We start from the raw sequence: 57671 nt of genomic DNA on the forward strand, positions 1-57671 counted from the left end.
GCCGCTATCGCCATGCCCCCCCCGGCCAACCGCCCCCCGGGTCCCCGAGGGCCGCCACCCGCCCGCGGCGCCCCCCCCCCCGGGCCACGGTGTGGGGGGCCCCGCCAACACCCCGCCCCCCCACTCTCGTTCCTCATCAGGGAGAACACCATGTTCGAGTACGAACTCCACCGGATCGCCTCCGCCGAGCTGATCCGTCTGGCCGAGGAGAGGCGCACCGTCCGCCAGGCGGTGCTCGCCCGTCGCGCCGCCCGCCGTGCCGGACGGGACGACACCGAGGGGCAGGTGGGAGAGAACCGGAGCTGGTTCGTACGCGCCGCGTGACGATGGACGGCCCGCGTAAATCGGTGGCGGGGGTGTCGTACGCGTATGCGATGCTCAGCGGCGTGGAGACCAACACCGTCAGCCCCGTCTTCGTCGGCCGAGCCGGTGAACTCGCCGCGCTCACCGGGACGCTCGCCCGCGCCGCCGCCGGAGAGCCGCAGGCGCTGCTCGTCGGCGGTGAGGCGGGCGTCGGCAAGACCCGGCTGGTCGAGGAGTTCATCAGGGCGGCCTGCCGCCGGGACGCGGTCGTGGCCGTCGGCGGGTGCGTGGAGATCGGAGCCGACGGCCTGCCCTACGCCCCGTTCGCGACGGCGCTCCGCGCCCTGCGCCGCGCACTCCCGGAGGAACTGACGGAGGCGCTCGCCGGCCAGGAGGGCGAGCTCGCCCGCCTGCTGCCCGAACTGGGCGAGGCCGACCGGGCGCCTGACGACGAGCACGGCACCGCCCGGCTCTTCGAGCTCGCCGCCCGGCTGCTGGAGCGCGTCTCCGCCACCCGCACGGTCGTCCTCGTCCTGGAGGACCTGCACTGGGCCGACGCGTCCACGCGCCATCTGCTCGCCTACCTGTTCCGGACGCTGCGCAACGGCCGCCTCGTCGTGATCGGGACCTACCGTGCCGACGACGTCCACCGGCGTCACCCCCTGCGCCCGCTCCTCGCCGAGCTGGACCGGCTGCGCACGGTCCGCCGGGTCGAACTCGACCGCTTCAGCCGTGCCGAGGTCGGCCGGCAGCTCACCGGGATCCTCGCGATGGTCCCCGACGCCGCACTGGTCGACGAGATCTTCGAACGCTCCGACGGCAACGCCTTCTTCGTCGAGGAGCTCGCCCGCAGCGTGGAGTGCTGTGGTGACGGCTCCGGGCTCTCCGACTCCCTCCGCGACCTCCTCCTGGTCCGTGTCGAGGCGCTGCCCGACAACGCGCAGCGGATCGCCCGGATCATCGCCGAAGGCGGCTCCACGGTCGAGCATCCGCTCCTCACCGCCGTCGCCGGCCTCGCGGAGGACGACCTCGACGAAGCGCTGCGGGCCGCTGTCGGCGCCAACCTGCTGCTGCCGACCCCCGACATCGACGGATACCGCTTCCGGCACTCCCTGGTCCGCGAGGCCGTCAGCGACGACCTCCTCCCCGGCGAACGCACCCGCCTCAACCGCCGCTACGCCGAAGCGCTGGAGGCCGACCCCTCGCTCGTACGCGCTGACGAACGCGCCGCACGCCTCGCCAGCTACTGGTACGCCGCGCACGACGCGGTCAGGGCGCTGCCCGCCGTGCTCCAGGCCGCGGTGGCGGCCCGGCGCCGCTACGCGTACAGCGAGCAACTCCGCCTGCTGGAAAGGGCCATGGAGCTCTGGGACGACGTCCCCGACGCGGTACGCGCCACCCTGCGGCCCCTCGACCACGCCGAGGCGTACCCCGGCTGCGGCTGCGAGCCGGGCGACCCGTTGCGCTACCTCGACCTCATGGCCGAGGCCACGGTGGCCGCCCGTTTCGGCGGTGACCGCGAACGCGCCCTGCACATAGCGAAGAAGGCACTGCGCATCCTGGGCGGAGACAGTGACCCGCTGCGCGAGGCGTGGTTCTGGGTGCAGCGCTCCCTGCTGATGCAGAGCCTCTCCCGGGGGGACGGCCGACAGGAACTGGCCACCGCCGAGGACCTGGTGCGGGGGCTGCAGCCGTCCGCCGTGCACGCTGACGTCCTCGCCTCGGTCGCCAGTTGGGGTGCCCTGCACCGGCCCGGGCCCGAGACCCTGGTCGCGGCCGACCGGGCCGTGGAGTACGCCCGGCTCGTCGGCGCGGAGTCCATCGAACTGCACGCCAGGCTCACCCGGGGCTGGCTCACGATCGACGCGGGGGACGTCGAGGAGGGCGTCGCCGAGATGTACGCCGTCCGGGACCGGTCCGAGGAACTGCACCTGGTGGGCGTCATGAGCCGTGCCGCCGTCAACCTGCCCTCGTCACTGGAATCCTGCGGCCGCTCGCTGGAGGCGGTGGCGGCCGCCGACCACGGCATCCAGACCTGCCACAGTCACGGGGTCCCCGAGTCCGAGGCCTGGACACGGGCCAACCAGGCGCAGTCGTACTACTCGCTGGGGAACTGGAAGGAGAGCCGGGCAGCCGCGGAGGCCGCCGCCCCGCTGGCCCGGTCCCGCAAGTCGAACGCCCTGGTGGCCGCCCGCCGCACCGACCTGGCCCTGGCCACCGGCGACTTCGAGGAGGCCGAGGAGCAACTGGCGCTGAACCGCCGCCATCTCGGCCACGACCAGCAGCCTCAGCACCTGATCTGCCCGGTCCGGCACTCCATGGTCCTCGCCGCCCGGAAGGGCATGCTCCCCGAGGCGCGGGCCGCGTTCGAGGCGCAGTCCGACATCGGTCTGCCACCGGGAACCCAGCGGTACTCCCTGCCGCTGCTCCAGGCCGCCGCCGCGATAGAGGCGGACGCCCGCGGGCTGCCCGCCATGGAACCCGGACGGCCGGCGGTCCTGGAGCGGATCCGGGGCCACCTCAAGCGGCTGCCGATGCTGGTGCCCGTCTGGGCGGCGTACGGCCTGCTGATCGAGGCGGAACTGGCACGGGCGGAAGGGACGGACACCCCCGATCTCTGGTGCAGGGCCGCCACGGCCTTCGCCCCGCTCCACCGCCCCTACGAGCTGGCCCAGATCCGCCACCACTGGGCGGAGGCGATCCTCACCGAATCCGGTGACCGGACACCGGCGGGGGGACTCCTCCGGGAGGCACACGCCGTGGCGTCGAGGCTCGGCGCACGGCCACTCGTGGAAAGCATCGAGCTCCTCGCCGGCCGTGCCCGGATCGCGCTCACCGCTCCGGACGGTGCCGAGCACGAGACAGCCCATCCAGTCGATCCGGTCCCGGCGGTGGACGTGACCGAGTCGTTCGGGCTGACCTCGCGGGAACAGGAGGTGCACCGGCTGGTCGCGGCGGGCTACACCAACCGCCGCATCGCGGAGGAGCTCTACATCTCCCCGAAGACCGCCAGCGTGCACGTGTCCAACATCCTGGCCAAGCTGGGCGTCTCCAGCCGTGGAGAGGCAGCCGCACTGGCGCACCGCTTCCGGCTGTACGCGGCGGCCTGAGACGCCCCGCCTCAGGCAACCCGGGACCCGGCGGGGCGCAACCCGGGACCCGGCGGGGCCAGGAGTCTCAATCGGCTTCGGGCTCCTGTCCGGCTCTTCCCCCGCCGGTCCCGGGCCGGCCGCCGTCCGCCCGGACGGCGCCCCCTGTGCCGGACGGCGCCCCCTGTGCCGGGCGGCGCCCCCTGTGCCGGGCGGCGGAGTGTCACCTTTCCGGCGGTGAGGTCTATCGGGCCCCGCGCGGGGTCACCGACGCCCAGGTCCACCCGGCTCAGCTCCAGCCGCTTCTGCTCCTCAGCCGTGTGCCTACGGCCTGGCGCGAACAGTTCCTCGAAGAAGTTGAACACAGTTGAACACCTGCTGTGCTCCCTCCGACCTCGTGCCGCCGGACCGGCGTGAACCGGGCGGCTCCCGGCTACCGCACCTTCAGCAGCAGGATCCGGTCGTCGCCCGACTTCGGGCTGCCACGGCCGTCCGTGTTGCTCGTGACCAGCCACAGCATGTCCCCACCCGCGGCGAGCACCGTGCGCAGACGGCCGTACTTCCCTTCCAGGAACGACTGGGGGGCGGCCAGCGGTTCCCCGTCGGCCTTGCCCGACAGGGGGATGCGCCAGAGCCGCTCGCCCCCCAGCCCCGCCATCCAGACCGAACCCTCGACGTACGCGATGCCGCTCGGAGAAGCCTCGGAGGTCTTCCACTGGGCGACCGGGTCGACGAATCCGGACTCCCCCTTCTTGCCCTCGACGTCGGGCCAGCCGTAATTCCTGCCCGGCTCGATCCGATTGAGCTCGTCCCAGGTGTTCTGGCCGAATTCCGCCGCCCAGAGCTGCTTCCGGCCGTCCCAGGCCAGGCCCTGCACATTGCGGTGCCCGTACGAATAGACCAGCGAGTCGGCCTCGGGATTGCCGTGCACCGGCTCGCCGTCGGGTGTCATCCGGAGGATCTTGCCGGCGGGGGACGACCTGTCCTGGGCAAGGCCCGTGTCACCCGTCTCGCCCGTGCCCGCGTACAGCATGCGGTCGGGTCCGAACGCGATCCGCCCGCCGTTGTGGACGGAGCCCTTCGGGATGCCCCGCAGGATGGTGTCCGGGGCGCCCAGCTGCTGGCCGGCGGGCTTCTTCTCGTCGTACTGGAGGCGGACGATGCGGTTGTCCGACTCGGTGGTGAAGTACGCGTAGATCAGATGGTCCGCGCCGAAGGTCGGGGCGACGGCGAGGCCGAGCAGCCCGCCCTCACCCGCCGGGGCGACCCCCGGAACCGAGCCCAGCGGGGTCTTCCTGCCGCTCTCCCCGTCGATCCGGACGATGGTCGCCTCGTCACGTGAGGAGACCAGCAGATCGCCCCCGGGCAGAGCCGCGAGGCCCCAGGGAGACGCGAGGCCGTCCGCCAGTGTCTTCACCACCTCGACGGAGCCCTTGGCCGGCGGCAGCTCCACCGAGGGGCTCGCCGAGGCCGCGGGAGCCGATGTGGCGCCCGCGGGTGATGAGGCGCCCTCTCCTGCCGCCGGACCGTCGCCGGACGAGCAGGCGGACAACAGGAGGGAGACCGAGGCGCACAGGGCCACTACCCCTGTGCGCAGCGCGGGAGTTTGCACAGCACCGATCCTTTCGACGGTCGCACGACTACTGTTCTTACACCGCGGCTCCGTCGCGGGTTCCAGGTCTCCGCCAATTCTCCCGCCGCGCGGTCAGTCCCACGACCCGCGGGCCGGCGGCAGTCCCGCGATCTCGGCCAGGTCCCCGTCGGTGAGCACCAGGCGCGCCGCTCCGGCGTTCTCCACCGCCCACGGCTCACGCTTCGCTCCGGGCACGGGCACCACATGGCGTCCCTGTCGCAGGACCCAGGCGAGAGCCACCTGCGCCGGTGTGGCGCCGTGCCGCTCCGCGATCCGCCGGAGACCCGCCACCACAGGCTGGTTGGCCGCCATCATCTCCGCGGTGAAGCGGGGGTGTCTCGCCCGCGGATCGTCCGGCTCGAAGCCCTGGCCCGGCTTGAGCGTCCCGGTGAGATAACCGCTGCCCAGCGGCATCGCCGCCAGCACGCCCACACCCCGGGCCGCGCACCACGGCAGGAGATCCTCCAGCGCCTCGGGCGACCACACGGAGAGCTCCGCCTGGACCGCGCTGACGGGGAAGACCTGCTGTATCCGCTCCAGCTGCCCGATGGTCCCGTCGTGCATCCGTGCCCCCGGCCGGCGGCCGGCGCGCGCGCCCACCGCGCACAGCCCCAGCGACCGCACCTTGCCGGCGGTCACCAGGTCCGCCATGGCACCCCAGGTCTCCTCCACCGGAATCTCCGGATCCGCCCGGTGCAGCTGGTAGAGGTCGATCACATCGGTCTGGAGGCGTCGCAGCGAGGCGTCGCAGGCCCGGCGCACATAGCCGGGACGGCCGTTGGCCACGATGTGCTGATCGCCGACCAGCAGACCGCACTTGGTGGAGAGGAAGGCTTCCGAACGGCGCCCCTTGAGCGCCCGGCCGACGAGCAGCTCGTTGGTGAACGGCCCGTACATGTCGGCGGTGTCGAGGAGTTGGACGCCCGCGTCCAGCGCGGCGTGCACGGTCCGCACCGAGCGGTCACCGCGCTGCTGCGACGTGTTGTAGGCCCAGCTCATCGGCATACAGCCCAGCCCGACCGCGCCGACGGCCAGCGCCGCCGCACCGATAGTCCTGCGCTCCAACTCCCCGCACCCTCCCTCGGTCCCGTGATCACGGGACCACCAGCACCCCAAAGTAACCTCTGTGGTTCCGCGCCCTTCGCATAGCCTCCTGACCATGACTTCTGCATTTGCCAACGACGTATGGCTCCCGTTCGCCGCCGATGAGGTCGACGGCCTCCCCGAGGGTCTCAACTACCGTTTCTGGGACGGCGGCCGGGACTACCCGGCGGACCCCTCCGACTGCGCGTTCTACGTCGTCCCGTACATGAAGGGCCCGGAGGTCGCGGTCCGCCCGCTCGAGGGGATGCGCGCGGTCCAGGTCGTCCAGACCCTCTCCGCCGGCATCGACCACGTGGAGCCCGGACTCGGTCTGCTGCCCGCGGGGGTTCGGCTGTGCAACGCCAAGGGCGTGCACGAGGCGTCGACCGCCGAGCTCGCCCTCACCCTGGTCCTCGCATCGCTCCGGGGGTTCCCGGGCTTCGTGCACGGCCAGGACAAGGAGGAGTGGCGGTCCGGCTTCTACCCGGCGCTCGCCGACAAGTCCGTCCTCGTGGTGGGCTACGGCTCGATCGGCGCGGCCATCGAGGACCGGCTCGAACCCTTCGAGTGCGCGCGGGTGGTGCGCGTCGCGCGCTCGGCACGGGCAACCGAGCGCGGCCCCGTACACGCTATCGAGGAGCTTCCCGCCCTGCTGCCCGAGGCCGACATCGTCATCCTGTCCACTCCGCTGAACCCTTCCACACAAGGGCTGGTGGGGCCCGCCTTCCTGGCCGCCATGAGGGACGGCGCACTGCTCGTGAACGTCGCCCGGGGAGCCGTCGTCGACACCGACGCCCTGCTCCGCGAACTCGAGGCCGGGCGTCTGCGGGCCGCGCTCGACGTCACCGACCCCGAACCCCTGCCCGCAGGCCACCCGCTCTGGCATGCTCCCCACACACTGATCACCCCCCATGTGGGCGGCAGCACCTCCGCGTTCCTGCCCCGGGCCAAGCGACTGCTGGCCGCACAGCTCACCCGGTTCGCCGCGGGGGAGCCGGTCGGCAACCTCGTCCTCACGACCGGCTGACCACGCTGCGGAGCCGATCGGCCGCTCCCCGTCCTCACAACACCCCAGGTGGTCACGGAGAGTAGAGAAGCTATGTCCCTGAGTGACGGCTCTGGTGTATCGTCCACAAGAGGGCAGCGCCGTGGAAGGGACGGCGCCGGGAGTAGCGCAACGCGAGGGGGCGACGGGCGATGTTCGGCCAGTGGAGAGACGATCCGACGCGGCAGGGCGGGCAGAGGAGGCCGGCGGAGGCGCGGGCGCCGGGAGCCGTCCGCGGGGCGCACCGGTGAGCGCCCTCGGGGCCCTGCTCTCCCGGCAGCCGTCCGCCGGGCGGGCCGTCGGGCTGCGCTCCCAGCTCGTCCTCGCCGCCGTCTGCGCCGGATACGGCGTAGGGGCCGCCTGGGGCTGGGGGTCCCCCGGAGTCGCCCTCTTCATGGGTGACTTCGGTCTCAGCGTCGCCGCCCTGATCGCCGCCGTGTCGTGCTTCCTCTACGCGCGCACCGGCGGCAGCCGGCTCCGGCCCGCCTGGCTCCTCTTCTCGCTCTCCTCGGCCATGGCCGCCGGAGGCAACGCGGTCTGGGGGTGGTACGAGGTGGTGCTCGGGCGCCCGGTGCCCACCCCCTCCCTGGCGGACCTCTTCTTCCTCTGCTTCGCGCCGCCCGCCATCGTCGGGCTGCTGGTCCTCGCCAAGCGGCCCGTCACCCGCGCGGGCTGGGTCTGCCTGGTGCTGGACGCCTGGCTGATCGGCGGATCCCTGCTGACGCTCTCCTGGAGCCTCGCGCTCGCCCACACCGCCCACGTCGCGAACGCCGCGGGGGAGAGCGTGGCCAGAGCCGCCCTCTCGCTCGCCTACCCGCTGCTCGACATCGTGCTGGTCTCCATGGTCCTCGCGCTGCACTTCCGGCGGGTCAACGTGAACCGCTCCGCGGTGAACACCGCCATCGCCGGCCTCGCCCTGACCGTGGTGTGCGACGCGCTCTTCACGGCCCCGCTGCTGCGCTCGGCGTACCACTCGGGCCAACTGCTGGACGCGGGCTGGTTCGCCGGTTCCCTGATCCTCGCGTACGCCCCCTGGGGGGCCCGCCGCAGCCAGGACAACGCTGTCGAAGCCGCCGCCCCCGAGCCACGTGCCGTGAGCCGCCCCATCGCCGGGTCACTCGCGGCGCTCACGCCCTATCTCGCCGCGGCGGTCTGCACCCTCGGCATCCTGTACAACGTCGTGGAGGGCCGCAGGGTCGACCGCGTCGTGGTCCTCACCGGCTGCACGGTCGTGCTCGCCCTGGTGCTGCGCCAGGCCATCATGCTCCTCGACAACATCGCGCTCACCCAGGAACTGGCCCAGAAGGAGAACCACTTCCGCTCCCTGGTGCAGGGCTCCAGCGACGTCATCATGATCGCCGAGCCCAGCGGGGTGCTCCGCTACGTCAGCCCCGCGGCCGCCGGTGTCTACCGCCGCGACGCCGAGGGCCTCGTCGGTGCGGAGCTGTCCTCGATCATCCATCCCGACGACCTCGGGGGAGTGGTGCACGCGTTGCGGCGCTTCCTCGCCGCGTCGTCACGGGAGGAGCCCACCACCAGGATCGAGTGCCGCTTCCGGTCGGGTACCGGCGACTGGCTCCACGTCGAGTCCACGGTCAACCGCCACCAGGGCGGCCTGCTGCTCAACAGCCGCGACGTGACCGAGCGCGTCAGGCTGCAGGCGCAGCTCCAGCACAACGCCGAACACGACCCGCTGACCGATCTGCCCAACCGTGCCCTCTTCACCGCACGGGTCGGCCAGGCGCTCGGCGGCCGCCGGACCGGCGACCCGGGCACCGCCGTGCTCTTCATCGACCTCGACGGCTTCAAGGCGGTCAACGACTCCATCGGCCACCAGGCGGGCGACGAACTCCTCGTCCAGGCCGCCCGCCGCCTCCAGGAGTCCGTACGCGCCTCGGACACCGCCGCACGCCTCGGGGGTGACGAGTTCGCCGCGCTCATCGTCGGCGACGGCACCCGCGACCAGGCCGCCCGGGAGTGCCAGGTCCACGAGATCGCCGACCGGCTGCGTCTCAGGCTCTCCCAGCCGTACCGGATCGGTCCAGGCGAGGTCCGGGTGGCCGCCTCCATCGGGGTCGCCTTCGCGGAACCGTCCATCACACCCAAGGACCTCATGCGCAACGCCGACCTCGCCATGTACCGGGCGAAGGCCGGCGGCAAGGACCGGGTCGAGCTGTACGCCCCTCAGATGCAGGCCGACGTCGTGCGCCGTTCCGAGCTCACGTCACGGCTGCGCACCGCCCTGCGTGACGGCGAATTCGCCCTGCTCCACCAGCCCGTGGTCCATCTGGCCAGCGGCACCGTCGCGGCCGTCTCCGCCCAGGCCCGCTGGCGCTCCTCCCAGGGCATCCTGTTCACCCCCGCGGAATTCCTCCGGGTCCCCGAGGACAGCGACCGCGCCTCCGAGCTCGGCACCTGGCTGCTGGAGGAGGCCGTGGAGCAGGCCGCGGACCGGTTCGGGGCCGGGCATCCGGTCTCCGTCTGCGTGCGGGTGTCGGCCGCCAGGCTCCTCGACAGGGCCCTGCCCCCGGGATCCGTCGAGGCGCTCCTGACCCGGCACGGGCTGCCCTCCGGCGCGCTGCTGATCGAAGTGGCCGACAGTGATCCGCGGATCTCCTTCGACGAGCTGGAGCAGCGGCTGGTCGCACTGCGCCGACTCGGCGTCCGGATCGCGCTCGACGGTTTCGGCAGCGGGTACGCCGCGGTCAACGCCCTGCGCCGGCTCCCCATCGACGTACTGAAGCTGGACCGCTGCCTGGTGGAGGGGGTCGTCGAGTCGGCGAGACTGCACAAGATCACCAGTGGCCTGCTGCGCATCGCCGGCGATCTCGGCATGCAGTCGGTGGCCGACGGGGTGGACGTGCCCGAACAGGTGCGCGCGCTGCGCGCCATGGGGTGCACCCACGGCCAGGGGATGGCCTTCGCGGGCCCGCTGGACGAGTACAGGCTGCGGCACGCACTCATCCGCGGGAAGTATCCGGTCCCCGGCGTCGGTCCGGCCGCTCAGCCGGTGCTGGCGGGCGGTGCGATCCCGCCCCAGGGGCGCTCACATGATGAGACTCCCGTCCCACCCACTTGACACCGTATGCGTACCGGAGAGAGGGTCAATGCCATGCGCACCCGAATTCTCGTACTTGGAAAGCGCGTCGGCTGAAGCAGGGTCACTCATGGACACCCTGCAGACCGCACCGGCGCGCTCCCCTCGCTTGCCTCACGGCACGAGGGGTTTTTTGTTGCACCGGGACCTTTCAAAACCCCGTAAAAACACCGCATAAACCCTCAGCTTCGAGAAGAGAATGCCGATGACCGAGCAGGCCACCGGGGCCCAGCACCCGCAGCCGCGGGCCCGTAACGGCGGACCGTCCTCCGCCTCCGTTGAGCACCTCACGGGCGCGCAGTCCCTCATCCGTTCTCTCGAGGAAGTCGGGGCCGACACCGTATTCGGCCTCCCCGGTGGCTGCATCCTGCCGGCGTACGACCCGCTGATGGACTCCACCCGGGTCCGTCACGTCCTGGTCCGCCACGAGCAGGGGGCCGGCCACGCGGCCACCGGCTACGCGCAGGCCACCGGCAAGGTCGGGGTCTGCATCGTCACCTCGGGGCCCGGTGCGACCAACCTGGTCACCCCGATCGCCGACGCGGCCATGGACTCCGTGCCGATGGTCGCGATCACCGGTCAGGTGGCCTCGGCCGCCATCGGTACGGACGCCTTCCAGGAAGCCGACATCTGCGGCATCACCATGCCGATCACGAAGCACAACTTCCTGGTCACCCGCGCCGAGGACATCGCGCACACGGTCGCGGAGGCCTTCCACATCGCCTCCACCGGCCGCCCGGGACCGGTCCTCGTCGACATCGCCAAGGACGCGCTGCAGGCGAAGACCACCTTCAGCTGGCCGCCGGCCATGGACCTGCCCGGCTACCGCCCGGTGACCAAGCCGCACGCCAAGCAGATCCGCGAGGCCGCCAAGCTCATCACCCAGGCCAAGCGCCCGGTGCTGTACGTCGGCGGCGGTGTCATGAAGGCCGGCGCGACCGCGGAGCTGAAGGTCCTGGCAGAGCTCACCGGAGCGCCCGTCACCACCACCCTGATGGCGCTCGGCTCCTTCCCCGACAGCCACCCGCTGCACGTGGGAATGCCCGGCATGCACGGTTCGGTCACCGCCGTCACCGCGCTGCAGAAGGCCGACCTGATCGTCGCGCTCGGGGCCAGGTTCGACGACCGCGTCACCGGCAAGCTGGACAGCTTCGCCCCCTTCGCGAAGATCGTGCACGCGGACATCGACCCGGCCGAGATCGGCAAGAACCGCGCCGCCGACGTCCCGATCGTCGGTGACGCCCGCGAGGTCATCGCCGACCTCGTCCAGGCGGTTCAGGCCGAGCACACCGAGGGCCACACCGGCGACTACAGCGCCTGGTGGAAGGACCTCAACCGCTGGCGCGAGACCTACCCGGTCGGCTACGACCTGCCGGAGGACGGCAGCCTCTCGCCGCAGCAGGTCATCCAGCGCATCGGCGAACTCGCCCCCGAGGGAACGATCTTCGCGGCGGGCGTCGGCCAGCACCAGATGTGGGCCTCGCACTTCATCCAGTACGAGCAGCCCGCGACCTGGCTCAACTCCGGCGGCGCCGGGACCATGGGCTACGCCGTCCCGGCCGCGATGGGTGCCAAGGCCGGCATGCCCGACCGAACCGTCTGGGCGATCGACGGCGACGGCTGCTTCCAGATGACCAACCAGGAACTCACCACCTGCGCGCTCAACAACATCCCGATCAAGGTCGCCATCATCAACAACGGCGCCCTCGGGATGGTCCGCCAGTGGCAGACCCTGTTCTACAACCAGCGGTACTCCAACACCGTGCTGCACTCCGGCCCGGACGCCGACGGCAACGCCGCCAAGGGCACCCGCGTGCCCGACTTCGTCAAGCTGTCCGAGGCCATGGGCTGCTACGCGATCCGCTGCGAGGACCCGGCCGACCTGGACAAGGTCATCGCCGAGGCCAACGCGATCAACGACCGCCCGGTCGTCATCGACTTCATCGTCCACGAGGACGCCATGGTGTGGCCGATGGTCGCCGCCGGCACCTCCAACGACGAGGTCATGGCAGCGCGCGGCGTCCGCCCCGACTTCGGCGACAACGAAGACGACTGAGAGACAGAGAGAGACCGACTCCATGTCCAGTAAGCACACCCTCTCCGTCCTGGTCGAGAACAAGCCGGGTGTCCTCGCCCGGATCACTGCCCTGTTCTCCCGGCGCGGCTTCAACATCGACTCGCTCGCGGTCGGTACCACCGAACATCCCGACATCTCACGCATCACCATTGTCGTGAACGTCGAGGGCCTGCCCCTGGAGCAGGTGACCAAGCAGCTCAACAAGCTGGTCAACGTCCTGAAGATCGTCGAACTCGAGCCCGCCGCAGCGATCCAGCGGGAGCTCGTCCTGGTGAAGGTCCGCGCAGACAACGAGACCCGCTCCCAGATCGTCGAGATCGTCCAGCTGTTCCGCGCCAAGACCGTGGACGTCTCCCCGGAGGCCGTCACGATCGAGGCGACCGGGGGCGCCGACAAGCTGGAGGCCATGCTCAAGATGCTCGAGCAGTTCGGCATCAAGGAGCTCGTCCAGTCCGGCACCATCGCCATAGGACGCGGCGCGCGCTCGATCACCGACCGTTCCCTGCGCGCCCTCGACCGGACGGCGTAACCCTCCGGGCCCCTCGCCGCTCGTATGGCGAGACCCGGCAACGAACCCCACGCACCCCGCCGTACGGTGGGACGCAACACCTGCACACCAAGGAGAAGACCCAGTGGCCGAGCTGTTCTACGACGACGATGCCGACCTGTCCATCATCCAGGGCCGCAAGGTCGCGGTCCTCGGCTACGGCAGCCAGGGCCACGCCCACGCGCTGTCGCTGCGTGACTCGGGTGTCGACGTCCGTGTCGGTCTGCACGAGGGCTCGAAGTCCAAGGCCAAGGCCGAGGAGCAGGGCCTGCGCGTGGTGACCCCGTCCGAGGCCGCGGCCGAGGCCGACGTCATCATGATCCTCGTCCCGGACCCGATCCAGGCCCAGGTCTACGAGGAGTCCGTCAAGGACAACCTCAAGGACGGCGACGCGCTGTTCTTCGGTCACGGCCTGAACATCCGCTTCGACTTCATCAAGCCGCCGGCCAACGTCGACGTCTGCATGGTCGCCCCGAAGGGCCCGGGCCACCTGGTCCGCCGCCAGTACGAGGAAGGCCGCGGCGTCCCGTGCATCGTGGCCGTCGAGCAGAACCCGACGGGCAAGGGCCTGGAGCTCGCCCTCTCCTACGCGAAGGGGATCGGCGGCACCCGCGCCGGCGTCATCAAGACGACCTTCACCGAGGAGACCGAGACCGACCTGTTCGGTGAGCAGGCCGTCCTCTGCGGTGGTACCGCCGCCCTGGTCAAGGCCGGTTTCGAGACGCTGACCGAGGCCGGCTACCAGCCGGAGATCGCGTACTTCGAGTGCCTCCACGAGCTGAAGCTCATCGTGGACCTCATGTACGAGGGCGGCCTGGAGAAGATGCGCTGGTCCATCTCGGAGACCGCCGAGTGGGGCGACTACGTCACCGGCCCGCGCATCATCACGGACGCCACCAAGGCGGAGATGAAGAAGGTTCTCGCCGAGATCCAGGACGGCACCTTCGCCAAGGCCTGGATGGCCGAATACCACAACGGTCTGCCCAAGTACAACGAGTACAAGAAGGCCGACAGCGAGTCCCTGCTGGAGACCACCGGCAAGGAGCTCCGCAAGCTCATGAGCTGGGTCGACAACGAGGACGCCTGAGTTCTCGCCGGGGGGCGGGCCCGCACGGGCCCGCCCCCCGGCGCACGGCCGGCCTCACACCCCGTGTCACTGCGGGGAGAGGTGAGTGGCTGGAAGCGGCGCGTACGTCTGTACAGACCGTCCACCCCGTGAGGGTGATCCTTCCACCGGGGCGCAGCCGAAGCCCGGCCGCATGACTACACTTCTCAACACATACACGCGTCAGGGCCCACAGTGTCGTGCGTCTTCCACGCGGCTAGCCCCTCCACCGCCTGCGGCCGTCGGGACGGCCGTCCGCACTGGACTTGTGAGGACACACGTGAGCCCGAAACCTGTCGTACTCATCGCCGAAGAGCTGTCGCCCGCCACGGTCGACGCCCTGGGTCCGGACTTCGAGATCCGGCACTGCAACGGCGCGGACCGCGCCGAACTCCTCCCCGCGATCGCCGAGGTCGACGCGATCCTGGTGCGCTCCGCCACCAAGGTCGACGCCGAGGCCATCGCCGCCGCGAAGAAGCTCAAGGTCGTCGCCCGTGCCGGCGTCGGTCTGGACAACGTCGACGTCTCCTCGGCCACCAAGGCCGGCGTGATGGTCGTCAACGCCCCGACCTCCAACATCGTCACCGCCGCCGAGCTGGCGTGTGGTCTGCTCGTCGCCACGGCGCGCAACATCCCGCAGGCCAACACCGCCCTGAAGAACGGCGAGTGGAAGCGCTCCAAGTACACGGGTGTCGAGCTCAGCGAGAAGACCCTCGGTGTCGTCGGCCTCGGCCGCATCGGCGTCCTGGTCGCCCAGCGCATGTCGGCGTTCGGCATGAAGATCGTCGCGTACGACCCCTATGTGCAGCCCGCCCGCGCGGCGCAGATGGGCGTCAAGCTCCTCACGCTGGACGAGCTGCTCGAGGTCTCCGACTTCATCACGGTGCACCTGCCCAAGACCCCCGAGACGCTCGGCCTCATCGGCGACGAGGCGCTGCACAAGGTGAAGCCCTCGGTGCGCATCGTCAACGCCGCGCGCGGTGGCATCGTGGACGAGGAGGCGCTCGCCTCCGCCCTCAAGGAGGGCCGCGTCGCCGGCGCCGGTCTGGACGTGTACACCAAGGAGCCCTGCACGGACTCCCCGCTGTTCCAGTTCGACCAGGTCGTCTGCACCCCGCACCTCGGTGCCTCCACCGACGAGGCCCAGGAGAAGGCGGGCATCGCCGTCGCCAAGTCCGTCCGCCTGGCGCTCGCCGGTGAACTCGTGCCCGACGCGGTCAACGTCCAGGGCGGCGTCATCGCCGAGGACGTGCGTCCCGGTCTGCCGCTCGCCGAGAAGCTCGGCCGGATCTTCACCGCGCTCGCCGGTGAGGTCGCTGCCCGTCTTGACGTCGAGGTCTACGGCGAGATCACGCAGCATGACGTGAAGGTGCTCGAACTCTCCGCGCTCAAGGGCGTGTTCGAGGACGTCGTCGACGAGACCGTCAGCTACGTCAACGCCCCGCTCTTCGCGCAGGAGCGCGGTGTCGAGGTCCGCCTCACCACGAGCTCCGAGTCGCCGGACCACCGCAACGTGGTGACCGTCCGCGGCACGCTGTCGAGCGGCGAGGAGGTCGCGGTCTCCGGCACGCTGGCCGGCCCCAAGCACCTCCAGAAGATCGTCGCGATCGGCGAGCACGACGTGGACCTGGCGCTCGCCGACCACATGGTCGTCCTGCGGTACGAGGACCGTCCCGGCGTCGTCGGCGCGGTCGGCAAGATCCTCGGCGAGGCCGGTCTGAACATCGCCGGCATGCAGGTCTCGCGCCAGGACGCGGGCGGCGAGGCGCTGGTCGTCCTCACCGTCGACGACACCATCCCGCAGACGGTCCTCACCGAGATCGCCGAGGAGATCGGCGCCGCCTCGGCGCGTTCGGTGAACCTCACCGACTGACCGGCATTCCCACCACGACCGCGCCCGGCGGACAGACATCACTCTGTCCGCCGGGCGCGGTCGTGCGTGGGCCAGGCTCCCGCCGTCAGCCGTGAAGAGCGCGACGAGGAAGATCATCCAGCCCTAACGTGCTGATCATGGCCGGGAACAGGGCGGCGAGCGCACAGCCGGGCGAGGAATCAGCCCGGGAGGATCAACGCGTAGGCAGGCACCACACCCCTGGTCATCAGAAACGTCGGGCCAGCGAACATGTTGTCGATCCCGGAGACCGCAGCAGCCAACAACGGGGCCAGCAGGGCGCCCAGCAGCGGGGCGGCCCACCAGCGCGGTGCGCTCTCCGGGGGGTGAGGGGCACACGGATGTCGCTCCTCATGCTCTCAGTCAACTGCCCTGAGTGCCGCCGCGACTCCGCCGCCGTACCCGGCCCCACCGGCGCCGTACTCATCCGGTGTCGCAACCGCTGAGGGTTGGCCGCCGAACTCCTGGCAGGCCATGCTGCTGCAGGCGATCCGCCTACCCCGTCCGTGTCACGTCAGTCCGGCGTCCCGAATCAGGGCGGCAACCCGCGCCTGGTTCTTGAACACGTTGCCAGGGTAGGCGTTGGCCGGAAACGCCAGGACCATGGCGGCCACGTACGTGTTGACCGCCGAGTCCAATCCATCCAGAACAGGATTCAGGTCACTCTTGGGGTCTCGCAAGAAGTGGTCCCCCAGCTTCCTCATCACCAGATGCGCGATGACTCTTCTGCCGTGCACGGCGATACCCGCCTCTGCGCCGTCGCGCTCCCGTTCCATCTTGTCGAGCAGCTTGTCGACGGAGACGGTGATCCTCACAGCCCGCGTGAGCCTGAGGGGATCCGTGTTCGGATTGAAGAGGGAATGGTAGACGGATGACTCCGAGAACAGTCGGGACACTTCCCGCTTGGCGATCACCGAGTGGTTCACGCTACTGGAGGCGCACGCCAGCGCAACTGCAGCCTGCCGTACCTCGATCACCTTATCGGGATCCTTCGACTTTGCCTGTTCTGCTGAACGCAGGAGGTACTCGTAACCGAGCACCTGAAGTTCGCGGACAAGCCGGTGCTGCTCTTGGTCGAGGAACGCGAAGTCCTGACTGGAAACTTCGTTCTGGGTATTTGCAAACCTCGTTATGCGGCGCCCGAGTTCATCTTCGGCCTTAGGTACTTCGATGCAACGTACGAGAACGAAGGCGCTCCCCAGATTCTTCTCGTGCTCTGTGGCGAGCACTGTCCCCAGGGTGGAAACGGTCTGCGCCCCATTGACGATGCTCGCACCAGAGAGCTTGAAAAATCCGACATCCCGGTTCAGTGCGCCGCCTGGTCCGATCTCTATCGCCTCGGCTAGGACGGTGATGCCGTTGTTGTAGTAGGCGAATCGCTCGGGATCGTCCCGGATCGTCTGCAGGATCCCGTCGTTGATGTCCGACCTGGGAATCACGACACGAATGTTCTCGGCGAAGAGGTCGACACCGTAGTCCCTGAACCAGCCGGCGATCTCGGCAGCGCTGACTCGCCCGTAGTACATCCTTTGCGGCTCGGACCCCCGTCCCCAGTCGAGCATCTGCAACGCGATGTCGACCGTCGGTCGTACCTGTTCCGAGATCGAATTGAAGAGGTCGGCCTGGGCGAAGTGGCTGTGCGAGGCGAGAGGGTCGATCCCTTCCAGGTCATTGAGCTGATCCAGTAGTTCAGCGATGGGCTCCTGCACTTCCGGTGCGAGCGCATCGCCTGCAGTCGTGACCGTGACCAAACGGATGCGGGCGCCCGGCGTCTTCAGAAGATCACGAACTGCTATCTTCGTGCTTTCGGAAGCATGGGCGAGATCGTCATCGGCGCGCATTCCGAGGAGAGATTTTACGCCCTGTAGGAATTTCAGGACATCGCCGAGGGCCATGGACCCCGAACCGTCCCGGCGCCACTTCGACTGCACAAAAACGACCAACTTGGCCGCTGAGTCGACCCCGATGGCATCAATACCCCGGTCCTTGGCGCCGTCTGTAATTTCGATCGACGGCTGGGATCCCTCCGAGGAACCCAGGACAAGATGGACGGAGTGGAGTGCCAAGAGGCGCGAAAGATTGTTCGTGTCATCCAGAGTGGCGTTCCAGTTGTCCGGCTCGTAAAGGGCGCGGACATGGGTCTCGATCTGGCTGACGTGAAACTTGCTCACACCATTTCCCCTTGGGTTCGGTTCAGAAAAGCGTTCGAATCTATCCATCAGATGCGGGACGACCGCGTGGTGAAGGCGGGAGGCTGATGTCGCATTCAACGGCCTCTCTTCAGAGGTGACAAGACGTTTGAGGTCGGTCAGTTGAGGGCGCGACGAGGGAGGCCACGACGTGATGATGCCAAGAAGGTGGCCGCAGGGTCGAGAGATCAGCTGATCGGATTCCCGGCCCCTGATGCGCCCTGATCGTCAGCGGAGCGGGAAATCCTGTAGCCCGCTCACAGCCGGGCCTGCTTCAGCGCCATGTGCAGGAGCAGCCGGTCCTCGCCGTCGTTCAGGTCGAGGCCGGTGAGCTCCTGGATCCTGGCGAGGCGGTAGTAGAGCGTCTGGCGGTGGATGCCCAGCTCGGCCGCGGTACGGCTCGCCTGGCCCGCCCGGTCGAGGAACACCTCGGCGGTGCGGGCCAGTTCCGCGTGCGACGGGGTCAGCAGGCGGCGGACGGCCGGGTCGGGAGCGCCCTCCGGCGGGCGGGGGAGGGCGGCCAGCATGCGGTACGGACCGATGGCTCCCCACGCGGCGACGGGGCCGAAACGGGATTCCGCCGCGGCCGCGCGGGCGGCCGACAGTGCCTCGTGCCAGGAGTCGGCCAGCTCCGCCAGGCCCCTGCGCGCGGCGGCGAGGCCGCCGGTGGCGCCGGGTCCCGCTGCGGCGCGCAGCCGCTCCGCGGCCGTCGTCGCCGGATCGAGGGTGTCGGGGGAGCGCAGCCGGACCAGGGCGGCCAGTGCCTGGGCGCCCGCCCACGGAAGCGTGGCGAGGGCCGCCGCCGACGGCACCGTACGCACGGACGGGGGCCCGCCGGGCCACGGGATCACGCAGACCACCGTGTGCAGCCCGTCCGCGTCGGCTCCCAGGGCGTCGTGCAGCGCGGCCACCGCCATGTCGCGCTGCCAGCCGCGTCCGGCGACGAGCACCGCGCCGAATTCGCGTGACAGGTCCGCGCCGGCCCGCTCCTCGTCGGCGAGCAGGGCTCCGATCCGGGCCGCCACGTCCATGGCGGCCGCCAGCTGCCCGTCCGTCGGCCCGGGGTCCGCGTCCAGCAGCCACACATAGCCCAGGACGACACCCCGATGGCGTACCGGAAGGCAGATGCGGTCCCGGAACACTCCGGCCTCCGGGGCGGCCGGGATACGGACGGGCCCCGTGGCCCGGGTGATGCCGAAACCCTCGAACCAGGAGCGCACCGCCGGGGTGGAGCGGCGGGTCAGGATCGAGCGCGTACGGACGGGGTCCATGGCCGTGTCGTCGTCGCTGTCGTGGGCCCCGAAGGCGACCAGCCCGAAATCGCGGTTCTCCAGTGTGGCCGGGGCGCTGAGCAGCGCGGAGATCTCGTCGACCAGCTCCTGGTAATCGCCCTTCACCCCGCCATTCTCGCATCCCTTCAGACATATGTCTGAGATCCGGCGTGCGGATGCGTGACAGCTGTCGATGGCACGCGATTGCGGGGGTCCCTAGATTTCACAGTGGTTCTCCGTGCCGTCCCGGTCTGTTCGCACACCCACCGGTCCGGCCTCGTTCGTACTCCGTGGAGGTGCCCCGTGCTGGGTCCCGTGATTCTCGCCGCGTCACGCAGCGACAAGATGCGTCGTTTCATCTCGGCCGCGCCCGGCACCAAGCAGGTCGTCGACCGCTTCATCGCCGGTGAGAGCGTCGACCAGGTCGTCCCGGTCATCGAGGACGCCGCCTCCAAAGGCCTCGAGGTCACCCTGGACGTCGTCGGTGAGGACATCACCACCCCCGGGCAGGCCGCCGCCGCGCGCGACGCCTACCTGGAGCTCGTCGGCCGTCTGAAGGAGCTCGGGCTCGGTGCCCGTGCCGAGATGTCCGTCAAGCTCTCGATGTTCGGCCAGGCGCTGGAGGGCGGCCACGAGCTGGCCCTCGCCAACGTCCGCCCGGTGGTCGAGGCCGCCGCCGCGATCGGCACCACGGTCACGCTGGACGCCGAGGACCACACCACCCTGGACTCGATGTTCGCCATCCACGAGGAGCTGCGGAAGGACTTCCCGCAGACCGGCTGTGTGATCCAGTCCTACCTGTTCCGCACGGAGGCCGACGCCCGCCGGCTCGCCGCCGCGGGCAGCCGGGTCCGCCTGGTGAAGGGCGCCTACAAGGAGCCCGCCTCCGTCGCGTACCAGAGCAAGCCGGAGATCGACAAGGCGTACGTCCGCATCCTGAAGACGCTGATGCTGGGCGAGGGCTACCCGATGATCGGCTCTCACGATCCCCGTCTCATCGCCATCGGCCAGGAGCTCGCACGCCAGGCCGGGCGCAAACTGGACGAGTACGAGTTCCAGATGCTGTACGGCATCCGCAGCGAGGAGCACATCCGGCTCGCGGCCGAGGGCCACCGGATGCGCGTCTACACGGCGTACGGCACCGACTGGTACGGATACTTCATGCGCCGCCTCGCGGAGAAGCCGGCCAACCTGCTGTTCTTCGGCCGCTCCGTCCTCACCAAGGGCTGAACCGCTGTGCCGTACAAGGGCTGACCCGCCCGGCCGACCACCCACCTCAACCAAGGAGACAAGGCACCCATGGACGCTGTGACCCAGGTCCCCGCGCCGGTCAACGAGCCGGTCCACTCCTACGCCCCCGGCAGCCCCGAGCGAGCCCGCCTGGAGGCGAAGCTCAAGGAGCTCGGCGAGAACCCGATCGACCTGCCGATGACCATCGGCGGCGAGAAGCGCATGGGTGGCGGCGAGCGTGTCGACGTCGTGCAGCCGCACAACCACAAGGCCGTCATCGGCACCTTCGCCGGTGCCACCGAGCAGGACGCCCAGGACGCCGTCGACGCGGCCCTCGCCGCCGCTCCGGCCTGGCGTGCCATGTCCTTCGACGACCGCGCGGCCATCATCCTGCGCGCCGCCGAGCTGCTCTCCGGCCCCTGGCGCGAGACGCTGGCCGCCTCCACGATGCTGGGCCAGGGCAAGACCGCCCAGCAGGCCGAGATCGACTGCCCCTGCGAGCTCGTCGACTTCTGGCGCTTCAACGTGCACTACGCACGCCAGATCCTCGCCGAGCAGCCCCCGGCGAACTCCCCCGGCGTGTGGAACCGCATGGACCACCGCCCGCTCGAGGGCTTCGTCTACGCGATCACCCCGTTCAACTTCTCGGCCATCGCGGCCAACCTGCCCACCGCGCCCGCCCTCATGGGCAACGTCGTGGTGTGGAAGCCGTCCCCGACGCAGACCCACGCCGCCGTGCTGCTGATGCAGCTGCTGGAGGAGGCCGGGCTGCCCAAGGGCGTCATCAACCTGGTCACCGGCGACGGCATCGCCGTCTCCGAGGTCGCGCTGAACCACCGCGACCTGGCCGGTGTCCACTTCACCGGTTCGACCCCCACCTTCCAGCACCTGTGGAAGACGGTCGGCAACAACATCGCCAACTACCGCACCTACCCGCGGCTCGTCGGCGAGACCGGTGGCAAGGACTTCGTCGTCGCGCACCCCAGCGCCGACCGCGCCGTGCTGAAGACCGCGCTGACCCGCGGTTCCTTCGAGTACCAGGGCCAGAAGTGCTCCGCGTCCTCCCGTGCGTACGTCCCGGCCTCCATCTGGAACTCCGGTTTCAAGGAGGAGTTCGCGACCGAGGTCGACGGCATCACCATGGGTGACGTCACCGACCTGTCGCACTTCATGGGCGCCGTCATCGACGCGCGTTCCTTCGCGAAGAACAAGGCCGCCATCGACCGCGCCGCCGCCGACCCGACCTGCACGATCGTCGCCGGTGGCACGTACGACGACTCCGTCGGCTACTTCGTCCGCCCGACCGTCATCGTGTGCGACGACCCGGCCAACGAGGTGTTCACCACCGAGTACTTCGGCCCGATCCTCGCTGTCCACGTCTACGAGGACGAGAAGTACGACGCCATGCTGGAGCAGATGGAGTCGGTGTCCGACTACGCCCTGACCGGCGCGGTCATCTCCAACGACCGCGCGGCCGCCGCGTACACGATGGACAAGCTCCGCTACGCCGCGGGCAACTTCTACATCAACGACAAGTCGACCGGTGCGGTCGTCGGCCAGCAGCCCTTCGGCGGCGGCCGCGGCTCCGGCACCAACGACAAGGCGGGCGCCCCGCAGAACCTGCAGCGCTGGACGCTGACCCGCGCCATCAAGGAGACGCTGGTCCCGCCGACCGACTACACCTACCCCCACCAGGGCTGACCGCCCCCGGGGCGCCTCCAGGGGCGCCCCGCACCTACTCCGCCTCCCGACCGGCTCCCCCCGCCGGCCGGGAGGCGGTTTCCATTCCGGCCGCTCGGAGAGCCCCCGATTCCCGCACCCGGTCGTCGGAATGCAGGAGCTCCGCTGCGAGGTGCTGCTCAACGCGGACCGCGGGCAGCACTTGGCCGTCCGCACGGCGGAGCCCGGCAGAGAGTCCTACGAGCGGCTGCGGCTCCCGCGAGCGATCGGGCTGCGGGATCCGGGGGCGCCCGGTCCGGTGGACAGGACCGGTGCGTGACGGTGTACGGCGCGCCGCCCATGACGGAGCCGGGCGGCTGGGCAGCGGCCTGCCGGCGCGGGCGCAGCGGGGCCCGGTCTCACGGCGTCCCTATGTGACCGGAGGCGGCGGTGGTCCGCCGGCGGTGCCCGGTGCGGGCAGTCGGGCGGTGGAGTCCGTGTACTTGAGGAGGAGGCGGGCGAACTCGAGCCGCTCCGTCTCGGGCCAGTCACGCGTGATGAATTCGAAAGCCTGCCGCTGCTGGTGGCGGAAGCGGTGGAGAAGGGCAGTGCCCTCCTCGGTGAGGTGGAGCACGGTGCGGCGGCCGTCCTGCTGTGAGGCCACGCGGACCAGGTAGCCGTGGGAGATGCAGTCGCTCACCATGCGGCTGGCCACCGACGGGTCCACCAGGAGGTGGTCGGCAAGCCCGCCGACCGTCATCTCCGTGTCCGCCTCGGCCGCCTCGTCGACGATGTTGAGGACCAGATTGCGCTTGAGGTCCTTGGGCCCCGTCGGGGGGTCGACCGGGGCCTGCATGGTGCGCCGCCGCAGCCGGGCGAAGGCCGTGCCGACGGCATCCAGGAGGGCCTGGCCCTGCGGTGTGGTGGCGTCCTTGTCGGTCACCCCTCCAGCGTATCGCATGTATCTGCAGGCAGCAGATGCATGCAAAAGTGCATGGAATTGCAACTTGCATTAACGTGGTCGGCGCGGTGGGAAGAGCTCGGCGCCAGCGGAGCAACGTGCCTGCCTGGAGGAGAGAGTCATGATCACAGCCATCATCAACGGCCGGGTGTTCGACGGTGAGCACGTGCTGGAGGACACCACCGTGGTGCTGAACGGCACGCGGATCGCAGCGGTCGGAGGCGAGCCGCCCGTCGGGGCGGACATCGTCGACGCCAGGGGCGGCACGCTGCTGCCGGGCCTGTTCGACGCCCATGTGCACACCTCCGACGAGGCACTCGCGCTGGCACTGCGGTTCGGGATCACCACCGAACTGGAGATGCAGGGTATGAACACCCGGAGCAGCCGCGCGCACATCACGGAGAACGACTCCCTCGCCGATGTCCGCTCCGCGGGGTTCGGCATCACTCCTCCCGGGGGCCACCCCAGCGAACTCATGCCGGAGGGCTTCAAGCCGGGAGGCCACGGCGGACAGGACGACCGTGGCGATCGGCCCGCTCCGCGTGAGATGCCCCTGATGCCGCTCTCCACCACGCCGGAAGAAGCGGTCGCCTTCATCCCCCGGCTCGTCGAGGCGGGTTCCGACTACATCAAGTTCATGGTCGACGACGGTACGGTCGAGGGCCACCCCGGTCTGCCCATGCTCGACCAGGCGACCCTGACCGCCGGTGTCGCCGAGGCCCGCCGGCACGGGATGCTCACCATCGCCCACACGCTGACCGTCGACGCGACACGGATGGCGGTCGAGGCCGGCATCGACGGCTTCGCCCACCTGTTCATGGACCGCCCGCACACCGACGAGATCATCGAACTCATCGCCGCTTCCGGCGCGTTCGTCATCCCCTGCGTCGTCCTGAACGCCTCGATGACGGGCATCACCGGCTCACTCCTCGCCGAGGACCCGCGCGTCGGTCCACGTCTGGACGAGGCGTGGACCGCAACCCTGAACAGCAGCTACAACCGCTATCCGCAAGGAGAGCTGGAGGACGTCCTGGCCTCGGTCAAGGCCCTGCACGACGCCGGTGTCGACCTGATGGCGGGCACCGACGCGGCCCCCATGCCGCTGCCGTTCCTGGGCGGTATGGTCCACGGCGCCAGCGTCCACCAGGAGCTCCAGTACCTCGTCCGGGCCGGCCTCACCCCGGTGCAGGCCCTGCGCGCGGCGACCCTCACCCCGGCCCGGCGCTTCGGTCTGGAGGACCGTGGCCGCGTCGTCGAGGGACTGCGGGCCGATCTGCTGCTCGTGGACGGCGACCCCACCACCACGATCAGCGACACCCTCAACCTGCGTGAGGTGTGGCGCCGCGGCACCCGCACCACGCTGTCGCCCTCGTAAGTGACCCGACCGCTGCCCGCCACACGGAACCTGTGGCGGGCAGCCGCCGCGAGTTCCGGCTGCCTCCCGGGTGGCCTCAGCCCTTCACTGTGAAACCGGCCCGCAGGAGCCTCTCGTCGGCGGAGGACGGGCCGACGAGCAGTTCGAAGGCGCCGGGCTCGACGACCCTCCGGCCCGCCGCGTCCACGAGGGTGCACTCGGAGACCGGCAGTTCGAGCACCACCTCGCGGGACTCGCCCGGGGCGAGGGTCACCTGCCGGTATGCCTTGAGCTCCTTCTCCGCCCAGGTCACGGACGTCACGGTGTCGCTGATGTACACCTGCACCGTCTCCACGGCCGGCCGCTCCCCGGTGTTGTGGACGGTGACGCGCGCCCGCAGCGTGTCGCTCTCGCCGACACTCGCCGTGAGCATCTCCAGGTCCGAGTACGCGACGGTCGTGTAGCTCAGGCCCTCGCCGAAGACGAACGCCGGACGCTGGGTCAGGTCGGCGTACCGGGAGCCGTGCTGGCCCCGGATCTGGTTGTAGTACGTCGGCTGCTGACCCGCGTGACGGGCGAAGGAGACGGGCAGCCGCCCCGACGGCTCTACGAGGCCGAGCAGGACCTCGGCCACCGCCCGGCCGCCCTGCATGCCCGGGTTGAAGGCGTACAGGACCGCGGCCGCGCCGAGGGCGGACGGAGGGAGGACCAGCGGCTTGGAGCTGATGACCACGACGACGAGCGGCTTGCCCGTCGCTGCGAGGGCGTCGAGCAGTGCCACCTGGTCGCCGACGAGCTCCAGGGTCGCGGTGGACCGTCCCTCGCCGACCAGCTCGATGCGGTCGCCGACCACGGCGACGACGTAGTCGGCGGCCTCGGCGGCGGCGACCGCCTCACCGATCAACGCGGCGTCCGGTCCGGCGGGGACGACCACGTCCGGGCGGGGCTGGCCGTCGGGGAAGAACTGCCCCTCGGGGTCCGCCCCCACGTCGAGGATCCTGGCGCCCCGGGCGTACGAGACCGTCCAGTCGGCGGGCGCGTGCTCGCGGAAGCCGTCGAGAACGGTCCGGATCATGGCGCGCGGCTGGCCGTCCGGGAGCCAGTCGACCTGGCCCGACGAGCCTGCCCAGTCACCCAGCTGGGTCTGCGCGTCGTCCGCGTTCGGCCCGATCACCGCGACCGTACGGGGGCCGGGACCCCCGGCCGCCCGCCCGTCGTCCCCGGCCGTGAGACCGCCGGCCAGCGGCAGGGTGCCGTCGTTGGTCAGCAGCACCAGCGAGCGCCGGGCCGCCTCCAGGTTCAGTGCGGCGTGCCCGGCGCCGCCGATGATCTCCGCCTGGCGGGCGGTGTCGGGGCGGCGCGGGTCCTCGAACAGGCCGAGCTCGAACTTGAGCGTCAGGACGCGGCGCACGGCCGCGTCGATCTCGGCCTCGCCCAGCGTGCCGTTCCCGACCGCTTCCAGGGCGCCCTCGAAGAACCCCTCGGTCGCCATCACCATGTCGTTGCCCGCGCGGACCGCCGCGGCGGCGGCCTGCGCGTAGTCGGCGTACACCTTCTGCTCCCACACCATGCGGCCGACGTTGTCCCAGTCGGTCACCAGGGTCCCGGTGTAGCCCCACTCCTCGCGCAGCACGTCGTTGAGCAGCCAGTCGTTGACCGTGATCGGCACGCCGTCCATGGACTGGTAGCCGAGCATGAACGTCCGGCACCCCTCCTTGGCGACCCGCTCGAACGGCGGCAGGAACCAGGACCGCAGCTTGCGCCGCGAGATGTCCGCCTCGCTGGCGTCCCGGCCGCCCTGTGTCTCGGAGTACCCCGCGAAGTGCTTGGCCGAGGCCAGGATCGCGGTCGGGTCGGCCAAGCCGTCGCCCTGGTACCCGCGCACCATCGCCGACGCCAGCTCCCCGATCAGGTAGGGGTCCTCGCCGAAGGTCTCACTGACCCGGCCCCAGCGCAGGTCCCGGGTGATGCAGAGCACCGGCGAGAACGTCCAGTGGACGCCCGTCGCCGCGACCTCGACGGCCGTGGCCCTCGCGACGCGCTCCAGGAGCTCCGGGTCCCAGCTCGCGGCCATGCCGAGCTGGGTGGGGTAGATCGTGGCGCCCTCCCAGAAGGAGTGCCCGTGGATGCAGTCCTCCGCGACCAGCAGCGGGATGCGCAGCCGGGACCGGTCGGTCAGTTCGGCGGCCTCCAGGACCCGCTCCGGCGAGGTGTGCAGGATCGACCCCACGTGCAGGTCCTCGACGAAGTGCCGCACGCCTTCCTTGGCGTTCAGCTGGAGCATCTGGCCGACCTTCTCGGGCAGCGTCATGCGCCCCAGGAGGTCGGCGACCCGCTCCGCCACGGGGAGAGAGGGGTCGAGATAGGGCAGGGAGGGGGACACGGGGGGTCCTTTCGCGACACGGTTCGCGTTCACCATAGAGTCAATACCGACCACCTGGTAAGTATCTCCGGGTTCAGGATCCCCGGGGGCGGAATCCGCCGGAGGTCGCACGCATGGGAATCCGACGTACCGAAGAGCCGGACGGACCGACGCCGGCGGACCGGGAGAGTGGCGAGTGACGGCCGAAGCGACCCGCGGCTACGCGAAGGGCCGTGCGAAGCGGCGCGAGATCCTCGAGCAGGCCATGTCCCTGTTCGGCGAGGCGGGCTACCGTGGCGCGTCGCTCCGGGTGATCGCGACGCGGTGCGGCATCTCGCACACCGGCCTGTTGCACCACTTCCCGACCAAGGAGGCGCTGCTGCTCGCCGTGCTGGAGCACCGTGACGACGTGGACGACGAGTGGCTCTCGCTCGGCGGCACCACGGGCGTGCGGCGGCTGCGCCGGTTCGCCGAGCTGGCCGAGCTGAACGCCGCCCGGCGGGGGATCGTCGAGCTGTTCTCGGTGGTCTCCGCCGAGGCGACGGCCGCCGACCACCCCGCCCACGGGTACTTCGTGCGCCGCTACGAGAACTCGGTCGCGGGCGCCCGGCTGGCCTACGCGCAGGTGCGCCAGGAGGGCTCACTGCGGTCCGGGGTCGAGCCCGACGACGCGGGACCCCAGCTCATCGCGCTGATGGACGGGCTCCAGGTGCAGTGGCTGCTCAGCGACTGCGCGACGGACATGGCAGGTGTCCTGCGCGCGCACATCGAGGCGCAGCTCACCGTGGCGCTCTGAGGCTCCCGCCGTCCCGGCCGGCGGGAGCCGGGCGTCCGGCCGTCTCAGATAGTAGGAAGTCCGAGTATCTGTAGAGACAGACGGGCCACGCTGTCCTAACTTTGTAGGAGCCGAACGAATCGCTGATCCAGCGACCGGCGTGTGTGGGCGTGCCCGGAGCAGGTAACCCCTGCGGCATTCGCCCCCCGCCCCTTCAGGCGCTTCGAAATCCCGATCCCGACATCCGTCCGCGCGAAGTCCCGATCCCGAAATCCACGCGATCTCAAGGAGCCGATCCCTCATGGCCGAGACCAGTGTCCGCCGCGTCCGCCGCACCCCCCGCCCCGCCGAGTCGGAGCGCAAGAACGCCTCCGCCGCCCTGCAGCGCGCCCTCGACCGCCGTGACAACGGCGGCTCCACGGGTCACTGAGGGGAGGCCCCACCCCCTGGCGGCCGCGTCCGGGCGGACACCGTGTCCGTATCGTGGACATTGAATGTCATGGGGTGGGACGGAAGGCTAGGGTGCCTCTATGTCTCGCAGCATCGATCTCGCAGTGATCCCCGGCGACGGTATCGGCCAGGAGGTCGTCACCCAGGGCCTCAAGGTTCTCAACGCTGTTCTCCCGCAGGATGTGAAGCTGGAGACCAAGGAGTACGACCTCGGCGCCCAGCGCTGGCACCGCACCGGTGAGACCCTCCCGGACGCGGAGCTGGAAGCCCTCAAGGGCCATGACGCCATCCTGCTCGGCGCCATCGGCGACCCGTCGGTGCCGTCCGGAGTGCTGGAGCGCGGTCTGCTGCTGAAGCTCCGCTTCGCCTTCGACCACTTCATCAACCTGCGGCCGTCGAAGCTCTTCCCGAACACCGCGACCCCGCTGGCCGGCCGCCCCGAGATCGACTTCGTCGTCGTCCGCGAGGGCACCGAGGGTCCGTACACGGGCAACGGCGGCTCCCTGCGCACCGGCACGGAGCACGAGGTCGCCACCGAGGTCAGCGTCAACACCGCCTACGGTGTCGAGCGTGTCGTGCGTGACGCCTTCGCGCGTGCCGCCGCCCGCCCGCGCAAGAAGCTGACGCTGGTCCACAAGAACAACGTCCTCGTGTACGCCGGCCACCTGTGGAAGAACACCTTCGACAAGGTCGCGGCCGAGTACCCCGAGGTCACCACCGACTACCTGCACGTCGACGCCGCGACGATCTTCTTCGTCACCCAGCCGGAGCGCTTCGACGTCATCGTCACCGACAACCTCTTCGGTGACATCCTCACCGACCTGGCCGCGGCCGTGACCGGCGGCATCGGCCTGGCGGCGTCCGGCAACATCAACCCGACGGGCGCCTTCCCGTCCATGTTCGAGCCGGTGCACGGCACCGCGCCCGACATCGCGGGCCAGGGCAAGGCCGACCCGACGGCCACGATCCTCTCCGTCGCCCTCCTGCTGCGCCACCTCGGCTACGAGGCCGAGGCCGTGCGCATCGAGGAGGCCGTCTCCGCCGATCTCGCGGAGCGTGACGGCAAGCAGGCGCGCACCACCGACGAGATCGGCGACGCGCTCGCGGTACGCGTAGCGAGCTGACCCGACGTCTCCACTTCGAAGCCGCCGGGTCGCGACCGCACCCGGCGGCTTCACCTCGCGGTCTCCGGGTGCCACCATCGACCCCTGGACCGCGTTTTCGCGTCGCCCTCGAACGTCACCGCAATCACGTCATTTCGTGCAGAGCCGCCCCCGGGAGATAATCGAACGGGACCGCGGCTCGCGGTAGAGCTCGGACGTCCTACAACCTGCCCCGGCAGCCGCCGGGCGGGGGCGGGCGTGAGCGCGGTCCATCACACACAAGACCGGTGAAGGACACGCACTCATGACGACGCCCACGATCGAGCTCAAGCCCTCCTCGAACCCGCTGTCCGACGCGGAGCGCCAGGCGGCCATGGCCAACCCCGGATTCGGCCGCTACTTCACCGACCACATGGTGACGATCCGCTGGACCGAGGGCCGCGGCTGGCACGACGCCCAGCTCGTGCCCTACGGGCCGCTGTCGCTCGACCCGGCCAACATGACCCTGCACTACGCGCAGGAGATCTTCGAGGGCCTCAAGGCCTACCGGCAGCCCGACGGCACGGTCGCCACCTTCCGCCCGGAGGCCAACGCCGCCCGCTTCCAGCGGTCCGCCGCCCGTCTCGCCATGCCCGAGCTGCCGGTCGAGACCTTCATCGAGGCCTGCGACGTCCTGGTCCAGCAGGACCAGGCATGGGTCCCGCCGCACGGCGGCGAGGAGTCCCTCTACCTGCGCCCGTTCATGATCGCCGCCGAGGTCGGTCTCGGTGTCCGGCCGGCCAACGAGTACCTCTTCATCGTCATCGCCTCCCCCGCCGGCGCCTACTTCCCCGGCGGCGTGAAGCCGGTCTCCATCTGGCTCTCCCAGGACCGGGTCCGCGCCGTTCCCGGCGGCGTGGGTGACGCCAAGACCGGAGGCAACTACGCGGCCTCCCTCCTCGCCCAGGCCGAGGCCGCCGCGCACGGCTGCGACCAGGTCGCCTACCTCGACGCCGTCGAGCACAGGTGGGTCGAGGAGCTGGGCGGCATGAACCTCTACTTCGTGTACGGCCAGGAGGACGGGAGCAAGCGGATCGTCACCCCCTCGCTCACCGGGTCGCTGCTCGCCGGCGTCACCCGTGACTCCCTCCTCACCGTCGCCCGTGACCTCGGCTACGCCTCCGAGGAGGGCCGCGTCTCCATCGACCAGTGGCGCGCCGACACCGAGAACGGCACCCTCACCGAGGTCTTCGCCTGCGGCACGGCCGCCGTGATCACGCCCGTCGGCACCGTGAAGTCCGCCGACGGCGAGTGGACCCAGGGCGACGGCACCCCCGGTGAGGTCACCGTGAAGCTGCGCGAGCGCCTGCTCGACATCCAGCGCGGCATCGCCGAGGACACCCACGGCTGGATGCACGAGCTCGGCTAGTCACCACCCGTCACCCACGAAGGCCGCGCCCCCTCACCGGGGGGCGCGGCCTTCGGCGTTCCGGTGCCCGTTCCACGTCACCCCCCTGTTTGAGCGTCGCTCTAAACGTGGTTAGAGTGCTGCTCGAACCAGGAGGTGCGTGTACGTGCGACTGACCCCCACCGAACGTGACCGGCTGCTGCTCTTCGGAGCCGCCGAGCTGGCCAGGGCGCGGCGCGCCCGGGGCCTGCGGCTCAACGTCCCCGAGGCGACGGCCCTGATCGCGGACACCGTCTGCGAGGCGGCCAGGGACGGACGCAGGCTGGCCGAGGCGATCGAGGCCGCCCGGGCCGTCCTGGGGCCGGACGACGTGCTGCCCGGCGTGGCCGACGTGGTCACCGAGGTCCATGTGGAGGCCGTGTTCGACGACGGTTCCCGGCTCGCCGTCGTGAGCGGCCCCCTCGCCGGCTCCACGCTCGGCGACGAGGCCCCCGGAGCCCTGCTCCCCGGGCCCGCGACGCCCGAGCCGGAACCGGCCGTGCGCCTCACCGTGCGGAACACCGCGACCGTCCCGGTCAGCGTCACGTCCCACTTCCACTTCTTCGAGGCCAACCCCCGGCTCCACTTCGACCGCGCGGCGGCGTACGGGATGCGGCTGGGCGTGCCGGCCGGGTCCTCCGTCCGCTTCGGACCGGGGGAGACCGCAGAGGCGCCACTCGTCCCCATCGGGGGAGGCCGGGTGGCGATCGGCTTCGCCGGCCTCGTGGACGGGCCCCTGGACGCGCCGGGTGCCAAGGAGGAGGCACTGCGCAGGGCTGCGGCCTGCGGCTACCTCGGAGCGGAGGAGGAGAACTGATGGACCCCTACGAGTACGCCTCGGTGCACGGGCCACGCGCCGGTGACCGGGTCAGGCTCGGCGACTCCGGGCTGACCGTCCGGGTGGAGTCCGACGCCCAGAAGCCGGGGGACGAGTTCCTCGCCGGATTCGGCAAGACGGCCCGGGACGGCCTGCACCTCAAGGCCGCCGCCGTCCGGGACACCTGCGACGTCGTCATCAGCAACGTGCTGGTCATCGATGCCGTGCTGGGCATCCGGAAGGTCTCGGTCGGTATCCGCGAGGGCCGCATCGCCGCGATCGGCAGGGCAGGCAACCCCGACACCCTCGACGGGGTCGACGTGGTCGTCGGCACGGGTACGACCATCGTCTCCGGCGAGGGGATGATCGCGACGGCCGGGGCGGTGGACCCCCACGTCCATCTGCTCTCCCCGCGCATCATGGAAGCGTCCCTGGCCTCCGGTGTCACCACGGTCATCGGCCAGGAGTTCGGCCCGGTCTGGGGCGTCGGGGTCAACTCCCCCTGGGCGCTCCGCCACGCCTTCGGCGCCTTCGACGCCTGGCCCGTCAACATCGGTTTCCTGGGCCGCGGTTCGTCCTCCCACGAGGCCCCGCTGGTGGAGGCCCTCGCCGAGGGCGGCGCCTGCGGCTTCAAGGTCCACGAGGACATGGGCGCCCACACCCGTGCCCTGGACACCGCCCTGCGGGTCGCCGAGGAGTACGACGTCCAGGTGGCCCTCCACAGCGACGGGCTGAACGAGTGCCTGTCCGTCGAGGACACCCTGAGCGTGCTCGAGGGCCGCACGATCCACGCCTTCCACATCGAGGGCTGCGGCGGCGGGCACGTGCCGAACGTCCTGAAGATGGCGGGTGTCGCGAACGTCATCGGCTCGTCCACCAACCCGACCCTCCCCTTCGGCCGGGACGCCGTCGCCGAGCACTACGGCATGATCGTCTCCGTCCACGACCTCAAGACCGACCTCCCCGGCGACGCCGCCATGGCCCGTGACCGGATCAGGGCCGGGACCATGGGCGCCGAGGACGTGCTCCACGACCTGGGCGCCATCGGCATCACCTCGTCCGACGCGCAGGGCATGGGCCGGGCCGGGGAGACCGTACGCCGCACCTTCGCCATGGCCGCGAAGATGAAGGCCGAGCTCGGCCCGATGGAGGGCGACGGCCCGGGCGACGACAACGCCCGGGTGCTGCGCTACATGGCCAAGCTCACCATCAACCCCTCCATCGCCCACGGCATCTCCCACGAGGTCGGCTCCATCGAGACCGGGAAGCTCGCCGACATCGTCCTCTGGCGCCCCGAGTTCTTCGGCGCGAAGCCCCAGCTGGTCCTGAAGGCCGGCTTCCCCGCCTACGGGGTCACCGGTGACCCGAACGCCGCCACGGACACCTGCGAACCCCTCGTCCTCGGACCTCAGTTCGGCGCGTACGGGGCGACTCCCGCCGACCTCTCCGTCGCCTTCGTCTCCCAGGCCGCCACCCAGCTCGGTTCGGACCTGATGCCCACCCGCCGCCGCCGCGTGGGCGTCCGGAACACGCGCGGCATCGGTCCCGCCGACCTGCGCCTCAACTCCCGTACCGGACAGGTCGGCGTCGACGGGGAGACGGGTCTCGTCACCCTCGACGGCGACCCGCTGCGCTCACCGGCCGCCGAATCCGTCTCCCTGAACCGCCTCTACTTCCTCTAGGGACCGCAATGACCTTCCGCATGCCGCCCGAATGGGCCCCGCACGAGCGCACCTGGATGGCCTGGCCCGGCCCCAACCCCACCTTCGCCACCCCCGCCGAGCTCGACGAGGCCCGCGCCGCGTGGGCCTCCGTCGCGCGTGCCGTACGCCGCTTCGAGCCGGTCACCGTGATCGTGGGCCCCGGGCAGGAGGACGGCGCCCGCGCACTCCTCGGCCCGGACGTCGACACGGCCGTACGTCCTCTCGACGACGCGTGGATGCGGGACATCGGGCCGACCTTCGTCGTCGACGACGCGAGTGGGCGACTGGCGGCGGTGGACTGGACGTTCAACGGCTGGGGTGGTCAGGGCTGGGCCCGCTGGGAGCACGACCGGCACATCGCGCGGGGCGTCGCCGAGCTGGCCGGAGTCCCTGTGCACAGCTCGCCGCTGGTCAACGAGGGCGGTGCGATCCACGTCGACGGCGAGGGCACCGTCCTGCTCACCGAGACGGTCCAGCTGGGCGGGGAGCGCAACCCCGGCTGGAGCCGGCAGGCCGTCGAGGACGAGATCCACGCCCGCCTCGGCACGGAGAAGGCGATCTGGCTGCCGCGTGGCCTCACCGGCGACTACGGCACGTACGGCACCCTCGGGCATGTCGACATCGTCGCCGCGTTCGCCCGCCCCGGTGTGGTCGTCGCCCATGTCCAGCCCGACCCCTCCCACCCGGACCACGCGATCACCCGTGAGACGGTCCGGATCCTGCGGGCCGCCACCGACGCCCGGGGCCGCGCGCTCGAGGTGGTCGGGATACCGGCGCCCGCCGCGCTCCGGGACGCCGACGGCGCGTGGGCCGACCACTCCTACATCAACCACTACCTCTGCAACGGCGGGGTGGTCCTCTGCGCCTTCGACGATCCGAGGGACGAGGAGGCGGCGGCCGTCTTCGGCGACCTCTTCCCGGACCGTACGGTGACACTCGTCGACGCCCGTACGATCTTTGCCGGTGGTGGAGGCATCCACTGCATCACGCAGCAACAGCCCAGGACCTGAGACCGTGACCCGAACCCGCCGTCGCAACATCGCCCCGCCCAGGGAGGACGTGCTCGCCGCCGTCATGGCCACCGTCGCCGAACGCGGGCTCGACGGGCTCACCATGGCCGGGCTGGGCCGTGAGGTGGGGATGAGCAGCGGGCACCTCCTCTACTACTTCCGCACCAAGGACGAACTGCTGCTGCAGACCCTGGAGTGGAGCGAGGCGCGGCTGGGCGCCGAACGCACCGCCCTGCTCTCCGGGCCCGGAACCGCCCGGGAGCGGCTCGACGCCTACATCGCGCTGTACGTCCCCGACGGCCACCGCGACCCGCACTGGACGCTCTGGCTGGAGGTCTGGAACCGCTCGCAGGACGCCGACGAGGCCGACCGGGCCCGGCAGGCCGCCATCGAGGGAGCCTGGCACCGCGACCTGACGGAGCTGCTGGCCGACGGCATCGGCAGCGGCGAGTTCGCCGACGTCGACACCGACCGGGCCGCGACCCGCCTGCGGGCCCTGATGGACGGGTTCAGCGTGCACGTCACCGTCGGAATCCCCGGCACCGGACGGGCGCAGGTCCTGGACCAGATGCGCCGGTACGCGGACGAGACGCTCACGCCACCCGCCGCCTCCGGTGCGACGGACGTCACGCCCGCATCCTGAGACGGGCCGGGACGCCGGAGGGGCACTGTGCCAGACTGCGTGCGTGTCCTCGTTCGCCATGATTATCGGCAGCAGGCGCGCCGGTCCGCAGTGACCGTCCCGTACCACCACGTACGGAACGGACATCGTGCCCCAGACCCGCGCGCAGACCTCTCGCACCCGCGAGGGGTTTTTTCGTTTTCCGGCCCCCACCACGGCCGGAGCGAGGCACGCGAGATGATGGGGGCAAGTGGAGCCGATTCGTCCGGATCCGCTCACCCGACAGGAGTCACCACAGCATGACCACCAAGGCCACAGCCCCCGACGACACGTTCCATGTCTTCGACACCACCCTGCGCGACGGTGCGCAGCGTGAAGGCATCAACCTGACGGTCGCGGACAAACTGACCATCGCGCGGCATCTGGACGACTTCGGCGTGGGCTTCATCGAGGGCGGCTGGCCCGGCGCCAACCCGCGTGACACCGAGTTCTTCGCCCGCGCCCAGCAGGAGATCGTCTTCGAGCACGCCCAGCTCGTCGCCTTCGGCGCGACCCGCAGGGCCGGCGGCAAGGCCGCCGAGGACCCGCAGGTCCGGGCGCTCCTGGACTCGGGCGCCCCGGTGATCACGCTGGTCGCCAAGTCCCACGACCGTCATGTGGAACTGGCCCTGCGCACCACGCTCGAGGAGAACCTGGAGATGGTCCGCGACACCGTCTCCCACCTCCGGGAGCAGGGACGCCGGGTCTTCGTCGACTGCGAGCACTTCTTCGACGGCTACCGGGCCGACGCCGAGTACGCCAAGTCGGTCGTACGCACCGCCCACGAGGCCGGTGCCGAGGTGGTCATCCTCTGCGACACCAACGGCGGGATGCTCCCGGCCCAGGTCCAGGCCGTCGTCTCCACCGTCCTCGCCGACACCGGCGCCCGGCTCGGCATCCACGCCCAGGACGACACGGGCTGCGCCGTCGCCAACACCCTGGCCGCCGTCGACGCCGGTGCCACCCATGTGCAGTGCACCGCCAACGGCTACGGCGAGCGGGTCGGCAACGCCAACCTCTTCCCCGTCGTCGCCGCGCTGGAACTCAAGTACGGCAAGACCGTCCTGCCCGAGGGCGCGCTCGCCGACATGACCCGGATCTCGCACGCCATCGCCGAGGTCGTCAACCTCACGCCCTCGACCCACCAGCCGTACGTGGGTGTCTCCGCGTTCGCGCACAAGGCCGGTCTGCACGCCTCCGCGATCAAGGTCGACCCGGACCTCTACCAGCACATCGACCCGGAGCGCGTCGGCAACACCATGCGGATGCTCGTCTCCGACATGGCCGGCCGGGCCTCCATCGAGCTCAAGGGCAAGGAGCTCGGCATCGACCTGGGCGAGGACCGCGCCCTCGTCGGACGCGTCGTCGAGCGGGTCAAGGAGCGCGAGCTCAAGGGCTACACCTACGAGGCGGCCGACGCCTCCTTCGAGTTGCTGCTGCGTGCCGAGGTCGACGGCAGGCCCCGCCGCTACTTCCGCGTCGAGTCCTGGCGGGCGATCGTCGAGGACCGCCCCGACGGCACGCACGCCAACGAGGCGACCGTGAAGCTCTGGGCCAAGGGCGAGCGGATCGTCGCCACCGCCGAGGGGAACGGCCCGGTCAACGCCCTGGACCGGGCCCTGCGCGTCGGCCTGGAGCGGATCTACCCACAGCTCGCCAAGCTGGAGCTGATCGACTACAAGGTCCGCATCCTGGAAGGCCGCACCGGCACCGACTCCACCACCCGCGTACTGATCACCACGGGCGACGGGACGGGGGACTGGGCGACGGTCGGCGTGGCCGAGAACGTCATCGCGGCGTCCTGGCAGGCACTGGAGGACGCGTACACCTACGGCCTGCTGCGCGCGGGCGTCGAGCCGACGGACTGACGGCACCGGCTGCCGGAGCCGCCACTTCTGTCCGGCGGCTCCGGCACGGTTCCGTGTCCGGAGCCGGACGCGGCGCGCCCCGGCCGGTCCGGAGCGAACGCACGTTCTCCCGCACACTGGAGCCGTTCCTACGGCAACGGGGCGTGCAATCGAAGATGAGTGCCTGTCACATCGTGGTCATCGGCGGGATCATCGTCGTCATCGGCGCCTTCGTGGCTGTCGTGATGCTCATCCGCAGCACGCTCCGGAGGTGTCCGTACGTCTCCCCGGTGCCGAGGTGCGGGGCGTGCCGCCACGCCCGCTCGCACCACCGGGAGGGACGCTGCCGCTACGAACTGGGCGACCCGCGCTGGGGCGACGACAGTTTCGGCACGGACTGGAAAAAGATCACCACCCCGGAGATCTGCGGCTGCTCCGTGCGGCAGGACGCGTGAGGTGACCGCGGTCCGGTATCGGTGGCCTTCCGGGCGCCGGACCTGCCGGGACGGTGGTGCACCGGGCCCGGCCGTGCCGAGTCCGGCGGGTCTCAGGACCGCTCACGAAGTTCCCCCTCCCGGGCAGCCGCGCGGCTCCGCGCGTCTTCGTCCGCCGTTCCGTCCTCCCGCCCCGTGCGCGGGTGCGGCCCCGTCGAACGAGCGTGAGTGAACGGCACGTTGTGTGCCCGCGTCAATAGGCTCGGTGGGTTCAAGAGGTGAACGAAAGGGCTTCCACACCTGCTTCGATCATGGGTACGGACCAATCTCGGTGTGAAGTATTGACGCCTCTGTTCCAGCGGGGTTAACTCCAGCCGCAACGCCGGTACCGGTTCCGGTACCGGTTGCGGAACCGGTACCGAAGCCCGTCGCCCCTCTGTCCTGCCTTGTCCCTGGAGGCTCCGTTGCGTGTCACCATCGCCGATGTCGCCCGTGAGGCCGGCGTCAGCAAGACGACCGTCTCGCGGGTCATCAATCTCAAGGGCGAAGTGGACGGTTCGACGGCGGCCCGTGTTCGTGAAGTGATCGCAGACCTCGGCTACGTACCCAGCTCCGGCGCCGTCGGACTGGCGCGCGGCCGCAGTCGTACGGTCGGTCTGCTGGTGCCGTCGTTCACCTGGCCGTGGATGGGCGAGGTGCTGCAGGGGATCGTCGACACCGTAGAGGCCGCGGACTACGGTCTGCTGCTCTTCACGTGCACCCGGGGGGCGGAGTCCGTCAAGCGCTTCACCACCCAGGTGTCGGCGCGCGCCTTCGACGGGCTCGTGGTCGTCGAACCGGAGAACACGCTCGACCAGCTCACCGAACTCCACCGCTCCGGCCTGCCGATCGTGCTGATCGACGACCGGGGCCACCACCCGGAATTCCCCTCCGTCGTGACCACCAATCACGAAGGAGGAGCGTCAGCCGCCCGTCACCTGCGGGCCGCGGGGCGCACCAGGCCCCTGGTCGTCACCGGCCCGAAGCACTTCGGCTGCGTGCGCGACAGGCTCGCGGGCTTCCAGTCGGTCCTGCCCACCCGGCTGGTCGTGGACGGGGACTTCACCGAGAGCCGCGGCCGGCTCGTCGTGGAGGAACTCCTTGCGTCAGGAACGGAGTTCGACTCGGTCTTCGCCCACAACGACATCACCGCGGCCGGGGTCCTGCGTGCCCTGAGAGCTGCCGGCCGCCGCGTACCCGACGACATCGCGGTGGTCGGCTTCGACGACATCCCGATGGCCGAACACACCGAACCGCCCCTCACCACCGTGCACCAGCCCACCCGGCAGATGGGCGAGGCGGCGGCCCGGCTGCTCCTCTCCCACCTCGGCGGCACCGCCGTACCGGACGGACCGGTCGTGCTGCCCACCGAACTGGTCGTGCGCCACTCGGCGCCGTAACGGACCCGGCCCCGCCGGTCGTCCGCCCGCATCCCCGAACCAGCCACACCGGTACCCGCACCACCCGCACCCGCGCGTCGAGCGCTGCCCACACCGCCGGATCTCCCAGACCCGCAGTCCTCCTGGAGTCGCCATGTCCGTACGCCGTCGTCACACTCTGAGAGCGCTCTCAGCCGCCATAGCGGTGGTCGCGCTCGCCGCCGGCTGCTCGTCCGCCAACTCGGGTGCCAACAAGGGGGGTGCCGGGGCCTCCGGCGTACTGAACCTCGGGAAGCCCGACGGACCGCAGACGAACAACAGCAACCCCTTCCTGGCCACCTCGGCGAGCGCCACCCTCGGCTACCGGTTCATGATCTACGAGCCGCTCGCGATGACGAACCAGATCCGCCCCACCGACAAGGCGGACCCGTGGCTGGCGACAGCGTGGGACTGGGAGTCCAACTTCACCAAGGTCACCTTCACGCTGGACGAGCGGGCCAAGTGGGCCGACGGGAAGCCGCTGACCGCCGAGGACGTCGCCTTCACCTTCGAGCTGCTGAAGAAGCACCCGGCGCTCAACGGCAACGGCATCCCGTACGACGGCGTCGCGGTCGAGGGCAAGAAGGTCGTCCTGACCTTCAAGGAATCCCAGTTCGTCAACCAGAACAAGATCATCACGACCTACGTCGTGCCCAAGCACATCTGGGAGAAGGTCGAGAACCCGGAGACCTGGCCCAACCGCACCCCGGTCGGCTCCGGCCCGTACAAGCTGAAGACCTTCACCCCCCAGACCACCACCCTGACCGCCACGCCCACCTACTGGAAGGGCAAGACCAAGGTCAAGGAGCTGCGCTACAGCACGTACAACGACAACAGTGCCGCGACCACGGCCCTGGCCAACGGCAAGCTCGAGTGGTCGTTCGTCTTCATGCCGAACTACAAGCAGCTGTACGTCGCCAAGGACCCGAAGAACCACAAGCTCTGGTTCCCCTCGGGGCTCGGCATCCACGGCCTGTGGTTCAACACCGCCCGCAAGCCGTTCGACAACCCGGCCCTGCGCAAGGCGATGGCCATGGTCATCGACCGCAAGGCGATCCACGTGCAGGCCCAGGCGACGCTCTACCCGGAGATCAGCAGCCCGACCGGCATCCCGCTGCCGGCCGGTGAGCCGTTCCTCGCTCCGGAGTACAAGAACGCCACCACGGCGCCGGACGTGGACGGCGCCAAGGCGCTCCTCAAGGACGCCGGCTTCAAGCTGAGCGGCGGCGTCCTGAAGGACCCGGGCGGCAAGCCCGTGAAGCTGACCTTCACCGACCCGGCCGGATGGAACGACTACATCACCGGGCTCTCGATCATCAAGGACAACATCAAGCAGCTGGGTATCGAGGCCAAGGTCAAGACCCAGACCGCCGAGGCATGGACCAACGACGTCGCCGCCGGCAACTTCGACGCCACCCTGCACTGGACCAACAGCGGCGCCACGCCCTACGACATGTACCAGAACATCATGGACGGGGCGATCCTCCAGCCCATCGGCAAGCCCTCTCAGCTCGGCAACTTCGGCCGCTTCAAGAGCCCCGAGGCCACCGCCGCACTGAAGGAGTACGCCAACGCCACGGACGACCCGACGCGCACCAAGGCCATGAACGCGCTGCAGAAGATCATGGTCGACCAGGCCCCGGTCGTCCCGACCGCCGCCGCGCCCATCGGTGCCGAGTACTCCACGAAGAACTGGGTGGGCTGGCCCACCGAGAAGGACCCGTACGCAGCACCGCAGCACACCCAGCCGGACGCGCTGGAAGTCGTGCTGAACCTGAAGCCCGCCAAGTAAGAGGGTCCGGCAGTTGGGGGCGGCGTCGCGGGGTCGGGCACGCACATCTGCCGCGTTGTCGTCAGTCGACAACGCTCCGCGTTGCCTCCCTCCTCCGCCTTGCAGCTGCACGCACCCAACCCCGCTCCTTCTCCCACCCCCCAACTGCCGAACCCTCCAAGCACGGGGAAGAACCGACCATGACCACCGAACAGTCCGCAGACGTGCGCACCGAGACCGACGTGGTGCTCGAAGCACGCGGAGTCACCAAGCACTTCCCCGTACGGCGCACCGCCGGCGACCTCGTCGCCCGCAGACGCCGCACCGTCCACGCCGTCGACGACGTCTCGCTGAAGCTCCGGCGCGGCACCGTCACGGCGCTGGTGGGGGAGTCGGGCTCCGGAAAGTCCACCGTCGCACGGCTGCTCGCCCAGCTGTACCCGCTCACCGCGGGGGAGATCGAGCTGGGCGGCACGGCGGTGAAGGCCGGGCGTGGCCGGTCCTTCCGCAGATACGTCAAGCAGGTCCAGCTGATCTTCCAGGACCCCTTCGCCTCCCTCAACCCGGTGCACACCGTGCGCTACCACCTGACCCGCGCCCTGAAGATCCACGGCCGGGCGGGGGACGGGGAGGCGGAACTGGAATCCAATCTGACGGCTCTGCTGGAACGCGTCCAGCTGACGCCTCCCCATCAGTATCTGGAGAAGTTCCCGCACGAGCTGTCGGGAGGGCAGCGCCAGCGCGTCGCGATCGCGCGCGCGCTCGGCGCCGACCCCCAGGTCCTCCTCGCGGACGAGCCGGTCTCGATGCTGGACGTGTCGATCCGGCTCGGCGTCCTCAACCTGCTGCGCGACCTCAAGGAGCGACTGCACCTCGCGATCCTCTACATCACCCACGACATCGCGTCCGCCCGCTACTTCGCGGACACGACCCTGGTGATGTACGCCGGCCGGATCGTCGAGGGCGGCGACAGCGAGACCGTCACCCAGCACCCCGCGCACCCCTACACCCAACTGCTGATCGCGTCCGCGCCGGACCCCGACCGGGTGGCGGACGAGGCGGACCAGGAGGAGACCGGGAGCGGCGAGCCGCCCTCCCTGATCACCCCGCCGGCCGGCTGCCGCTTCCACCCCCGCTGTCCGAAGGCCATGGAACGCTGCCGCACCGAGCTGCCGCCGCGCTTCGACCTGGCGGACGGCCAGTGGGCCGCCTGCTGGCTGTACGACGGCACCACCGCCGAGGGAGCAGCGAAGTGAAGTACATCCTCCAGCGGCTCGCCTTCTACGCGGTCACCGCGTGGGCCGCCATCACCATCAACTTCCTGATCCCGCGCCTGATGCCGGGCGACCCCGTCGACGCCCTGATGAGCCGCTACCAGGGGCAGCTCGACACCTCCGCCATCGCCTCGCTGAAGGCGCTGTTCGGACTCGACGAGAACCAGTCCGTCTGGTCGCAGTACACCGACTACTGGTCGCACCTGCTCGACGGCGACCTCGGGCTCTCCTTCACCTTCTTCCCGACCCCGGTCGCCGAGGTGATCTCCCAGTCGCTGCCCTGGACGCTCGCGCTGGTCGGCATCACCACCCTGATCAGCTTCCTGCTCGGCACCGGCATCGGTGTCTACAGCGGCTGGCGGCGGGGCTCCTGGCTGGACGGGCTGCTGCCCGTGACCACCTTCATCTCGGCCATCCCGTACTTCTGGCTGGGCCTCATCGCCATCGCGCTGTTCGCGGTGAAGTGGGAGATCTTCCCGGCCGCCGGAGGGTACGACAACTCCTTGATCCCGGCCTTCGACTGGCCGTTCGTCTCCAGCGCGCTCTACCACGGGGTGCTCCCCGGCGTGACGATCGTGCTGAGCGCCATCGCCGGCTGGATCCTCGGCATGCGCAACATGATGGTGACCGTCTCCTCCGAGGACTACGTCATGGTCGCGCAGGCCAAGGGGCTGTCCGAGCGGCGCGTGATGTTCTCCTACGCCGCACGCAACGCCGTACTGCCCAACATCTCGGGCTTCGCCCTCTCGCTGGGCTTCATCGTCGGCGGCACCCTGCTGGTCGAGATGGTCTTCTCCTACCCGGGCATCGGCTACCAGCTCTTCCAGGCCGTCGGAGCCAAGGACTACCCGCTCATGCAGGGCGTCTTCCTGATCATCACGCTCTCCGTGCTCGCCGCGAACCTGCTGGCCGACATGGCCTACGCCCTCCTCGACCCCCGCACTCGTAAGGAGGCCTGACGACTGTGTCCGTCACCGCCACCGACGTCGCCGTACTGGACGACCCGCCCACCCCCGCCGCGGCCGGCCGGACGCGGTTCCGCTTCCTGCGCGGAGGGAAGACCCGCACCGGGCTGCTGATCCTCGCGTTCTTCGTGATCCTCGCCGTGGCCGGCCCCTGGCTCGCCCCGTACGACCCGGACGCGATGAGCGACCAGCTGCTGCAACCGCCCTCCTCCGAGCACTGGTTCGGGACGACGCAGACCGGGCAGGACGTCCTGTCCCAGATCCTGGTCGGCACCCGCGGCGTGCTGCTCGTCGGATTCCTGGCCGGCATCCTGGCGACCGTGCTGTCCGTGCTCATCGGGGTCAGCGCGGGGTTCCTCGGCGGAGCGGCCGACGAGATCCTCTCGATGCTCTCCAACATCTTCCTCGTCATCCCCGGCCTGCCGCTGATCATCATCATCGCGAGCTTCGTCGAGGACACCGGGGACCTGCTGATCGCCGCCGTCATCGCCCTCACCTCATGGGCCTGGGGGGCGCGTGTGCTGCGGGCCCAGACCCTGTCGCTCCGGCGCCGCGACTACGTGGAGGCCGCACGGGCCACCGGTGAGTCGACCTGGCGGATCATCCTGTTCGAGGTCATGCCGAACCTCACCGCCGTCATCGCGTCCGGCTTCGTCGGCACCGTCATCTTCGCGGTCCTCTCGGAGATCACCCTCGCCTTCATCGGCGTCGCCGACATCTCCCACTGGAACTGGGGCACCGTGCTCTTCTGGGCCCAGTCCAACCAGGCCCTGGCCCAGGGCGCCTGGTGGTGGTTCGTCCCGGCCGGGCTGTGCATCGCCCTGCTGGGCACCGCGCTCTCCCTCATCAACTTCGGCATCGACGAGTTCGTCAACCCGCGCCTGCGCACGGCGACGGGCTCCTCCCGGAAGGTCCGGATGCGGGTCGGCTTCACCCCCGTGGTCCGCACCGCCCCGGAGGAGTCCGCGCAGCCCGGCTTCACCCCGGTGGCCCGCCCCGCCGCGGGCGCGGAGACCGCGCCGTCCGGCGCCCCCGAATCGCCCGGCACGCCCAGCAAGGAGCACAGCGCATGACCGCCGAGCCGATCCTCACCATCAGCGGCCTGAACGTCGACTACGGCACCGGCGCGACCGGCGTCCGCGCGCTTCGGGACATCGACCTCACCCTGCACCGCGGTGAAGTCCTCGGCCTGGCCGGCGAGTCGGGTTCGGGCAAGTCCACGCTGGCGTACGCCGTCACCCGGCTGCTCTCGCCTCCCGGGGTGATCACCGGGGGTGACGTGCACTACCACCGGCCGGGAGCCGAGCCCGTCGACATCCTCTCCCTCAGCCCGGACGAGCTGCGCGCCTTCCGCTGGCAGGAGCTGTCGATCGTGTTCCAGGGGGCGATGAACTCGCTCAACCCGGTGCACACCGTCCACAGCCAGCTCACCGACGTACTCAAGGCGCACCGTCCCGGCATGCGCAAGGCCGAACGGACCGCCCGCGCGGAGGAGCTCCTCAACCTCGTCGGCATCTCCGCCGACCGGCTCGCCGCCTATCCGCACCAGCTCTCCGGCGGCATGCGCCAGCGGGTGATGATCGCGATGGCGCTCGCGCTGGAACCCGAGATCGTCATCATGGACGAGCCCACCACCGCACTCGACGTGGTGATGCAGCGGCAGATCCTGCGCAAGCTCGTCGAACTCCGGGAGCGGCTCTCCTTCTCCGTTGTGTTCATCACCCACGACATCTCGCTGCTGATCGAGTTCTCGGACCGTATCGCGATCATGTACGGCGGCCGGATCGTCGAGCAGGCGGGGGCGGCCGAGATCTACCGCGACCCCCGCCACCCGTACAGCGACGGCCTGCTGCACTCCTTCCCCGCCCTGCACGGCCCCCGGCGCGAACTCACCGGCATCCCCGGCTCGCCCCCGCACCTGTCCGCGATGCCCGCGGGCTGCGCCTTCCACCCCCGCTGCGGCAAGGCCTTCGAGCCGTGCTCCGGGAAGGTCCCGGTCCTCGCCGCGCCGGACGCCGGGCAGGACCGCGAAGTCGCCTGCTGGCTGCACCACTGACCGCTCGCACCCACGCTCACCACCCCACAGCACAGACGGAGTTACGGAGAACCCATGAATCTCGTCACGCCCCGCAGCAGCCTGCAGCCCGCCGCCGTCCAGGGACTCCCTGCCGACTTCCGCTGGGGCGTGGCCACCTCCTCCTACCAGATCGAGGGCGCGGCCTCGGAGGACGGCCGCACGCCCTCGATCTGGGACACCTTCTGCCGGGTCCCCGGTGCCGTGCACCACGCGGAGCACGGCGACGTGGCCTGCGACCACTACCACCGGATGCCCCAGGACGTGGAGCTGATCGCCGGCCTCGGCGTCGACACCTACCGCTTCTCGCTGGCCTGGCCGCGCATCCAGCCGGGTGGCCGCGGCCCCGCCAACGCCAAGGGTCTCGACTTCTACAAGCGGCTCGTCGACGAGCTCCAGGGCCGGGGCGTCACCCCCTGGATCACCCTCTACCACTGGGACCTCCCGCAGGAGCTGGAGGACGCGGGCGGCTGGCCGGCCCGCGACACCGCCCTGCGGTTCGCCGAGTACGCCATGCTCGCCTACGAGGCACTCGGCGACCGGGTCGAACACTGGACGACCCTCAACGAGCCGTGGTGCTCGGCGATGCTCGGATACGCCTACGGGGCGCACGCCCCCGGTCGCAGCGACATGGGCGACGCCATGGGCGCCGTCCACCACCTGCTCCTGGGGCACGGCCTCGCCGCCCGGCAGATGCGCGAGGCGGCCGGGAGCAACCCACTCGAACTCGGCATCACCCTCAACCTGGGGACCGCCACCCCGGAGACCGACAGCGAGGCCGACCGGGAGGCGTGCCGCCGCGCCGACGGCATGGGCACCCGCCTCTACCTCGACCCGATCGTCCACGGGAGCTACCCGCAGGACGTCGTCGAGGACCTCGCGGCCCAGGGCATCGAGCTGCCCGTGCGGGACGGCGACCTGGAAGCCGTCTCCACCCCCCTCGACGTCCTCGGCGTCAACTTCTACCGGGGCGCCCTGTTCTCGGGGGTCACCGAGGAGGGATCGCCGACCGACTCCGACGGCCTCCCCGTCGTCCGCGGGGTGGAGCGCGACCTCCCCCGCACGGCCATGGACTGGGAGATCACCCCGACCGAGCTCACCCACCTGCTGACGCGGCTCCAGCGCGACTACGCGCTGCCGACCGTCATCACCGAGAACGGCGCCGCCTTCGACGACACCGTCGCCGCCGACGGCTCCGTACCCGACACAGGCCGCACCGCCTACCTCGCCGACCACATCGAGGCCGTGGCCGAGGCACGCCGGCAGGGCGCCGACGTCAGGGGCTACTTCGCCTGGTCGCTCATGGACAACTTCGAGTGGGCCTACGGCTACGACAAGCGGTTCGGCATCGTCCGCGTCGACTACGACACACAGGTGCGGACCCTCAAGGACAGCGCCAAGTGGTACCGCGACACGATCCGCCTCACGCGTGAATCCCGCACCGACTGACCCGTAGAAGGAGCACCCCCACATGCCCTCTCGTACGACGTTGTTCGCCGCCACGGCCGCCCTGATCGCACTCACCACGCCCATGGCCCTCGCGGCCCCCGCCCCCGACCCCGCGGTGAAGGCCGCCGCGGCGGCCTGGGACACCGACAGAGCCGCGTCCGCCTACGCCGCGAACCCCGGCGCGGTCACCGCGTCCGGCAGCGAGAACGCCGGTGTCGCCCCGGGGGCCGCGGCCGACGGCAACGCCGCCACGCGCTGGTCGAGCGACTTCGCCGACGACGCCTGGATACGGATCGATCTGGGCGCCACGATCCGCGTCAACCAGGTGAAGCTGGAGTGGGAGGCCGCCTACGGGAAGAAGTACGTCCTCGAAGTGTCGAAGGACGGCACGACCTGGACGGACTTCTACACCGAGACGGAGGGCACCGGCGGCACCGTCACCGCCCACACCTACCCGCAGGAGGTCACCGGCCGCTACGTCCGGATGCGCGGCGTCGAACGCGCCACCCCCTACGGCTACTCCCTCTTCTCCTTCCAGGTGTACGGCGGCGAGCCGGCCCCCGCGTCGACGTCACGCACCAACCTCGCCCTGAACCACCCCGCCTTCGGCAACCTCTACCAGCACGCCGGCAACTCACCCGCCTACGTCACCGACGGCGGCTGGCCGGCGGACCTCAAGGCCGACCGGTCCCGCTGGTCCTCCGACTGGAACGCCGACCGCTGGGTCGGCGTCGACCTCGGCGCCACCTCCACCATCAGCAGTCTCGACCTGTACTGGGAGGCGGCCTACGCCGTCGACTACGAGATCCAGGTCTCCGACGACAACAGGACCTGGCGCACCGTGCACCGCCCGTCGGCCTCCGAGGTGGCCGCCCGGCGCGCCGACGTGAAGTCCCCGGGCGACGCGGTGGGCCGCCACGACACGATCACGCTGCCCACCCCGGCCACCGGCCGCTACGTCCGGATGCTCGGCAAGGAGCGCCGCTCCTTCTACAACCCGGCTCCCTCCACCGCCCAGTTCGGCTACTCCCTCTACGAGTTGCAGGTGTGGGGCACCGGCGGCAGCGCGAACGCCGCCTACCCGGCCCTGCCGAAGAACCCCGGCGGCGCGTACACCACGAAGTTCTTCGACGACTTCACCGGACCGGGCCTCGACCGCTCCAAGTGGCGTGTGGTGCGCACCGGTACGGAGATGGGCCCGGTCAACGGCGAGTCGCAGGCCTACGTGGACTCGCCCGCCAACATCCGGACCGAGAACGGCGCCCTCGTCCTGGAGTCGAAGTACTGCAAGGGCTGCACCTCCACGCCCGACGGAACCTTCGACTTCACCTCCGGCCGCGTCGACACCAACACCAGGTTCGACTTCACCTACGGCAAGGTCAGCGCCCGTATGAAGCTGCCCGTGGGCGACGGCTACTGGCCGGCCTTCTGGATGCTGGGCAGCGATGTCGACGACCCGGCGGTCTCCTGGCCCGGCTCCGGCGAGACCGACATCATGGAGAACATCGGCTACGGCGACTGGACCAGCTCCGCCCTCCACGGCCCCGGTTACTCCGCCGACGGCAACATCGGCAGGCAGCAGACCTATCCGAACGGCGGCCGTGCCGACCAGTGGCACACCTACGGCGTCGAATGGACGCCCGAGGGCATGACCTTCACCGTCGACGACCGCGTCGTCCAGCAGACCTCCCGCCAGAAGCTGGAGTCGACCCGCGGCAAGTGGGTCTTCGACCACAACCAGTACGTCATCCTCAACCTCGCCCTCGGCGGCGCCTATCCCGCCGGGTGGAACAAGGTCACCCAGCCCTACTGGGGTCTCCCGCAGTCCAGCGTCGACCGGGTCGCGCAGGGCGGCATCAAGGCGGAGATCGACTGGGTGCGGGTCGAACAGAAGTAACCCCCGGACCTCACGGAAGAGAGCCGCACATGCCACGCACACCGCACGCCCGCGCACGCCACCGCGCGAGACCGGCCACGGCCGCGCTCGCCGCCGCCACCGTCCTCGCCTCGCTCCTCGCCGGGGCCGTCCCCAGCGCCGCGGCCGACGCCGAGGACCCCGCACCCGTCCTCGTCGACCGCTTCGAGGGCGAGGTCCCCCTCGGGAACCCGCCCGCCGACTCCCTGTTCACCTGGGGCGGCGACGCGGACGACCACCCCGCGCTGAAGTTCGAGGAGCGCGCCGACGCCCCCGAGGGCGCCAAGGTCCTGGCCGGCACCTACGACATCAGCGCCTACGGAGGACTCAGCCACGAGTTCGCCGTCGACCAGCCGCCGGAGGACTGGACCGCCCACAAGGGCATCCGCTTCTGGTGGTACGGCCAGAACACCGCACCCCTGCCGCCCGGTTCGGGCAAGCGGATCAACTTCGAGATCAAGGACGGCGGCGCGAACGGCGGCGCCTCCGAGCTCTGGACGACCTCCTTCACCGACGACTGGGAGGGGTGGCACCAGGTCGAGATCCCCTTCGCGGACTTCGTCTACCGCGCGGACTACCAGCCCGTCGGCGGTATCGACCAGGTCCTCGGCCTGAACGAGATGTGGGGCTACGCCCTCACCCTCCCGACCGGAGCCCCCGGCTCCTTCGCCATGGACGCCGTCGAGCTGTACGGCAAGGCCGAGCCGGCCCTGAGGTCGAGCGTCGTCGTCGACTCGGCCGTGCACACGGTCAAGGAGGGCGGCACGGCGGACATCAGGATCTCCGTCGCCACCACCGGCTCCGTGCCCGTCGAGGAGCCCGTCACCGTCGCGTACACGACCAAGGGCGGCAGCGCCGAGTCAGGCAAGGACTACACCCCGGTCACCGGGACCCACACCTTCCCCGCGGGCACCGCCTCCGGCACCACGCACACCGTCACCGTGGCGACCGCCAAGGACAAGGGCGCCGAGTCCGCGGAGACGATCCCGCTGGAGCTCACCGTCACCGGGGCCAAGGCGCCCAAGGAGAACCCGCAGGTCGTCATCGACGCCCACGGGCTGCCCTACCAGAACGCGAAGCTCCCGGTGAAGCAGCGCGTCGCCGATCTGCTCTCCCGGATGTCACCGGCGGAGAAGGCCGGCCAGATGACGCAGGCCGAACGCAACGCGCTGCGGTCCCAGGGCGACATCGCGACGTACGACCTCGGCTCGCTGCTCTCCGGCGGCGGCTCGGTGCCCACCCCGAACACACCCGAGGCCTGGGCGAAAATGGTCGACGCCTACCAGCTGCGCGCGCAGGCCACCCGCTTCCAGATCCCGCTGATCTACGGAGTGGACGCGGTGCACGGGCACAACAACGTGATCGGCTCGACGATCATGCCGCACAACATCGGCATCGGCGCGGGCCGCGACCCGAAGCTCGCCGAGAAGACGGGCGCCGTCACCGCGAGCGAGGTCCGCGCCACCGGTATCCCGTGGGACTTCGCCCCGTGCGTCTGCGTCACCCGTGACGAGCGCTGGGGCCGCTCCTACGAGGCGTACGGCGAGGACCCGGCCCTGGTCGAGGCCATGGAGACGGTCATCACCGGCATGCAGGGCAGCCCGTCGGGCAAGGACCTCGACCGCAACGACAAGGTGCTGGCCAGCGCCAAGCACTTCGTCGGCGACGGCGGCACGGAGTTCGGCTCCTCCACCACCGGCTCGTACACCATCGACCAGGGCGTCACCAAGGTCACCCGCCAGGAGCTCGAAGCCGTGCACCTCGCGCCCTTCGCGGAGTCCGTGAAGCGGGGCGTCGGCACGGTCATGCCGTCGTACTCCTCGCTCGACGTCCTCGGCGACGACGCCGGCCCCGTGAAGATGCACGCCAACGCCGAGATGATCAACGGCGTGCTCAAGGACCGGATGGGGTTCGAGGGCTTCGTCATCAGCGACTGGCAGGCCATCGACCAGATCCCCGGTGACTACGCCAGCGACGTCCGCACCTCGGTCAACGCCGGACTCGACATGATCATGGTCCCGACGGCGTACCAGGACTTCACGAAGACGCTCCAGGACGAGGTCACCGCCGGCCGGATCGGCCAGGCCCGGATCGACGACGCGGTGTCCCGGATCCTCACCCAGAAGTTCCGCCTCGGCCTCTTCGAGAAGCCCTACGCGGACACGTCCAACCTGGACGAGGTCGGGTCGGCCGGACACCGGGCGGTGGCGCGTGAGGCGGTCGCGAAGTCCCAGGTGCTGCTGAAGAACGACGGCGCCGTGCTTCCGCTCAAGCCGTCCCAGAAGGTCTACGTCGCCGGGTCCAACGCCGACGACCTCGGCAACCAGGCCGGAGGCTGGACCGTCAGCTGGCAGGGCGCGTCCGGTGCCACCACCACGGGCACGACCATCCTGAAGGGCATCGAGAAGAACACCTCCTCGGCCACCTTCTCCAAGGACGCCTCCGCCCCGACCGACGGATACGACGCCGGAGTCGTGGTCGTCGGCGAGACGCCGTACGCCGAGGGCATCGGGGACGTCGGCAACGGCCACGACCTGGAACTCACGGACGCCGACAAGAAGGCCGTCGACACGGTCTGTGCCGCCATGAAGTGCGCCGTCCTCGTCGTCTCGGGCCGCCCCCAGCTCATCGGGGACGAGCTCGGTGACATCGACGCCCTGGTCGCCTCCTGGCTGCCCGGCACCGAGGGCGACGGCGTCGCCGACGTCCTCTACGGCAAGCGCGCCTTCACCGGCCAGCTGCCGGTGACCTGGCCGAAGTCCGAGTCGCAGCTGCCGATCAACGTCGGCGACGCGGCGTACGACCCGCAGTTCCCGTACGGCTGGGGACTGACCACCCTGAGGAAGGAGCCGACGGGCGGCGAAGCCACCCTCACCGCTCTCGCCGTCGCCGCACGGCTCGCCGAGCGGACGGGCCTCGGGAAGACCGCGGTGGGCAAGGAGATCGTGGACCGGGCCAGGCTCCTGGTCCAGCGGAAGGCCGGCGGAGAGCTGACCGAGGCGGTGTCCAAGCCGTTCGCCGAGGCCGACCACCTGCTGCTCACCGGTGATCTGACCGGAGCGGTGGCGAAGCTGCGCGCGGCGTACCGCGCCGTGTAGCCGTGTAACAGAACGGAAGGGACCCGGGCGGGTGACGCATTTTTCACCCGTTCGGGTTACTTTCGGAGTATGCGGAAGAGGCTGCTCGTCCCCTTGTGGGCCTGCCTGCTGCTGATGCTCTCGGCGGCACTGCTGGCCATGTCCTCCACTGCCCATGCCGCCCCCGCCACGATCGACGACGCGGCCCGCGCCCTGCGCCAGGGCCCCGTGTACGTCGACCCGGCCGCTTCCGGGCAGCTCTCGGCGTCCCAGGAGGCCGCCCTGGAGAAGAAGATCACGGACGCCGACAAGCCGGTCCTCGTGGCCGTGCTCCCGGCGAACTCCCAGTACCCGCCCGAGAACCTCCTCCAGAACCTGCGCACCGACACGGGGATCACCGGCGTCTACGCGGTACGCCTCGGCGACGGGTTCGACGCGGGCGCCGATCCCCAGGTGATGCCGACCCGGGCCGTCGAGAACCTCACGACCCTCGTGAAGGCACCCGGCGCGGACACCGGCACGGCGGCCCAGCTGAACGCGTTCGTCGACCGGGCCGTCGACGAGGCCGAGGGCAGCGCCCCGGCCTCCTGGTCCGGCGGGGACGGCGCGGACGACGGCGCGACCAACGGCACCCCGGTGGCCGGCCTGATCATCCTGGGCGGGGTGGCCGTCCTCGGCGGCGGCGCCGCCTTCGCGGTCGTCCGCCGCAACCGCAGGCGCAAGGAGAAAGAGGAGCAGGCCGCCCTGGAGAAGCTCCGGGTCGTCGTGGACGAGGACATCACCGCCTACGGCGAGACGCTGGATCGGCTGGACTTCCACCCCGCCGAGAAGGGCGCCGACGACGCGATGCGCATCGACTACGAGCGCGCGCTCGACTCCTACGAGGACGCCAAGTCCCGCATGGGCGAGGCGCGGCACCCCTCGGACGTGCGCGGGGTGACCCAGGCCCTGGAGGACGGCCGCTTCTCACTCGCCGTCCTGGAGGCCCGCCGTACGGGAGGCGCTCTGCCGGCCCGTCGCCCGCCCTGCTTCTTCGACCCGCGCCACGGCCCCGCCGTCGCGGACGTCCTGTGGACACCGTCCGGCGGATCGGCCCGCGAGGTCCCGGTCTGCGGCGCCGACGAGGCGCGCCTGCGTGAGGGCCGGGACCCCATGAGCCGCACCGTCGACGTCGGCGACGGCCGACGGCGCCCCTACTGGGAGGCGGGCCCGGCGTACGGCCCCTGGGCCGGCGGCTACTTCGGCGGAGGCCTGCTCCCCGGTCTCCTCGTCGGCACCATGCTCGGCTCGATGCTCGCGACCCCCGCGTACGCGGCGGAGTACGGCGGTGGTGACTTCGGCGGCGGCGGAGGCGGCGACTGGAGCGGCGGTGACGTCTCCGGCTCCGACTTCGACTCCTCCGGCTTCGGCGGCGGTGGCTTCGGTGACGGTGGTGGCTTCGGCGGCGGTGGCGGGTTCGACGGGGGCGGCGGCTTCTGACGGAGCACCGCCAGGATCAGCCGGCGGCCGCGCCCGGTGACGCCTTCTCCGCCGGCTTCCCCTCCCAGGTTTCCGGGGCCCACACACCGGAGCGCTTGAGCGAGGCGGGGCAGTGCAGGTAGATCTCGTCGATGTCGACGACCAGCGCCAGGTCGGGCCGCCTGCCCTTGACCGCCATCTCGTCGAAGAAGGGGGCGTCCGTCAGGACGCGGGCGCGGCCGTTGACCCGCAGGACGGTCATCACGCCGGGTATCAGGTAGAGCAGGCCCACGTGCGGGTTGGCCAGGATGTTGTGGAAGCTGTCGCCGCGCCGGTTGCCCGGGAGGTCGGGCAGCACCAGGGTGCGCGCGTCCAGGACCCGGGTGAAGCCCGGTTCGCCGCCCCGCGGCGAGGTGTCGCAGTTGCCGTCGGCGTCCGACGTGGACACGGCGCAGAACGGCGCGCGGGCCAGCAGGTCCAGATCGGCCTCGGTGAGCTCGTCATGAACCTTGTCGATGACGATCGGCCAGGGTTCCCCCAGGATCTCCCGCAGCTGCTCCGCCGACTCCAGAGGCACCGCCCCGGCCAGGGGACCGTCGGCGGGGGAGGAGCTGGTGGTGGCGGGGGCCACGGGCGCGGCGTTGGACAAGGGGTTCTCCGTACCTCGTTGGGGGCACCGCAGCGTAACGCTGACCAGGCACTGTTAGGCTAACCTTACTTATGCTCGCGGGTGCGCCCCGTCCCGGGGGCGACGAGCGAGGGCAGGATCAGTGCACCACCGCATGCCGCCGTCCCGGGCGTACCGGCCGTGAACGGCCAGGTCCTCCGAGGAGCGAAGGAACAGAAGGCCCCGACAGCCGAGCGGCGCCGTGCGCGCAGCCGCCCCGTCCTGGCCCTCGGACTCCTCGCCGCCGTGGCCGTCCTGCTCCTGGCCGTCCTGGCGAGCCTCGCCGTCGGCTCGGGCGACGTGCCCTTCGGCGACGTACTGCACGGTGTGTTCGACCCGGACCTCGGCGTCAAGGGCCAGCTCATCGTCCAGGAAGTGCGCATCCCCCGCACCGCCGCCGGACTGCTGGCCGGTGCGGCGCTCGGCCTCGCGGGCACGGTGATGCAGGGCGTCGCCCGTAATCCGCTCGCCGATCCACAGCTCCTCGGCATCAACGCGGGCGCCTCCGTCGCCGTGGTGTGCTCGATCAGCTTCTTCGGGTTCACGCTCGCCACGCAGTACATCTGGTTCGGCTTCCTCGGCGCGCTCCTGGCCGCGCTCCTCGTCTACGGTGTCGGCTCGCTCGGCCGTGAGGGCGCCACCCCCGTGAAGCTGGCCCTGGCGGGCGCGGCCACGAGCGCCGTACTCACCTCCGTGACCAGCGCCGTCCTCCTCCAGGACCGTGACAGCTACGACCGCTTCCGTTTCTGGCAGCTCGGCGCGCTCACCGCCCGGGACGGCGACGTCCTGTGGCAGGTCTCCCCGTTCATCGCGGCCGGAGCGGTCCTCGCGCTGCTGCTCGGCCCGCAGCTCAACGCCCTGTCCCTCGGCGACGACCTGGCCCGCGGCCTCGGCCAGCGGGTCGGCCTCGCCCGGCTGACGTCGGCGCTCGCCGTGGTGCTGCTGTGCGGTGCGGCGACCGTCGTCGCCGGCCCGATCGGCTTCGTCGGCCTCGCCGTGCCGCACGCGGCCCGGCTCATCACCGGCCCCGACTACCGGTGGGTCCTGCCGTACAGCATGGTGCTCGCCCCGGTGATGCTGCTCGCCGCCGACATCGTCGGCCGCGTGATCGCCCCGCCCGGCGAGGTGCAGGTCGGTGTGGTCACCGCCGCGATCGGCTGCGTCCCCTTCATCTGGCTCGTCCGGCGCAGGAAGCAGGTCGAGCTGTGACCGCGCCCCGCCTTCGGGAGGCGCCCGACGCCCGCCTCGCGGACGCCGTACGGACCGTGGCCCGCGTACGCGGCCGGGGGCGCAGCCGCTCCGTCCTCGTGGCCGCGGCCCTGCTGGTCGCCGTGGTGGCGATGTTCGTCCTCTCGCTCGGCGTCGGCGACATGGTCCTGCCCATCGGCAAGGTCGTGGAGACCCTGTTCGGGGGCGGCGACGGCGGCTCGCGGTTCGTCGTACTCGAACTCCGCCTGCCCCGCGCCCTGCTCGCGGTCCTCGTCGGCATCGGTTTCGGCCTGTCCGGAGCCGTCTTCCAGTCCGTGCTGCGCAACCCGCTGGCCGCCCCCGACGTCATCGGTATCAGCGCCGGTGCGAGCGCGGTCGCCGTCACCGCGTCGCTGCTCTTCCAGGTCAGCGGCATCGCGCTGTCCGGGAGCGCCCTGATCGGGTCGATGGCCGCCGGTGCGGCCATCTACCTGCTCGCCTGGCGCCAGGGCGTCGCGGGCCAGCGCCTCGTGCTGATCGGCGTGGGCTTCGGCACCGGGCTGAGCAGTGTCGTCTGGTACGTGATGGCCCGCTCGGACACCGCCGACGCGCAGGAGGCGTACCTCTGGCTGACCGGCACCCTCAACGGCCGCTCCTGGGGGCAGGTGTGGCCCCTGCTGACCGCACTCGCCGTGCTCGTGCCCCTCACCGCGCTCACCGCACGCGCCCTGGGCCCCCTCCAGCTCGGGGACGACGCGGCGGCCGGTCTCGGCGCCCGGGTCGAACCCGGCAGGCTCGCCCTGCTCGGCTGCGCGACGGCCCTCGCGGGTGTCGCCACGGCGGCCGCGGGACCCGTCGGCTTCGTCGCCTTCGTCTCCGGCCCGATCGCCCGCCGGCTGGTGCCGGGGCGGGGCGCCGCGCTGCCGCACGCGGCGCTGACCGGAGCACTGATCGTCCTGGTCGCCGACTTCGGCGCCCAGCACCTTCTCCCGTCGGTCCAGCTCCCGGTGGGCGTGGTGACCAGCATCATCGGCGCCCCCTACCTGCTGCTGCTCCTGGCCCGCGCCAACCGCGGGGGCACGGGTGGCTGACGTGAAGACCTTCGAGACGGACGCAGGACGACAGGAAAGGCGTGGCCCCGCCGTGGCTGAGCACACTCTTCGAGCCGAGGACATCCGTCTCGCCTACGGCGACCGGGAGATCGTCTCCGGCCTGGACGTGAGCATCCCGCCGGGCCGCGTCACCGTCATCGTCGGCCCGAACGCCTGCGGGAAGTCGACCCTGCTGCGGGCCATGGCCCGGCTGCTCGCGCCGTCCCGGGGCGCGGTGCTGCTGGACGGCCGGAGCATCCAGGAGATGGCGACGAAGGAGGTGGCCGCCGTGCTCGGCATCCTCCCGCAGAGCCCGTCCGCACCGGAGGGCATCACGGTCTCCGACCTCGTCGGGCGCGGCCGTTACCCGCACCAGGGCTGGTTCCGGCGCTGGAGCCCCGAGGACGACGAGGCGGTCGCTCAGGCCCTGCTCTCGACCGGCACTCTCGACCTCGCGGACCGGCCGGTGGACGAGCTCTCCGGCGGGCAGCGCCAGCGGGTGTGGATCGCAATGGCGCTCGCGCAGCGTACGGACATCCTGCTCCTGGACGAGCCGACGACCTTCCTGGACGCCAGCCACCAGCTCGACGTCCTCGACCTGCTCACCGACCTGAACCACGAGCACGGCGTGACGATGGTCGCGGTGCTGCACGACCTGAATCTGGCCTGCCGGTACGCCGACCACATGGTGGCGATGAAGGACGGCCGGATCCTCGCGGAGGGCAGGCCGTCCGACATCGTGACGGAGTCCCTGGTCGGCGAGGTCTTCGGGATGCGCTGCTCGGTGATGGAGGACCCGGCGTCGGGCACGCCGATGGTGGTGCCGCTGGGCCGCCACCACGTGCGGGGCGCTGCGGCCCACCCGGCGCACTGATCATTCATAGGTTAGGCTAGCCTAAGCGGCATGAACGATTCCGCTCCCCGCTCCCACCGTGCCCGTCGCACCCCGGCCCTGATGGCCGGAGTCGTGGCGGCCCTCCTCGTCGGCCTCACCGCCTGCGGTGCCTCCGACGACAACGCAGGCTCCGCCTCCTCCTCTGACGGCGCCGCGAAGGGGGCCTTCCCCGCGAAGGTCGCGACGAAGTTCGGCGAGATCACCGTCGACAAGGCACCCCAGCGCATCGTGGCGCTCGGCTGGGGCGACGCCGAGACCGTCCTCGCACTCGGTGGGCAGCCCGTCGGGGCCAGCGACTGGCTGGCCTTCGGCGGCGAGGGCGTCGGACCGTGGGCCAAGGGGATGTACGAGAAGAAGCCCGAGATCATCGGCACCCTCGAGCCCGAGTACGAGAAGATCGCGGCCCTCCAGCCCGACCTGATCCTGGACACCAAGTCCAGTGGCGACCGGACGCGTTACGACACCCTCAGCAAGATCGCCCCGACCGTGGGCGTTCCCGAGGGCGGGGACCAGTACAAGCAGACGTGGGAGAAGCAGGCCGAGATGGTCGCCGCCGCCATGGGCGTCCCCGAGAAGGGCGAGAAGCTCATCGCGGACACCGAGGCGAAGTACGCCGACGCCGTGAAGGCGCACCCCGAGTTCAAGGGCAGCACGATCACGCTCGGCTCCCGCACGTCCGAGGGCTTCGGCGCCTACGTCTCCGGCACCGGGCGGGTCGACTTCGTCGAGCGTCTCGGCTTCGAGAACAACCCGGCCGTCGAGGCGAAGGCCGGCGAGGGCTTCTCCGTCTCCGTCTCCAAGGAGAACCTGGACCTCCTCGACGCCGACCTGACGGTCATGGCCCCGATCGGCATCCCCGCCACCGACATCAGCGAGGACCCGCTGTACAAGGCCGTCCCGTCGGTGAAGGCCGGGCACTCCCTGGTCTTCGACGACCAGGGCATCAGCCAGGCGTTCGCCACCGACTCGGTCCTCTCGACGGCCTACGCGCTGGAGAAGGTCGTCCCGCTCTTCGCCGAGAAGCTGAAGTAGCCGGGCATCGCCCTCCCCGGGCCCCGCACCGCTTTGGTGGCGTGGGGCCCGGTCGGGTGACACGCTGGACGGTGTGGACCATGACCGGGTGGAGAAGCAGCTGCTGGACGGCCTGACCGTCGACACCAGCAGGCCGGAGCAGCCGATCCTGCTGGACGAGGCGGGCAGGCCGATCAAGACCTGGCGGGAGAACTACCCGTACGACCGCAAGATCCGCCGCAAGGAGTACGAGCGGA

45 protein-coding genes and 1 pseudogene (1 of these 46 running past the window's edge) are annotated in these 57671 nt (G+C 70.7%); 38 read left to right on the forward strand and 8 right to left on the reverse strand.

Features of this window, described 5'->3' with window-relative positions; all coding sequences use genetic code 11:
- Positions 1-150 precede the first annotated feature (150 nt).
- Both ACIRJR_RS25825 and ACIRJR_RS25830 read left to right on the forward strand, forming a co-directional pair.
- Positions 151-324 carry a hypothetical protein gene (locus tag ACIRJR_RS25825; protein ID WP_403784761.1) on the forward strand — a complete coding sequence of 58 codons (174 nt, stop codon included), beginning with the start codon at positions 151-153 and terminating at the stop codon, positions 322-324.
- Between the two features lie 2 nt (positions 325-326).
- Positions 327-3413: an AAA family ATPase gene (locus ACIRJR_RS25830; protein WP_403785137.1), complete on the forward strand. Its 3087-nt coding sequence runs from the start codon at positions 327-329 to the stop codon at positions 3411-3413.
- Between the two features lie 11 nt (positions 3414-3424).
- Here the strand turns inward: ACIRJR_RS25830 and ACIRJR_RS25835 are convergent, their stop codons facing one another.
- From ACIRJR_RS25835 to ACIRJR_RS25845, 3 genes are all read right to left on the reverse strand, one after another.
- Entirely contained in the window at positions 3425-3907 is a 483-nt protein-coding gene (locus tag ACIRJR_RS25835; protein WP_403784763.1) for a DUF6191 domain-containing protein, read from the reverse strand.
- Positions 3826-5004, reverse strand: coding sequence for a PQQ-dependent sugar dehydrogenase (locus ACIRJR_RS25840; RefSeq protein ID WP_403784766.1), 1179 nt, complete (start codon positions 5002-5004; stop codon positions 3826-3828). Before ACIRJR_RS25840 ends, ACIRJR_RS25835 begins: the two co-directional genes overlap by 82 nt.
- 93 nt (positions 5005-5097) lie before the next feature.
- On the reverse strand, positions 5098-6030 hold the full coding sequence (locus ACIRJR_RS25845) for an aldo/keto reductase (RefSeq protein WP_403785140.1): 933 nt from the start codon (positions 6028-6030) through the stop codon (positions 5098-5100).
- Between the two features lie 154 nt (positions 6031-6184).
- Here ACIRJR_RS25845 and ACIRJR_RS25850 point away from each other — a divergent pair, with 154 nt between their 5' ends.
- From ACIRJR_RS25850 to serA, 6 genes are all read left to right on the forward strand, one after another.
- Positions 6185-7135: a 2-hydroxyacid dehydrogenase gene (locus ACIRJR_RS25850; protein WP_403784768.1), complete on the forward strand. Its 951-nt coding sequence runs from the start codon at positions 6185-6187 to the stop codon at positions 7133-7135.
- A 265-nt stretch (positions 7136-7400) separates the two neighbouring features.
- Complete coding sequence (locus ACIRJR_RS25855; protein WP_403784770.1) at positions 7401-10232, forward strand: EAL domain-containing protein; 2832 nt, start codon at positions 7401-7403, stop codon at positions 10230-10232.
- A 217-nt stretch (positions 10233-10449) separates the two neighbouring features.
- On the forward strand, positions 10450-12306 hold the full coding sequence (locus ACIRJR_RS25860) for an acetolactate synthase large subunit (protein WP_403784772.1): 1857 nt from the start codon (positions 10450-10452) through the stop codon (positions 12304-12306).
- Between the two features lie 22 nt (positions 12307-12328).
- Positions 12329-12856 carry an acetolactate synthase small subunit gene (gene ilvN, locus ACIRJR_RS25865; RefSeq protein ID WP_031091631.1) on the forward strand — a complete coding sequence of 176 codons (528 nt, stop codon included), beginning with the start codon at positions 12329-12331 and terminating at the stop codon, positions 12854-12856.
- Positions 12857-12959: 103 nt separating this feature from the next.
- Positions 12960-13961, forward strand: a complete 1002-nt coding sequence (ilvC, locus tag ACIRJR_RS25870) for a ketol-acid reductoisomerase (RefSeq protein ID WP_389193933.1) — start codon at positions 12960-12962, stop codon at positions 13959-13961.
- A 298-nt stretch (positions 13962-14259) separates the two neighbouring features.
- Positions 14260-15852, forward strand: coding sequence for a phosphoglycerate dehydrogenase (serA, locus tag ACIRJR_RS25875; protein WP_403784775.1), 1593 nt, complete (start codon positions 14260-14262; stop codon positions 15850-15852).
- Between the two features lie 527 nt (positions 15853-16379).
- On the opposite strand, the gene ACIRJR_RS25880 is transcribed toward serA, so the two are convergent.
- Together ACIRJR_RS25880 and ACIRJR_RS25885 are read right to left on the reverse strand one after the other, a co-directional pair.
- Positions 16380-18041, reverse strand: coding sequence for an AIPR family protein (locus tag ACIRJR_RS25880; RefSeq protein WP_403784777.1), 1662 nt, complete (start codon positions 18039-18041; stop codon positions 16380-16382).
- Between the two features lie 275 nt (positions 18042-18316).
- Positions 18317-19456, reverse strand: coding sequence for a PucR family transcriptional regulator (locus tag ACIRJR_RS25885; protein ID WP_403784779.1), 1140 nt, complete (start codon positions 19454-19456; stop codon positions 18317-18319).
- Between the two features lie 177 nt (positions 19457-19633).
- Here ACIRJR_RS25885 and ACIRJR_RS25890 point away from each other — a divergent pair, with 177 nt between their 5' ends.
- The 3 genes from ACIRJR_RS25890 (at position 19634) to ACIRJR_RS25900 (ending at position 22559) form a co-directional block, all read left to right on the forward strand.
- A complete protein-coding gene (locus ACIRJR_RS25890; protein WP_403784781.1) occupies positions 19634-20560 on the forward strand; it encodes a proline dehydrogenase family protein in 927 nt (308 codons plus the stop codon).
- A 69-nt stretch (positions 20561-20629) separates the two neighbouring features.
- A complete protein-coding gene (gene pruA, locus ACIRJR_RS25895) occupies positions 20630-22261 on the forward strand; it encodes an L-glutamate gamma-semialdehyde dehydrogenase (RefSeq protein ID WP_403784783.1) in 1632 nt (543 codons plus the stop codon).
- Positions 22262-22391: 130 nt separating this feature from the next.
- A complete protein-coding gene (locus ACIRJR_RS25900; protein WP_403784785.1) occupies positions 22392-22559 on the forward strand; it encodes a hypothetical protein in 168 nt (55 codons plus the stop codon).
- A gap of 90 nt (positions 22560-22649) precedes the next feature.
- Here the strand turns inward: ACIRJR_RS25900 and ACIRJR_RS25905 are convergent, their stop codons facing one another.
- Positions 22650-23075 (reverse strand): MarR family winged helix-turn-helix transcriptional regulator, encoded by a 426-nt coding sequence (locus tag ACIRJR_RS25905; protein WP_403784787.1) that lies wholly within the window; start codon positions 23073-23075, stop codon positions 22650-22652.
- Between ACIRJR_RS25905 and ACIRJR_RS25910 the strand changes: the two are divergent.
- Positions 22956-23342: pseudogene (locus ACIRJR_RS25910) on the forward strand (hypothetical protein); the annotation flags it as partial. The gene ACIRJR_RS25905 and the pseudogene ACIRJR_RS25910 sit on opposite strands and share 120 nt — an antisense overlap.
- Positions 23302-24555, forward strand: coding sequence for an amidohydrolase family protein (locus ACIRJR_RS25915; RefSeq protein WP_403784789.1), 1254 nt, complete (start codon positions 23302-23304; stop codon positions 24553-24555). The pseudogene ACIRJR_RS25910 and the gene ACIRJR_RS25915, both read left to right, overlap by 41 nt.
- A 76-nt stretch (positions 24556-24631) precedes the next feature.
- Here the strand turns inward: ACIRJR_RS25915 and ACIRJR_RS25920 are convergent, their stop codons facing one another.
- Positions 24632-26953 (reverse strand): glycoside hydrolase family 3 N-terminal domain-containing protein, encoded by a 2322-nt coding sequence (locus ACIRJR_RS25920; protein ID WP_403784791.1) that lies wholly within the window; start codon positions 26951-26953, stop codon positions 24632-24634.
- 139 nt (positions 26954-27092) lie between these two features.
- Here ACIRJR_RS25920 and ACIRJR_RS25925 point away from each other — a divergent pair, with 139 nt between their 5' ends.
- The 20 genes from ACIRJR_RS25925 to ACIRJR_RS26020 all read left to right on the forward strand — a co-directional run bounded on the left by ACIRJR_RS25925 (position 27093) and on the right by ACIRJR_RS26020 (position 52583).
- Positions 27093-27692, forward strand: a complete 600-nt coding sequence (locus ACIRJR_RS25925) for a TetR/AcrR family transcriptional regulator (protein ID WP_403784793.1) — start codon at positions 27093-27095, stop codon at positions 27690-27692.
- Between the two features lie 280 nt (positions 27693-27972).
- Positions 27973-28101 (forward strand): hypothetical protein, encoded by a 129-nt coding sequence (locus ACIRJR_RS25930; RefSeq protein WP_403784795.1) that lies wholly within the window; start codon positions 27973-27975, stop codon positions 28099-28101.
- A gap of 100 nt (positions 28102-28201) precedes the next feature.
- Positions 28202-29245 carry a 3-isopropylmalate dehydrogenase gene (locus ACIRJR_RS25935; RefSeq protein ID WP_277331796.1) on the forward strand — a complete coding sequence of 348 codons (1044 nt, stop codon included), beginning with the start codon at positions 28202-28204 and terminating at the stop codon, positions 29243-29245.
- A 283-nt stretch (positions 29246-29528) separates the two neighbouring features.
- The gene (locus tag ACIRJR_RS25940) at positions 29529-30632 is read left to right on the forward strand and encodes a branched-chain amino acid aminotransferase (protein WP_403784797.1); all 1104 of its coding nucleotides are present in this window, start codon (positions 29529-29531) and stop codon (positions 30630-30632) included.
- Positions 30633-30777: 145 nt separating this feature from the next.
- Positions 30778-31467, forward strand: coding sequence for an urease subunit gamma/beta (ureA, locus tag ACIRJR_RS25945; RefSeq protein WP_403784799.1), 690 nt, complete (start codon positions 30778-30780; stop codon positions 31465-31467).
- Complete coding sequence (locus ACIRJR_RS25950; protein WP_403784801.1) at positions 31467-33149, forward strand: urease subunit alpha; 1683 nt, start codon at positions 31467-31469, stop codon at positions 33147-33149. The genes ureA and ACIRJR_RS25950 overlap by 1 nt, the downstream gene beginning before the upstream one ends.
- An 8-nt stretch (positions 33150-33157) precedes the next feature.
- On the forward strand, positions 33158-34180 hold the full coding sequence (locus ACIRJR_RS25955) for an agmatine/peptidylarginine deiminase (protein WP_403784803.1): 1023 nt from the start codon (positions 33158-33160) through the stop codon (positions 34178-34180).
- Between the two features lie 4 nt (positions 34181-34184).
- Positions 34185-34823 carry a TetR family transcriptional regulator C-terminal domain-containing protein gene (locus tag ACIRJR_RS25960; protein ID WP_403784805.1) on the forward strand — a complete coding sequence of 213 codons (639 nt, stop codon included), beginning with the start codon at positions 34185-34187 and terminating at the stop codon, positions 34821-34823.
- 278 nt (positions 34824-35101) lie between these two features.
- On the forward strand, positions 35102-36709 hold the full coding sequence (gene cimA / locus ACIRJR_RS25965; protein WP_403784807.1) for a citramalate synthase: 1608 nt from the start codon (positions 35102-35104) through the stop codon (positions 36707-36709).
- Positions 36710-36864: 155 nt separating this feature from the next.
- Entirely contained in the window at positions 36865-37143 is a 279-nt protein-coding gene (locus tag ACIRJR_RS25970; protein ID WP_403784809.1) for a hypothetical protein, read from the forward strand.
- Between the two features lie 443 nt (positions 37144-37586).
- Complete coding sequence (locus ACIRJR_RS25975) at positions 37587-38561, forward strand: LacI family DNA-binding transcriptional regulator (protein WP_403784811.1); 975 nt, start codon at positions 37587-37589, stop codon at positions 38559-38561.
- A gap of 133 nt (positions 38562-38694) precedes the next feature.
- Complete coding sequence (locus tag ACIRJR_RS25980) at positions 38695-40371, forward strand: ABC transporter substrate-binding protein (RefSeq protein ID WP_403784813.1); 1677 nt, start codon at positions 38695-38697, stop codon at positions 40369-40371.
- Positions 40372-40550: 179 nt separating this feature from the next.
- Positions 40551-41606 carry an ABC transporter ATP-binding protein gene (locus ACIRJR_RS25985; protein WP_403784815.1) on the forward strand — a complete coding sequence of 352 codons (1056 nt, stop codon included), beginning with the start codon at positions 40551-40553 and terminating at the stop codon, positions 41604-41606.
- Complete coding sequence (locus ACIRJR_RS25990; RefSeq protein ID WP_403784817.1) at positions 41603-42583, forward strand: ABC transporter permease; 981 nt, start codon at positions 41603-41605, stop codon at positions 42581-42583. The genes ACIRJR_RS25985 and ACIRJR_RS25990 overlap by 4 nt, the downstream gene beginning before the upstream one ends.
- Before the next feature lie 5 nt (positions 42584-42588).
- The gene (locus tag ACIRJR_RS25995; protein WP_403784819.1) at positions 42589-43662 is read left to right on the forward strand and encodes an ABC transporter permease; all 1074 of its coding nucleotides are present in this window, start codon (positions 42589-42591) and stop codon (positions 43660-43662) included.
- Positions 43659-44645, forward strand: coding sequence for an ABC transporter ATP-binding protein (locus ACIRJR_RS26000; RefSeq protein ID WP_403784821.1), 987 nt, complete (start codon positions 43659-43661; stop codon positions 44643-44645). Before ACIRJR_RS25995 ends, ACIRJR_RS26000 begins: the two co-directional genes overlap by 4 nt.
- Positions 44646-44699: 54 nt before the next feature.
- The gene (locus ACIRJR_RS26005) at positions 44700-46112 is read left to right on the forward strand and encodes a GH1 family beta-glucosidase (protein WP_403784823.1); all 1413 of its coding nucleotides are present in this window, start codon (positions 44700-44702) and stop codon (positions 46110-46112) included.
- A 22-nt stretch (positions 46113-46134) separates the two neighbouring features.
- A complete protein-coding gene (locus ACIRJR_RS26010; protein WP_403784825.1) occupies positions 46135-48009 on the forward strand; it encodes a discoidin domain-containing protein in 1875 nt (624 codons plus the stop codon).
- 29 nt (positions 48010-48038) lie between these two features.
- Positions 48039-51125: a glycoside hydrolase family 3 N-terminal domain-containing protein gene (locus ACIRJR_RS26015; protein ID WP_403784827.1), complete on the forward strand. Its 3087-nt coding sequence runs from the start codon at positions 48039-48041 to the stop codon at positions 51123-51125.
- Positions 51126-51194: 69 nt separating this feature from the next.
- Positions 51195-52583, forward strand: a complete 1389-nt coding sequence (locus tag ACIRJR_RS26020) for a hypothetical protein (RefSeq protein WP_403784829.1) — start codon at positions 51195-51197, stop codon at positions 52581-52583.
- 16 nt (positions 52584-52599) lie between these two features.
- Here the strand turns inward: ACIRJR_RS26020 and ACIRJR_RS26025 are convergent, their stop codons facing one another.
- Positions 52600-53211, reverse strand: a complete 612-nt coding sequence (locus ACIRJR_RS26025) for an MSMEG_1061 family FMN-dependent PPOX-type flavoprotein (RefSeq protein ID WP_403784831.1) — start codon at positions 53209-53211, stop codon at positions 52600-52602.
- 159 nt (positions 53212-53370) lie between these two features.
- Between ACIRJR_RS26025 and ACIRJR_RS26030 the strand changes: the two genes are divergently transcribed.
- The 5 genes from ACIRJR_RS26030 to ppk2 all read left to right on the forward strand — a co-directional run.
- Entirely contained in the window at positions 53371-54438 is a 1068-nt protein-coding gene (locus ACIRJR_RS26030; RefSeq protein WP_403784833.1) for a FecCD family ABC transporter permease, read from the forward strand.
- On the forward strand, positions 54435-55508 hold the full coding sequence (locus tag ACIRJR_RS26035) for a FecCD family ABC transporter permease (protein ID WP_403784835.1): 1074 nt from the start codon (positions 54435-54437) through the stop codon (positions 55506-55508). Before ACIRJR_RS26030 ends, ACIRJR_RS26035 begins: the two co-directional genes overlap by 4 nt.
- Before the next feature lie 52 nt (positions 55509-55560).
- The gene (locus ACIRJR_RS26040) at positions 55561-56382 is read left to right on the forward strand and encodes an ABC transporter ATP-binding protein (protein WP_403784837.1); all 822 of its coding nucleotides are present in this window, start codon (positions 55561-55563) and stop codon (positions 56380-56382) included.
- Between the two features lie 30 nt (positions 56383-56412).
- Positions 56413-57435, forward strand: a complete 1023-nt coding sequence (locus tag ACIRJR_RS26045) for an ABC transporter substrate-binding protein (RefSeq protein WP_403784839.1) — start codon at positions 56413-56415, stop codon at positions 57433-57435.
- A 73-nt stretch (positions 57436-57508) separates the two neighbouring features.
- A protein-coding gene (ppk2, locus tag ACIRJR_RS26050; protein WP_403784841.1) for a polyphosphate kinase 2 crosses the window boundary here: on the forward strand, positions 57509-57671 show its 5' portion. 788 nt of this gene lie beyond the right edge of the window; only the first 163 of its 951 coding nucleotides appear in the window; its start codon is at positions 57509-57511; the stop codon falls past the right edge of the window.

Source organism: Streptomyces sp. NPDC102402, from assembly GCF_044765765.1.
In the GTDB taxonomy this organism is placed as follows: Bacteria; Actinomycetota; Actinomycetes; order Streptomycetales; family Streptomycetaceae; genus Streptomyces.

Coding starts and splice junctions, on each gene's coding strand:
- ACIRJR_RS26005 (WP_403784823.1), top strand. CDS start 44,700: ATGAATCTCGTCACGCCCCGCAGCAGCCTGCAGCCCGCCGCCGTCCAG.
- ACIRJR_RS25915 (WP_403784789.1), top strand. CDS start 23,302: ATGATCACAGCCATCATCAACGGCCGGGTGTTCGACGGTGAGCACGTG.
- ACIRJR_RS26010 (WP_403784825.1), top strand. CDS start 46,135: ATGCCCTCTCGTACGACGTTGTTCGCCGCCACGGCCGCCCTGATCGCA.
- ACIRJR_RS26045 (WP_403784839.1), top strand. CDS start 56,413: ATGAACGATTCCGCTCCCCGCTCCCACCGTGCCCGTCGCACCCCGGCC.
- ACIRJR_RS25845 (WP_403785140.1), bottom strand. CDS start 6,030: ATGCCGATGAGCTGGGCCTACAACACGTCGCAGCAGCGCGGTGACCGC.
- ilvN (WP_031091631.1), top strand. CDS start 12,329: ATGTCCAGTAAGCACACCCTCTCCGTCCTGGTCGAGAACAAGCCGGGT.
- ACIRJR_RS25830 (WP_403785137.1), top strand. CDS start 327: ATGGACGGCCCGCGTAAATCGGTGGCGGGGGTGTCGTACGCGTATGCG.
- ACIRJR_RS26020 (WP_403784829.1), top strand. CDS start 51,195: ATGCGGAAGAGGCTGCTCGTCCCCTTGTGGGCCTGCCTGCTGCTGATG.
- ACIRJR_RS26015 (WP_403784827.1), top strand. CDS start 48,039: ATGCCACGCACACCGCACGCCCGCGCACGCCACCGCGCGAGACCGGCC.
- ACIRJR_RS25970 (WP_403784809.1), top strand. CDS start 36,865: ATGAGTGCCTGTCACATCGTGGTCATCGGCGGGATCATCGTCGTCATC.
- ACIRJR_RS25985 (WP_403784815.1), top strand. CDS start 40,551: ATGACCACCGAACAGTCCGCAGACGTGCGCACCGAGACCGACGTGGTG.
- ACIRJR_RS25860 (WP_403784772.1), top strand. CDS start 10,450: ATGCCGATGACCGAGCAGGCCACCGGGGCCCAGCACCCGCAGCCGCGG.
- ACIRJR_RS25825 (WP_403784761.1), top strand. CDS start 151: ATGTTCGAGTACGAACTCCACCGGATCGCCTCCGCCGAGCTGATCCGT.
- pruA (WP_403784783.1), top strand. CDS start 20,630: ATGGACGCTGTGACCCAGGTCCCCGCGCCGGTCAACGAGCCGGTCCAC.
- ACIRJR_RS25980 (WP_403784813.1), top strand. CDS start 38,695: ATGTCCGTACGCCGTCGTCACACTCTGAGAGCGCTCTCAGCCGCCATA.
- ACIRJR_RS25850 (WP_403784768.1), top strand. CDS start 6,185: ATGACTTCTGCATTTGCCAACGACGTATGGCTCCCGTTCGCCGCCGAT.
- ACIRJR_RS25940 (WP_403784797.1), top strand. CDS start 29,529: ATGACGACGCCCACGATCGAGCTCAAGCCCTCCTCGAACCCGCTGTCC.
- cimA (WP_403784807.1), top strand. CDS start 35,102: ATGACCACCAAGGCCACAGCCCCCGACGACACGTTCCATGTCTTCGAC.
- ACIRJR_RS25930 (WP_403784795.1), top strand. CDS start 27,973: ATGGCCGAGACCAGTGTCCGCCGCGTCCGCCGCACCCCCCGCCCCGCC.
- ACIRJR_RS25950 (WP_403784801.1), top strand. CDS start 31,467: ATGGACCCCTACGAGTACGCCTCGGTGCACGGGCCACGCGCCGGTGAC.
- ACIRJR_RS25935 (WP_277331796.1), top strand. CDS start 28,202: ATGTCTCGCAGCATCGATCTCGCAGTGATCCCCGGCGACGGTATCGGC.
- ACIRJR_RS25920 (WP_403784791.1), bottom strand. CDS start 26,953: ATGGTGAACGCGAACCGTGTCGCGAAAGGACCCCCCGTGTCCCCCTCC.
- ACIRJR_RS25900 (WP_403784785.1), top strand. CDS start 22,392: ATGCAGGAGCTCCGCTGCGAGGTGCTGCTCAACGCGGACCGCGGGCAG.
- ACIRJR_RS26000 (WP_403784821.1), top strand. CDS start 43,659: ATGACCGCCGAGCCGATCCTCACCATCAGCGGCCTGAACGTCGACTAC.
- ACIRJR_RS25905 (WP_403784787.1), bottom strand. CDS start 23,075: ATGCAGGCCCCGGTCGACCCCCCGACGGGGCCCAAGGACCTCAAGCGC.
- ACIRJR_RS25955 (WP_403784803.1), top strand. CDS start 33,158: ATGACCTTCCGCATGCCGCCCGAATGGGCCCCGCACGAGCGCACCTGG.